The organism is Flavobacterium sp. PL02, assembly GCF_035013205.1.
Lineage (GTDB): Bacteria > Bacteroidota > Bacteroidia > Flavobacteriales > Flavobacteriaceae > Flavobacterium.
The window spans coordinates 1,153,427-1,211,097 of record NZ_JAYGJP010000001.1; the positions used below are offsets into that span (position 1 = coordinate 1,153,427).

The 57,671-nt window shown below is 33.7% G+C and carries 47 protein-coding genes (2 of these 47 running past the window's edge); 20 read left to right on the plus strand and 27 right to left on the minus strand.

Features of this window, described 5'->3' with window-relative positions; all coding sequences use genetic code 11:
* On the plus strand, positions 1–463 hold the final stretch of the coding sequence (locus SHI72_RS04840) for a nucleoside permease (RefSeq protein ID WP_039114583.1). The gene continues 914 nt to the left of window position 1, outside the view; the window shows 463 of its 1,377 coding nt (coding positions 915–1,377); its start codon lies beyond the left edge, outside the window; its stop codon occupies positions 461–463.
* A gap of 86 nt (positions 464–549) precedes the next feature.
* Here SHI72_RS04840 and SHI72_RS04845 read toward each other — a convergent pair whose 3' ends face one another.
* Positions 550–1,065 (minus strand): hypothetical protein, encoded by a 516-nt coding sequence (locus SHI72_RS04845; protein WP_323489226.1) that lies wholly within the window; start codon positions 1,063–1,065, stop codon positions 550–552.
* A 25-nt stretch (positions 1,066–1,090) separates the two neighbouring features.
* The gene (locus tag SHI72_RS04850) at positions 1,091–1,606 is read right to left on the minus strand and encodes a hypothetical protein (protein ID WP_323489227.1); all 516 of its coding nucleotides are present in this window, start codon (positions 1,604–1,606) and stop codon (positions 1,091–1,093) included.
* A 489-nt stretch (positions 1,607–2,095) separates the two neighbouring features.
* On the opposite strand from SHI72_RS04850, the gene rpsA reads away from it, so the two are divergent.
* Entirely contained in the window at positions 2,096–3,874 is a 1,779-nt protein-coding gene (rpsA, locus tag SHI72_RS04855; protein WP_039114576.1) for a 30S ribosomal protein S1, read from the plus strand.
* 319 nt (positions 3,875–4,193) lie between these two features.
* Here rpsA and SHI72_RS04860 read toward each other — a convergent pair whose 3' ends face one another.
* The 9 genes from SHI72_RS04860 to SHI72_RS04900 all read right to left on the minus strand — a co-directional run bounded on the left by SHI72_RS04860 (position 4,194) and on the right by SHI72_RS04900 (position 13,711).
* On the minus strand, positions 4,194–4,736 hold the full coding sequence (locus tag SHI72_RS04860; RefSeq protein ID WP_323489228.1) for a biopolymer transporter ExbD: 543 nt from the start codon (positions 4,734–4,736) through the stop codon (positions 4,194–4,196).
* Positions 4,737–4,795: 59 nt separating this feature from the next.
* The gene (locus SHI72_RS04865; RefSeq protein WP_039114572.1) at positions 4,796–5,326 is read right to left on the minus strand and encodes an ExbD/TolR family protein; all 531 of its coding nucleotides are present in this window, start codon (positions 5,324–5,326) and stop codon (positions 4,796–4,798) included.
* A 433-nt stretch (positions 5,327–5,759) separates the two neighbouring features.
* Positions 5,760–6,176 carry an OsmC family protein gene (locus tag SHI72_RS04870; protein ID WP_039117633.1) on the minus strand — a complete coding sequence of 139 codons (417 nt, stop codon included), beginning with the start codon at positions 6,174–6,176 and terminating at the stop codon, positions 5,760–5,762.
* Between the two features lie 218 nt (positions 6,177–6,394).
* Positions 6,395–9,430, minus strand: coding sequence for a choice-of-anchor I family protein (locus tag SHI72_RS04875; protein WP_323489229.1), 3,036 nt, complete (start codon positions 9,428–9,430; stop codon positions 6,395–6,397).
* A 211-nt stretch (positions 9,431–9,641) separates the two neighbouring features.
* Positions 9,642–10,394 carry a triose-phosphate isomerase gene (gene tpiA / locus SHI72_RS04880; RefSeq protein ID WP_039117635.1) on the minus strand — a complete coding sequence of 251 codons (753 nt, stop codon included), beginning with the start codon at positions 10,392–10,394 and terminating at the stop codon, positions 9,642–9,644.
* A gap of 42 nt (positions 10,395–10,436) precedes the next feature.
* Positions 10,437–10,931, minus strand: a complete 495-nt coding sequence (locus tag SHI72_RS04885; RefSeq protein WP_039117636.1) for a TlpA family protein disulfide reductase — start codon at positions 10,929–10,931, stop codon at positions 10,437–10,439.
* Between the two features lie 305 nt (positions 10,932–11,236).
* Entirely contained in the window at positions 11,237–11,902 is a 666-nt protein-coding gene (locus SHI72_RS04890) for an alpha/beta hydrolase (protein ID WP_123912094.1), read from the minus strand.
* A 129-nt stretch (positions 11,903–12,031) separates the two neighbouring features.
* Entirely contained in the window at positions 12,032–13,132 is a 1,101-nt protein-coding gene (locus SHI72_RS04895) for a BT_3928 family protein (RefSeq protein ID WP_039114565.1), read from the minus strand.
* A 30-nt stretch (positions 13,133–13,162) separates the two neighbouring features.
* Entirely contained in the window at positions 13,163–13,711 is a 549-nt protein-coding gene (locus SHI72_RS04900; RefSeq protein ID WP_035627248.1) for a DUF1599 domain-containing protein, read from the minus strand.
* Between the two features lie 162 nt (positions 13,712–13,873).
* On the opposite strand from SHI72_RS04900, the gene folP reads away from it, so the two are divergent.
* The 8 genes from folP (at position 13,874) to SHI72_RS04940 (ending at position 19,117) form a co-directional block, all read left to right on the plus strand.
* Positions 13,874–14,698: a dihydropteroate synthase gene (gene folP, locus SHI72_RS04905; RefSeq protein WP_323489230.1), complete on the plus strand. Its 825-nt coding sequence runs from the start codon at positions 13,874–13,876 to the stop codon at positions 14,696–14,698.
* 192 nt (positions 14,699–14,890) lie between these two features.
* A complete protein-coding gene (locus tag SHI72_RS04910) occupies positions 14,891–15,517 on the plus strand; it encodes a hypothetical protein (RefSeq protein WP_323489231.1) in 627 nt (208 codons plus the stop codon).
* Between the two features lie 307 nt (positions 15,518–15,824).
* Entirely contained in the window at positions 15,825–16,361 is a 537-nt protein-coding gene (locus tag SHI72_RS04915; protein ID WP_323489232.1) for a hypothetical protein, read from the plus strand.
* A 73-nt stretch (positions 16,362–16,434) separates the two neighbouring features.
* Entirely contained in the window at positions 16,435–16,650 is a 216-nt protein-coding gene (locus tag SHI72_RS04920) for a hypothetical protein (RefSeq protein ID WP_323489233.1), read from the plus strand.
* A gap of 530 nt (positions 16,651–17,180) precedes the next feature.
* Positions 17,181–17,417, plus strand: coding sequence for a hypothetical protein (locus SHI72_RS04925; RefSeq protein ID WP_323489234.1), 237 nt, complete (start codon positions 17,181–17,183; stop codon positions 17,415–17,417).
* Between the two features lie 20 nt (positions 17,418–17,437).
* Complete coding sequence (locus SHI72_RS04930) at positions 17,438–17,731, plus strand: hypothetical protein (protein ID WP_323489235.1); 294 nt, start codon at positions 17,438–17,440, stop codon at positions 17,729–17,731.
* Between the two features lie 229 nt (positions 17,732–17,960).
* Complete coding sequence (locus tag SHI72_RS04935; RefSeq protein ID WP_323489236.1) at positions 17,961–18,524, plus strand: hypothetical protein; 564 nt, start codon at positions 17,961–17,963, stop codon at positions 18,522–18,524.
* A gap of 158 nt (positions 18,525–18,682) precedes the next feature.
* The gene (locus SHI72_RS04940) at positions 18,683–19,117 is read left to right on the plus strand and encodes a hypothetical protein (protein ID WP_323489237.1); all 435 of its coding nucleotides are present in this window, start codon (positions 18,683–18,685) and stop codon (positions 19,115–19,117) included.
* A gap of 104 nt (positions 19,118–19,221) precedes the next feature.
* Here the strand turns inward: SHI72_RS04940 and rlmH are convergent, their stop codons facing one another.
* The 14 genes from rlmH to SHI72_RS05010 all read right to left on the minus strand — a co-directional run bounded on the left by rlmH (position 19,222) and on the right by SHI72_RS05010 (position 36,635).
* Positions 19,222–19,695 (minus strand): 23S rRNA (pseudouridine(1915)-N(3))-methyltransferase RlmH, encoded by a 474-nt coding sequence (rlmH, locus tag SHI72_RS04945; protein ID WP_035628752.1) that lies wholly within the window; start codon positions 19,693–19,695, stop codon positions 19,222–19,224.
* 139 nt (positions 19,696–19,834) lie between these two features.
* Positions 19,835–20,137 carry an antibiotic biosynthesis monooxygenase gene (locus tag SHI72_RS04950; protein WP_323489238.1) on the minus strand — a complete coding sequence of 101 codons (303 nt, stop codon included), beginning with the start codon at positions 20,135–20,137 and terminating at the stop codon, positions 19,835–19,837.
* Between the two features lie 3 nt (positions 20,138–20,140).
* Positions 20,141–21,559, minus strand: a complete 1,419-nt coding sequence (locus SHI72_RS04955) for an adenosine deaminase (RefSeq protein ID WP_323489239.1) — start codon at positions 21,557–21,559, stop codon at positions 20,141–20,143.
* A gap of 243 nt (positions 21,560–21,802) precedes the next feature.
* The gene (locus SHI72_RS04960) at positions 21,803–22,087 is read right to left on the minus strand and encodes a GNAT family N-acetyltransferase (RefSeq protein WP_035628749.1); all 285 of its coding nucleotides are present in this window, start codon (positions 22,085–22,087) and stop codon (positions 21,803–21,805) included.
* 5 nt (positions 22,088–22,092) lie between these two features.
* Positions 22,093–22,488, minus strand: coding sequence for an OsmC family protein (locus SHI72_RS04965; RefSeq protein WP_323489240.1), 396 nt, complete (start codon positions 22,486–22,488; stop codon positions 22,093–22,095).
* 4 nt (positions 22,489–22,492) lie between these two features.
* Positions 22,493–23,374 carry a pirin family protein gene (locus tag SHI72_RS04970; protein WP_323489241.1) on the minus strand — a complete coding sequence of 294 codons (882 nt, stop codon included), beginning with the start codon at positions 23,372–23,374 and terminating at the stop codon, positions 22,493–22,495.
* Positions 23,375–23,389: 15 nt separating this feature from the next.
* Complete coding sequence (locus SHI72_RS04975; protein ID WP_039117646.1) at positions 23,390–24,268, minus strand: pirin family protein; 879 nt, start codon at positions 24,266–24,268, stop codon at positions 23,390–23,392.
* Positions 24,269–24,720: 452 nt separating this feature from the next.
* Complete coding sequence (locus SHI72_RS04980; protein ID WP_323489242.1) at positions 24,721–26,736, minus strand: heavy metal translocating P-type ATPase; 2,016 nt, start codon at positions 26,734–26,736, stop codon at positions 24,721–24,723.
* Between the two features lie 2 nt (positions 26,737–26,738).
* A complete protein-coding gene (locus tag SHI72_RS04985; protein ID WP_323489243.1) occupies positions 26,739–27,350 on the minus strand; it encodes a class I SAM-dependent methyltransferase in 612 nt (203 codons plus the stop codon).
* 7 nt (positions 27,351–27,357) lie between these two features.
* A complete protein-coding gene (locus SHI72_RS04990; protein WP_323489244.1) occupies positions 27,358–28,581 on the minus strand; it encodes an efflux RND transporter periplasmic adaptor subunit in 1,224 nt (407 codons plus the stop codon).
* Between the two features lie 11 nt (positions 28,582–28,592).
* Positions 28,593–32,909, minus strand: coding sequence for a CusA/CzcA family heavy metal efflux RND transporter (locus tag SHI72_RS04995; protein WP_323489245.1), 4,317 nt, complete (start codon positions 32,907–32,909; stop codon positions 28,593–28,595).
* Positions 32,910–33,013: 104 nt separating this feature from the next.
* Positions 33,014–33,343 (minus strand): DUF6660 family protein, encoded by a 330-nt coding sequence (locus SHI72_RS05000; protein WP_323489246.1) that lies wholly within the window; start codon positions 33,341–33,343, stop codon positions 33,014–33,016.
* A 248-nt stretch (positions 33,344–33,591) separates the two neighbouring features.
* On the minus strand, positions 33,592–34,689 hold the full coding sequence (locus SHI72_RS05005) for a DNA alkylation repair protein (RefSeq protein ID WP_323489247.1): 1,098 nt from the start codon (positions 34,687–34,689) through the stop codon (positions 33,592–33,594).
* Between the two features lie 611 nt (positions 34,690–35,300).
* Positions 35,301–36,635, minus strand: a complete 1,335-nt coding sequence (locus SHI72_RS05010) for an esterase/lipase family protein (protein WP_131474494.1) — start codon at positions 36,633–36,635, stop codon at positions 35,301–35,303.
* Positions 36,636–37,051: 416 nt separating this feature from the next.
* Here SHI72_RS05010 and nadC point away from each other — a divergent pair, with 416 nt between their 5' ends.
* From nadC to priA, 5 genes are all read left to right on the plus strand, one after another.
* Positions 37,052–37,909, plus strand: a complete 858-nt coding sequence (gene nadC, locus SHI72_RS05015) for a carboxylating nicotinate-nucleotide diphosphorylase (RefSeq protein WP_039114538.1) — start codon at positions 37,052–37,054, stop codon at positions 37,907–37,909.
* A gap of 76 nt (positions 37,910–37,985) precedes the next feature.
* Positions 37,986–38,915: a YihY/virulence factor BrkB family protein gene (locus tag SHI72_RS05020; protein ID WP_039114536.1), complete on the plus strand. Its 930-nt coding sequence runs from the start codon at positions 37,986–37,988 to the stop codon at positions 38,913–38,915.
* A gap of 88 nt (positions 38,916–39,003) precedes the next feature.
* Positions 39,004–39,432 (plus strand): DUF2147 domain-containing protein, encoded by a 429-nt coding sequence (locus SHI72_RS05025; RefSeq protein ID WP_039114535.1) that lies wholly within the window; start codon positions 39,004–39,006, stop codon positions 39,430–39,432.
* A 22-nt stretch (positions 39,433–39,454) separates the two neighbouring features.
* A complete protein-coding gene (bla-B1-FLAV, locus tag SHI72_RS05030; protein WP_323489248.1) occupies positions 39,455–40,210 on the plus strand; it encodes a subclass B1 metallo-beta-lactamase in 756 nt (251 codons plus the stop codon).
* Positions 40,211–40,282: 72 nt separating this feature from the next.
* Positions 40,283–42,733, plus strand: a complete 2,451-nt coding sequence (priA, locus tag SHI72_RS05035; protein WP_323489249.1) for a replication restart helicase PriA — start codon at positions 40,283–40,285, stop codon at positions 42,731–42,733.
* A gap of 5 nt (positions 42,734–42,738) precedes the next feature.
* On the opposite strand, the gene SHI72_RS05040 is transcribed toward priA, so the two are convergent.
* Positions 42,739–43,437: a LytR/AlgR family response regulator transcription factor gene (locus tag SHI72_RS05040; protein ID WP_035628734.1), complete on the minus strand. Its 699-nt coding sequence runs from the start codon at positions 43,435–43,437 to the stop codon at positions 42,739–42,741.
* A gap of 167 nt (positions 43,438–43,604) precedes the next feature.
* On the opposite strand from SHI72_RS05040, the gene rpsF reads away from it, so the two are divergent.
* From rpsF to SHI72_RS05060, 4 genes are all read left to right on the plus strand, one after another.
* Positions 43,605–43,946, plus strand: a complete 342-nt coding sequence (gene rpsF, locus SHI72_RS05045) for a 30S ribosomal protein S6 (RefSeq protein WP_035628733.1) — start codon at positions 43,605–43,607, stop codon at positions 43,944–43,946.
* Between the two features lie 5 nt (positions 43,947–43,951).
* Positions 43,952–44,248, plus strand: coding sequence for a 30S ribosomal protein S18 (gene rpsR / locus SHI72_RS05050; RefSeq protein ID WP_002987043.1), 297 nt, complete (start codon positions 43,952–43,954; stop codon positions 44,246–44,248).
* Between the two features lie 66 nt (positions 44,249–44,314).
* Positions 44,315–44,755 carry a 50S ribosomal protein L9 gene (gene rplI / locus SHI72_RS05055; RefSeq protein ID WP_039114527.1) on the plus strand — a complete coding sequence of 147 codons (441 nt, stop codon included), beginning with the start codon at positions 44,315–44,317 and terminating at the stop codon, positions 44,753–44,755.
* Positions 44,756–44,897: 142 nt separating this feature from the next.
* Complete coding sequence (locus SHI72_RS05060; RefSeq protein ID WP_039114526.1) at positions 44,898–45,371, plus strand: DUF6495 family protein; 474 nt, start codon at positions 44,898–44,900, stop codon at positions 45,369–45,371.
* Between the two features lie 39 nt (positions 45,372–45,410).
* On the opposite strand, the gene SHI72_RS05065 is transcribed toward SHI72_RS05060, so the two are convergent.
* On the minus strand, positions 45,411–46,049 hold the full coding sequence (locus SHI72_RS05065; protein WP_052259481.1) for a LexA family transcriptional regulator: 639 nt from the start codon (positions 46,047–46,049) through the stop codon (positions 45,411–45,413).
* A 1,416-nt stretch (positions 46,050–47,465) separates the two neighbouring features.
* On the opposite strand from SHI72_RS05065, the gene SHI72_RS05070 reads away from it, so the two are divergent.
* Positions 47,466–57,671 carry the 5' portion of a gliding motility-associated C-terminal domain-containing protein gene (locus tag SHI72_RS05070; RefSeq protein WP_323489252.1) on the plus strand. It continues 1,002 nt past the right edge of the window, so the window shows 10,206 of its 11,208 coding nt (coding positions 1–10,206); its start codon is at positions 47,466–47,468; its stop codon lies beyond the right edge, outside the window.

Sequence of the window (57,671 nt, forward strand, 5' to 3'; positions counted from 1 at the left end):
AAACGGTTTATGGATGATTATTATGTCATGTGTGGTTTACGGAATGGCATTTGACTTCTTTAATATCTCAGGTTCATTATTTGTAGAAAGTAATACGGATTCTAAGATACGTTCTTCGGCACAGGGATTATTTATGATGATGACCAATGGTGTTGGGGCAATTCTAGGAAGTTTAACTTCGGGATGGGCAATAGATAGATTCTTTACAAAATCATTTAAAAACTCATCTGAATTAGCTGGATTTTTACAAACAGATGCTGCAAATCCTAAGATGTTAGAATTTGTAAAAAGCCATGGAAATACAGTTTCTCCTGATGGTATTTTTGGTAGCGAAATTTTAATGAAAGACTGGCATAACATCTGGTTGTCATTTGCAGCTTATGCCTTGGTTATTGCGATTGCTTTTGCTATTTTATTTAAGCATAAACATGATCCAAAAGAATTTGAAAATATGAGTCATTAAGAACTTATTGATATATTTTAAAATCCCGTTTTCTAGTTATAGAAAACGGGATTTTTGTTTATTTTTGTTATTCAAAATTATATATTTCACCCCAACGACGCAATCAGGTTATCAACCTGCTTTTTTTGTTCAGCATATTTTTGTTGCAATTCTGAGCCTTCGCCCATTCGGTTGTAGTATTCCAGACCTTTGGTGGCGAAGAATTTTTTATGAAAGTTGGATATTTCGGGAAGGTTCGGAAACAGAATATGAAAATTCATCTCGTAATAAGCCTGCCATTCTCGTTCGTTTTTGTCTAAAACATACGGTTTTATTGTCTTTTGGTTTACATGAACCATTTCGTGAGCAATAAGAATAAGCATTAATTCTAATGGAAACTCGAAAGTGTTTTCTGGAATTCGGATGATTTGTGGTTTTCCAAAATCACCTTCGGTAGTCATTAGGATAAAACTAGGTTCGGCTTTTTCTCTAAATTCAAATCCTTTTAAATTAGAATTCTTGAGGTTATACTTTTTTAAAAGCCAATAAACAGCATTGATAACTTGTCCGTTTTTATGGAAAGTATCAATTTTTAGTTTTATTTCTTCGAGTGTCATTGCCATAAGGTAAAAGTAAGGAAATTATGTTTTAAACTTTTTTGAAGATTCTGTTTTTGAACTTGATAGTGAAAAAGACGAATACAATGTAGATAAGGAAATAAAAAGCAATTTTCTGATTAGTTTCTATTTCTTCTGAAACGTCAATTATTGTTTGATCTTCAGGAGCATATTTTACAGTGACTTTGTTTAGATACCATACGTTAAGGGAGTCCATGTGGTTGGTCATGTATTCATTTATATACTCATTGGATGAATTATAGTCAAAAAGAATCCCTTTTGTGTCTTGTACGCTCAGATAGGATCCTTTATTAAAGTAATAAAATGTACTTGATGAAGTAGAAGAACTTCTTCCGCTTCTAGTATTAGATATTACTGAAGAATCTATTTTTACTTTAAGCTTCTTGAATTCATTTTCGTGTTTGATAATCTTATAATTATTTGAAAAATCAAATATAAATAGGAACATCATTAATGTTGAAACGGAAAACAAAGCCATTATTGCAATTGCCAGAAAGCTAGGTTTGGAATTTTCTTCTGATTTCATTTAAAAGGTTTTATTGGCAAATATAAAATGTAATGAATAATGATATAGTTGTAAAACAGAATATTCAAAATTAAATTTTTATTGAAAATCTGTTAAGTTTGATTTTAACCTTTGTCAAAGTTTGAAACTTTGACAAAGGTAGCTGCGCATGATAATTCGGTTTTAAACTTTTTAAAGTTCTTAAAAATTACAAAACCTCTAATCTAGCCCCGATAGAAGTGAAAATACTTTTGTGCCGGGGTTCGGCACAAAAGATTGTAACGAATAGCGGGACTTTAGGTCTTGAAAACGGTTAAATCTTCTGCTTCTGAACAATTGGCTGATAATCATTTGGAATTGTTTTGCTATTACAAATAAATGTATTAATTTTGCAGACCTTTTGGCAGAGAAGAGTTTCCATTAGGTATCAACTATTTATGTAAAACAACTTCTGTTTTTTCTATCGCTTTATGAAACTCAAGAAAAGCAGAATACAAATTTTTTATCAGCATGTCTGAACAATTAAAATCACAAGAAGAGTTTTTAGCAAATTTTAACTGGCATAACTTCGAAGAAGGTATCGATGCAGTAGATGAGAAAAACTTACAAGAATTCGAAGACTTAGTATCAAAAACTTTCATCGCTACAGATCAAGAAGAAGTAGTAGAAGGTGTAGTTGTTAGAATTACAGATAGAGACGTTATCGTTGATATCAACGCAAAATCGGAAGGTGTTATTTCTTTAAACGAATTCCGTTACAACCCAAACTTAAAAGTTGGTGATAAAGTAGAAGTATTAATCGACATCCGTGAGGATAAAACAGGTCAATTAGTATTATCTCACAGAAAAGCTCGTACTATTAAATCATGGGATAGAGTTATTGCTGCAAACGAAACAGGTGAAATCGTTAATGGTTTTGTAAAATGCAGAACTAAAGGTGGTATGATCGTTGACGTTTTCGGTATTGAAGCTTTCTTACCTGGATCTCAAATTGACGTTAAGCCAATTAGAGACTACGATGTATATGTAAACAAAATGATGGAATTCAAAGTGGTAAAAATTAACCACGAATTCAAAAACGTTGTTGTATCTCATAAAGCGCTTATCGAAGCTGATATCGAAGTACAGAAAAAAGAAATCATCGGTCAATTACAAAAAGGACAAGTATTAGAAGGTGTTGTTAAAAACATTACTTCTTATGGTGTGTTCATTGACTTAGGTGGTGTTGACGGATTAATTCACATTACTGACCTTTCTTGGAGTAGAATCAACCACCCAAGTGAAGTTCTTGAATTAGACCAAAAATTAAACGTTGTAATCCTTGATTTCGATGATGAGAAAACAAGAATTCAATTAGGATTGAAACAATTAAACGCTCACCCATGGGATGCTTTAGATGCTAATTTAACTATTGGTGATAAAGTAAAAGGTAAAGTAGTTGTAATCGCTGATTACGGTGCATTTATCGAAGTTGCTGAAGGTGTTGAAGGTTTAATCCACGTTTCTGAAATGTCATGGTCTACTCATTTACGTTCTGCACAAGATTTCGTAAAAGTTGGAGATGTTGTTGAAGCTGTTATCTTAACTTTAGATAGAGATGACCGTAAAATGTCATTAGGTATCAAACAATTGACTCAAGATCCATGGACAGATATTACTTCTAAATACCCAGTAGGTTCTAAACATACAGGTATCGTTAGAAACTTTACAAACTTTGGTATTTTCGTAGAATTAGAAGAAGGAATTGATGGATTAATTTACATCTCTGACTTATCTTGGACTAAGAAAATCAAACACCCATCTGAATTTGTAAATGTTGGTGAGAAACTTGATGTAGTTGTATTAGAATTAGATGTTGAGGGACGTAAATTATCTTTAGGTCACAAACAAACTACTGCTAATCCTTGGGATCAATACGAAGATTCTTTCGCTGTAGGAACTATCCATAATGGTGAAATTTCTGAAATCGTTGACAAAGGAGCTACTGTAGAATTCGGAGATGATATCGTTGCTTTCATTCCTACTCGTCACCTTGAAAAAGAAGACGGAAAGAAATTGAAAAAAGGTGATACTGCTGATTTCAAAGTAATCGAATTTAACAAAGAATTCAAAAGAGTAGTTGCTTCTCACACTGCTATCTTCCGTGAAGAAGAAGAGAAAAACGTGAAAGCTGCAACTGAAAATACTTCATCTAACTCATCTACAAATGCACCAGCTGCAACTTTAGGAGATAACAATGATGTATTAGCTGCATTGAAAGCTAAAATGGAAAAAACTGAGAAAAAATAATTCTTTAGTTTATCTAAATATAGAAAGTCCCACAGCAATGTGGGACTTTTTTTTGTGTTCTTTAGTTTCTGTTTTTTTTTGTTTCATGTTTTACGTTTCGCACAATCTTGTCTTTTCGAGGAACGAGAAATCTCCGCAAGTAACTCGACAATCAGGAAAAGCTTTGAGTTAGTTTCTTGTAGAGACCCTTCCTACGTCAGGGTGACAAGATTGGGTAGAAACAAAAATTATCTATATACAAGTTTGTGCACAATGCAATCCCAATCTTGTCTTTTCGAGGAACGAGAAATCTCCGTTAGCTACATCAAATAGGTATGTTTTATCTAGCAGCTAATAATTTTGATTCCTCAGGCGTAAAATCATTTACAATTGTATACGTTTCAATTTTAGCAATTGCTATTTCATCCAAAATGTCAATTAAATTTTTATAATTTGATTTTTTGCTTGGTTTTATAATTACAGTAACTCCTCTTCCTGGTTTTCCTATATTAGAAGAATATTCAAGCACCGATTCATTTCTTTTTAGTAGTTCTTCTCTAATTCCATCTTTTCCTTTTCCGTATTTCATCTTTTTTGGGGCAACAATAGGAGTTGCTAGATATCCCATATAATATATTATTTTATTATCATCTCCGAGTAATAGGGTTAAAGAACGATTTTCGCCACAACCACCAACATACAAACGACATGTTGGAGGATCTTTCTCAGGTAAGCTTAAACTCATGATTTTCGGTTTGCCCAATTCAGTTGTAACCATAAAAAATACAATTAATAAAAAAGAAACACTTACCATGGCAGTTAAATCTACACGTGCTTTTAGTTTTTTGCTTCTTACTTTCTTATCTTTTTTGTAGATTTCCATAACTGATAGATTAAAATGAATGTATTATAAAATAAGTGAGATTGATTTATTTGTGTTCTTTATCTAGCTGCTAATAATTTTGATTCCTCAGGTGTAAATTCATTTTGAATAGCATAGGTTTCTATACCAGCAATTTTCATTTCATCAAGAATATTAACTAAGTTACCGTAGTTAGATTTATTACCAGGTTTTATAACTATAATAGCCCCATTTTTAGGTTTACCCATGCTGGCAGAATATTGGAGAATAGTTCTGTTTCTATTTGATATTTCTTTTCGGATGCCATTTTTACCATACTTAATTTCTTTAGGAGCTTCAATTGGATATGATAATAAACCTGAATAGGTGACTATTTTATCATTATCTCCTAATAATATTGTATAAAAGCGATTACTATCATAACATGCTATAGGTCCACAACCTTGCTCTTTATCAGGTAGACCAAAATCAAAATTTTTCGGTTTCCCCAATTCAGTTGTAACCATAAAAAACACAATCAATAAAAAAGAGACGCTTACCATGGCAGTTAAATCTACACGAGCTTTAAGTTTTTTGCTTCTTACTTTCTTGTCTTTTTTGTAGATTTCCATGATTATGAGGTTTTAAATGATTTAAAAGTAAATCTGAGTTAGTTTAGGTATTTATGTTATTTGGTTATCATAAATATAATAATTTTTGAATATGATTGGGAAATAAGTTGATTTGTTTTTTTATGTATTGCTATTTCAAAACAAGATATAAATATAAAAGTCCCACATTCCTGTGGGACTTTTATATTTAATTTTCATCACATTGAGCAGAGTGAAGAGTTGGAGAACTTATCTAAAATAGTAACGCGGATTAAACGGATTTGCTAAAGCAAAAACGCTGATAGAACGGATTTTTTTTAACAATGAAATAAAATCCGTTTTAATCTGTGTCTTCGCCTAAGCGAATCCGTTTAATCCGCGTACCTTTTTCAAGACAAACTAAGCCTTTGAACCTTTGTTACTTAGAATTTAAGAACCTTAGATTCTCTTTTTCTTAAAGTAAACTTACAGACAAAGTAATATTCGTTTTCAATAACTTTGATATCGGACAAATTTCTTTGGCTTTTAAAGCAGTTTTAGAAAACTCATCTTCGGTGATATTTGGAACTTTCCCTTTTAGATCCAAATTAATCTGAGTTATTGTGCCGTCTTCAAACGTAACAGTGGCTTCTGTATGCAAATCTTCGGGAACATAACCAGCTTCTGATAATAAGAAGCTTAATTGCATTGTAAAGCAGCCAGAATGAGCTGCAGCAATCAATTCTTCGGGATTGGTACCTACACCGTTTTCAAAACGAGTCTTGAATGATAGTTGTGCATTATCTAGAGTGGTACTTTGTGTACTAATAGTTCCTTTTCCTTCCATTCCAGTGCCTTTCCAGTTGGCATGTGCTTTTCTAGTAAATTTCATCTTTTTTGAATTTAATGGGTTTATTAATAATTATGACAACTCAATTAATTGGATTTTATATATTGTTTTGAATTTCAAATGATTGCATTCTCAAATATAATCAAATTTTGGTTGTAGAGACGCACGGCAGTGCGTCTTTTAGATGTTGTTAAGAAAAAAAACACGGTGAAGACGCATTACAGAGATACATTGCGAAGACACACTGCGGATCGTCTCTATTATTTCACAATCATTTTTTTGACAATTCCATCAGATGTTTTTACAAAATAAATCCCTGTAGAGAATTGTGATGTATTGATAGTTTGTGCATTTTTGGTAGTTAAAACATTTTTACCGTTTACATCAAATACCTGAACATCGGCAGTTCTGTTAAAATACACAATTCCTTTTTGCGATGGATTTGGGAATAATGCAAAAGTAGGAGTGCTTTCCGAAACAAAATCGGGAGCTGATAAGCTTTTGGCATTAACTTCAAAGATGGTGATTGTACCACTTATTTCATTAGCTACAAGAATATATCCTTTTCCGGTAGGGCTATTTTCAGGAGCGATATAAGTAATACCTTCTGGTCCGTGATCTCCTGCATATGCCGATGTGCTTCGGCTATTTTTGTATTCTACAAATTTTGCATTATTAGGGTCGGTCACATTATATACCATAACTCCACCAACACGTTCTAATGATATGAAAGCAAAAGTTTCGCTTCCGATTTTTGCAGTTGTTATACCTTCAGGTTCTGGACCTTTGGCACGGCTTCTTGTTTTGGCAGTATTACTTTCGTGATCAGCATTAAAGAGTAATGGTAAATTTGAAGCTGTGTACATTTCGAAGTCGTCTCCGCTATCAAAAACAATTTGTTTGGTAGTTGCATTAAAAATAGAAAAAGAACGTGTTCCTACACAATTGATTTCCTCAAATTCTGCATCACCATCTAAATTTCCATTTAGATTTGTTGTTCTAAAACGACCCAAATTATACGTTTGTTTTAAAACAGCTGCATTAGGAAAAATAGTTGCATCTAGATTGGTTGCTCCTATAGTTGTTCTTTCTACAAAACCAGTATATTCTTTTTCGTCACCTTCATTTGCTGTAACCAAATATGTATTTGCTCCAATAGTATAATTTGCAACTCCATCAGGAAGATAAAAGGCTTTCATAGGCCAATTGGCAATTAATACTTCGCCGTTGTTATCCGATACATCAAATCCGTTTCCAGGAATACTAAGATCTTTTGTTCCTAATGCCCAGATATCGGTTATGGTATTATTGGTTAAATCAATCTCGGCAATAGCATTGTTTTCCTGCAAGGTTACCCATGCTTTTTTAGAGTCAGAATTTATAGTAACGTATTCTGGTTCCAAATCCTGAGATAGAGTACTCGTTAATTTCAGTTTTCGAACTCCAGACGCAATTAAAGTAGCTTCCTGCGTATTATAAGCTGTAAAGAGTAATGTTGTAACATTTGATTGATTTAAAGCGGTAATTCCGCCAGAAACATCAATTATACTTACAGAACCTTCTGGATCTACAGTGTAATCAAGATTTGGTTGTCCTTCATTGGCAGTCATAACTTTTTTCCCATCTGGCGAAAATGTAATCATATCAGGTAAAGCACCTACGATTACTTGTTTTTGAAAAACACCATCGGTATCAAAAAATATTACAGAACCATTAAGGGCTTCATTTGTATTTGGAGAAGTAACAGCTACGATTCCGTTTTTTACCGCAACACTTGTTACGCCACCATAAACATTCATATCTATGGATTTGATCACTTTTGGAGCTGTAGGGTCGCTAAAGTTTATTACATCCAGGAATCCTGCAACTGCACTTGTAGTAAATAAGCGTTGAGAAGTTTTATCATGAACCACAATCTCGCAGGTACTCGTGTTACTTCCTGATGGATCAAAACTGCCGATATAATTTAGTTCGATTTCTTTATTAGGAACAGGAGCTAAACGATCATTGTCTTTAATGTAAATTGTTGCTGTTGATGTTCCTGTAATCGTAAAACCAACAGGATTTTCTAAACTCAGTACAAAATATTCAGCTTGTTGTTCTTCTAAATTATCATCGATAATAGGAATTGTAATAGTTTGCGTTAAAGCGCTTAAATTGGTAAAATGCAAGATTTGTGTACTTAAAGTAAAATCATTTGCATCAGCGGTACTAAAAGGTGCTCCTTTTACAACTAAATCGACAGAACCAGTTATCGGACTTCCTAAATTGATTATAAAATTCAAGTTTCCTGCATTTTCGTTTACAGTAACAAAGTTGGAAGTAAATGAAACAGTTGGACTAGCGGTTGTAAATAATGATGATTGTGTTGTGGCAATTGCATTGTTGCTTAAATCTTCGATAGTATTTGGTAGTAATGCCAGATAATAGGTTTGATTATTAGCCAATGCTTGTGCTGGTACAATTGTGATTACCTTATCATTTACTGTTGCGGTAAATGGAATTAGGGCTCCAGTTGCATTATTCAAACGTAATTCTAGCAAAGATGCTACATTAGCGTTATCTATAGTATTATCATTGATTAAACGGATACTTTCGTTAAAAGTAATCGTAGGATTAATTGTAGTGCTAATAGCTGTGCTTGCGTTTGCAGGCAAAATAGTTGCGACAGGAGCGTTTGTATCTCCGCCACCATTAGGAGTTCCTTCGGTTGTGAAATTATCAAAACGATTATTTCCACCAGTTCCGCCAGGACCTTGAATAAATTCGACCTTTAATTTAAAATTCGAATTGTTGTTTGCACCTGTAATTGCTGTAAAATCTAAAGTAGCTAAACCTGGATCACCGTTATTTGGGGTAACTGGAATAAAGGAGATATATGTATTTCCGTCAAGTGAGTAGAACCAATTTTGTGTTCCTGCTCCTTGTGCAGAGCGGCGTGTAGCAAATTTTACAATTATATCTTTATAGCCTGTGGTTGGTAAGGTAAACACTAGTGCGCCACCTATAGGGTTACTAAAGCGGAGGTGAGTTCCTGAAACTTCACTATTACGTGAGTTTAGATTTAAGAGATCAAAATTTTGTCCAGTTCCTCCATTAAATTCTATAAAACTAGTTCCTCCTGCAATAGCAGTTATAGTAGTTCCAGAAACCAGAGCAACATTTGGAGTTGTTATAGTTGCTACAGATGCAGGATTATTAAATGACCAGTAATTAATTAATGTTTGACTCCAGGAGTAAGAAGCGGTTAGGAGTAAGAAAAAATAAAGTAACCTTTTTGTGTAATGTTTTTTCATAGTTTGTAGTTTAGTAATAGACTACAAACATCACTTAAAACTGTTATAATAAGATTAATATAAAAACAAGGAATGATTAAATCAAAGAACTGAACGTTTACTAAAGGTTATTATTTGTAATTGTTATTCAGGTAATTATAAATTGATTGAATAAAAAAATGGTTTGAAAGTTTTGCACTCTCAAACCATTTTATATGATATAACAGAAGTATTAAAGTGCAGTTACAATTGCAACAAAATCATCTGCTTTTAATGCAGCTCCACCGATAAGACCACCGTCTACATCTGGTTTAGAGAAAATTTCTTTTGCATTGTCAGGTTTTACACTTCCTCCGTATAAAATAGAAACTTCTTCAGCAATCTCTTTTCCAAAAGCTTTACGAACAGTTTCTCTAATAAATTCATGCATTTCTTGTGCTTGTTCTGGCGAAGCAGTTTCTCCAGTTCCGATAGCCCAAACTGGTTCGTAAGCTAGGATAACATTAGCCCAAGATTCTTTTTCTATTTGAAACAAACCATCAGTTAATTGGTTTTCAACCACATTAAAATGATTTCCTGTTTGGCGGTCTTTTAATTCTTCACCAAAACAGAAGATAACTGTTAACTCATGTTTTAATGCAGTATCTACTTTATTAGCAATTAGAGCATCAGTTTCTTTAAAAATAGCTCTACGCTCAGAGTGTCCAAGAATAACGTAGTTTACACCAACGCTTTTTAGCATATCTGCTGAAACCTCACCTGTAAAGGCACCGCTTTCAGCTTGGTGTACATTTTGTGCAGCAACCTCAATAGTTGTAAACTCTAAATGTGCAACTGCAGAAGCTAAGTTTACAAAAGTAGGAGCTACAATTACTTGAGCCTCACTTACAGTTGGTAATTTAGCAATTAATTCGTTTAATAAATCTTCAGTTTGCTCTGCGTTTTTATGCATTTTCCAGTTTCCTGCAACAATTTTCTTTCTCATCTCGGTTCGTTTTATTTTTTTATTTTTTGAAATTCTATACTTTTATTTTAAGCTTTGTAAAGTTTGATTGATTTTTTCAAAATCCTTTTCGATTGCGCGATACAAAACAATTTTACCTTTTTTGTCCACAATGATATATCTCGGAATCCAATCTAAATCAATTGCTTTTCCAAAAACACCTTTCATACCGTCGTTCATCATAAAATGATCGCCTTTTATTTCGTGTTTTTCAATTCCAGCTTTCCATTTATCAGCAGTTTTATCAGCCGAAAGGAATAAGTAAGATACATCTGGATTGTTTGCTTGTAATTCTTTTACTTGTGGCATTGCTTTTACACAATCTCCACACCATGAAGCCCAAACTTCGATAACCAAAGTTTTTCCTTTATACTTTTTTAAGATGTCTTTAAAAGCAACCTGACTATTATCAGTCGCTAATAATTTTTCTGATAGCGCTTCTTTAGAAAAAGCAGTTTTTTGCGCATTTGTACAAGAAAACGTAACAAAAGCAATAAGCGATAGAACTATTTGTTTCATGGTTAATTATTTTTTACCAAAGTTAAACAAACAAATCGAAACAGAAATAGAGATTAACAAAATTTGAAGGCGTCCTTATTTTGTCACAAATTGAGAAGTTTTGGTTACAAAAAGGAAAATGAAATCGTAATAGTTACACCTCAAAACGAGTTTTTGGAGTGTTTTTTATTCAAGAGATTTCATGAAGAGGGAAAAAAAGCTGTTTTTTTATTTAGTTAGATGATTTTTAAAAGTCAAAAAACGTCTAGGTAAGCTATAAAAAATGTCCAATAAATTCTCAGTCAGAATTATATTGAACATTATATTTATTTTAATTCGTAATTGCCATTTGCCCATTTTTTGCAAGGCACAATCCAATCATTTAAAGCTTTATATAAAAAACCATGTTTCAGACCTGTATTCAATTCAATTTCCTTGAAATGATTAATCTTTAATTTTGAAGTTTCTTTTCGCTTTATGGCTGAAACTCCGTAGATATCTGATTTCTCATAGATTGTCAAGATATTTCCACAATAATTTATAACTGGAATATTTTGAATATCAGATTCTGTAAAACAGCCGATAAATACAAAATTAACATTGGGATTTGCTAAATAAGTAGAAACGTATTGTGCAAGATAGCCTCCTTTAGAAGTTCCTATTACCGTTATTTTATTTGGTTTAACTCCTTTTTTAATTAAGCTTTTAATTTGCTTAACAACTTTTTTAGCATATCCATCAAAATCGGTATTCTTATTTCTTAGCTCACTAAAAACGATGAAGTTGTCATCTTTAAATGATTTAATGATTTCATTGTATTCTGCTCTTCCATATTCAGGATGCACAGCATTTAAATCATTTTCTTCAAGAAATTTATTATGTAAAAAAAAGATATAGGCCTGGGTTGTATCTTGTGCTTTGGCTTGACCAAAACTTAAAGAACTCAAAAGCATAAAAAATAAAATAAACACCAAATTATGTATTTTGCTCATTATGTTTTCGTTTTTTAAGTAAGAATGTTATTGACTTTGGTATTAAAAAAAACATAATAAGTGATGTAAATATAAGCATGACTAATCAGCATAAAACTTACACCACTTATTATGGTTAATCTCTTTATTTTATAATTTCAAATCTTTAATGTCGTTATAATGTACTTTTTGAGTAATAGTTCCATCATTTAAGATTACGATACTAGGATTTGCTCTTTCGATTGTTTTCAGCGTTATAGCATCACAAAAGTAAAAATCGACATTTAGTTTATATTGTTTTTTTGCAGCAGCAATTTCATCTTGTCCCGAAGCTGTCATGGCAATTACTTTATATCCTTTTGCTTTAGCTTCCTGATTTAGTTTTTCTAATTTTTCCATTCCAGATGGCTCAGAACGAGTTAAATCATAAGTAACAAAAATCATAAGTTTAGGCTCTTTTAGTAATTGATCTTTATGATCTTCACCATCTTTTTCCATGCTAAAATCATGAATTGGTGGTACATAACCTTCAGTGATTACTTTGTCTTTTCTGTCAACAAAAGTAGCTCCTTCTGGAATAGCCATTAAATCTTTCTCAGTAAATTCTTTGTTTACACCATTTACATTGTAAATAAAAATCATTTCTACAACAGATTGTGGTGCTCCTTCTGGAATTTCCATTCCTTTCTCGATGTTTGAACCTACTTTGTAAGGACGGAAATCTTTTATCGGTAAATGGTTCAATACCCAAACTCCCATAAAAATGCACAAAAAGATAGTTACGTAAGCAACAATGTTTTGAACGCTATTACTAAATAATGGTTTAATCAATTCTTTATTAATGAACAAAATCAAGATGAAGAATAATAAAACAATATCTTTTGTAAATGATTGCCAAGGTGTTAAATGTAAAGCATCACCAAAACAACCACAGTCTTTTACAACATCAAAATATGCCGAATAAAAAGTAAGGAATGTAAAAAGTATAATCAGGATTAATAAACTCCAGATTGTAGCTTTAGATTTGTATCCAATAAGTAACATTACACCTAAAACTACTTCTAAGATTACTAAGAATAAAGCCAAAGCCAAAGTTATTGGCTCTAAAAAAGGCATATTAAATACAGGTTCGCTAAAATATTCTGCCAGTTTATATGAGAATCCTACAGGGTCGTTTAGTTTTATTAATCCAGAAATAATAAATAATACTCCAACAAATAGTCTAGAGAATTGGGTAATTATATTTTTCATAAAAAGTTTTTTTTATTTACAAATTGTAATTTATTTTTTTGTATCCAAAGGGTTTAATATCAGTGCAAAAACAGCATAATTAATCATATCCTGATAATTAGCATCGATACCTTCGGATACTAAAGTTTTTCCTTTGTTATCTTCGATTTGCTTAACGCGAAGTAGTTTTTGAAGAATGATATCGGTTAAAGAACTCACACGCATATCACGCCAAGCTTCACCGTAATCATGATTTTTGGCAAGCATTAATTCTTTGGTAAGTTTTACTTTGGCATCGTATAATTCGGTAGCTTTTTCTACGTCTAAATCAGGCTGATCGACAACACCTAATTCTAATTGAATCAATGCCATTATGGAATAGTTGATGATTCCGATGAATTCTCCTTTTTCATCCTCGTCAACTTTACGAATTTCATTTTCTTGTAAACTTCTAATTCGTTGTGCTTTTATAAAAATTTGGTCGGTTAATGAAGGCAATCTTAATATGCGCCATGCACTACCATAGTCTTTCATTTTATTGATAAAAAGCGAACGACAAATCGCAATTACATTATCGTATTCTTGAGAAGTATTCTTCATTATTGATGTATATTTGTCTAAATTTCTTCAAAAATAGGGATAAATTTTTGAAAGAGTTTAAAGTTTCAGGTTTAAAGTTTTAAGTTGTTGAAATAGTTAATCTTGATTTCTAGGCCTCAAACTTTAAACCTGAAATAAAGAAAACATTAAACAAAATACAAAATGACAATTAACTGCAAAGGGCAACTTATTGATTTGTCAGTTCCTAAAGTAATGGGAATTTTAAATGTAACGCCAAACTCTTTTTTTGATGGTGGAAAATATGATAGCGACGAAGCTATAATAACTCAAGTAGGAAAAATGATTGCCGATGGAGCAACGTTTATAGATCTTGGAGCTTATTCGAGTAAACCAAGTGCCGAATTTGTTTCGGGAGAAGAAGAACTAAACCGAATTGTTCCAGTTGTAAAGCTGATTTTGCAGCATTTTCCAGATGCATTACTTTCCATAGATACTTTTAGAAGTGAAGTTGCACAAGCTTGTATAGAAAATGGAGCGGCAATTATAAATGATATTTCGGGTGGCAATCTAGACGAAAAAATGTTTGAGGTTATAGCCAAATATAATGTTCCGTATATCCTGATGCACATGCGAGGTACGCCACAAACGATGCAAACCTTAACTGATTATGATGATATTGTAAAAGAGATGCTTTTTTATTTCTCCAAAAAAGTAGCACAAGCCAGAAGTTTAGGTATAAACGATATCATATTAGATCCTGGTTTTGGCTTTGCTAAAACACTAGATCAAAATTATGAAGTTCTACAAAAAATGGAGTTATTCAATATCTTAGAGTTACCTGTTTTAGCTGGATTTTCGAGAAAATCTATGATATACAAATATTTAAATACAAACCAGCAAGAAGCGTTGAACGGAACAACAGTTTTGAACACGATTTCTTTAACAAAAGGAGCTAAAATTTTACGTGTTCATGATGTGAAGGAAGCAATGGAATGTGTGAGTTTGTTTAATAAAATGGCAGTTTAGCGAATAAATTTAATTCAACACTAGCGAAAGGAACGCGGATTAAACGGATTCGCTAATGCGAAAACACTGATTAAACGGATTTTTTCTTGTCCCGACATTACGGGATCTGCATTCCCTTATAGACAATACTGAAAGTCATACAGACAAAATAAATCTGTGACAAAAAATAAATAAAAACATAGAATTTAAAATATGAAATACCTTAGTCTTATTCTCGTTTTACTTCTTTTTTCTTGTGGAAAAAAAGAGGATGTTCTGTTACCAAAAGCAAATGTGTCTATAGTGAAAGATGTACAAGACCATTCGCCTATTTATATCTTTTTTAGAGTAAACGGAAAAGATACTTTGGCGGAAGTAAACAGAAAAAATAGTATTATTTCGACCAATTGGTTGTTTAATATAGACAAGCGTTTGCCTTTACGATTAGTTATTCCAGAAGTAGCAAAATTGCAGGAAAAGAAACGTGCTGACAAAGCACATGAAAACAAAAAAGCCGAAAATTATTATTCGTACGCAGATAGCATCGGAAAGAATTTGGCTTTTGTACCTTTTACGGAAGTGTATTATAAACTCGAAAAACCAAAACAAGAAGGATTAATCATCTTTTTCGAAAAGGATAATAAAACGGTTAGGGTCAATAACGAAATAATTAAAAGAGAAGAATTACTCAACTATATTGCGAGCCTTGATTTTGCGGTTAAACCAAAAATGCAATTTTGCTTTGATAAGAATATGAGTTTTGAAAGTTATATTCAGGATAAAGTTTTAATCAATAAACTGCAATCATTTGCAATGGTTATAGATGAATTTATCTATTAAAAACGAATAAATCTAGCTGTACGAAGTCTTCAGGTTTTGTACTGGCAAAGAGAATTAAAAAGGAAAACCTTGCAGGTATGCAAGGTTTTTTTTTATGTCTTATTTTATTATAAATAAAATTGTAAGTAGTTTATTTAGTGTTTGTTAATTGATAATTTTGCAAGAATTTAGATAGATTCTATATTCACAATGGTAGCATGGTTTTTTTTGTGCTAGAAATAGAATTTACAAAGAAAAAGAGAAAATCAGGAGTGTGAAGTCTGGTTTAATGGTTGGTTTACTATTGATAAAATTCAGTATTATGGTAATGAAAAAAATAATGATTGCAGTTAGCATTCTTTATATATTTAGTTTTAGTATAGATGGAAATGCACAGTCTTCTGTTGCAGATTCATTAGAAAGTGTGACTATAAAATATTTGGATAAATACAGTAATAATATTAATAGGCAAACATATGTGGTAGTTAGATTTTGCTCTTTGTTTGGTAAGTATATAATATACATTGAACCCAGGCATGATAAATTGTGTAGAGACAGTGATGGTATTTACAAAATACAAAACATAGATGGATTTAAGAATGTCTATTTTTTTAATGATTTTATGAACTCTATTAAAATAGATGAAGAAAATAATCATTTTTTTCTAAATGATGAAGAATGTGAAGAAGCTAAAGGAACAATGTATCTCACAAATTTAATAATGTTATTAGTTGATAATAAATTTTCTATAGAAAAGGAAGCTAAAGGAATTAATTTTAATGCATTAAAAGAAGATTTATTGTGTCCAACAGCACCTGGGTCTATACAAAGAGCTCGTATAATAAAAAAATATGGACATCTGTAAGTGTCAATCTTATGGCTTGGATGTGCACGCTATTAGCGTATAAAATCTCCTTGCTGATAAAAAACGATAAAGAATGAAAAAGAATGCAAAAAGAATGCAAAAAGAGGTTAATGCTTTTATAGATAAACATCCTGAGTTTATCTATATAATAATTGGAGTAATTGGATTTGTAATAATCGGAATTATCAATGAGAGTTTAGATACCATGTTTATATTATTTTTAGGTATTCTGGTGTTTGGTAGTTTAATAGGATTAATATCTTTTTTGATAAAAAAAATTATAAAATAAGATAATTTATATCGTTGTACAATGTCTCCCGACTTTATAGCGACTAAGAAAATAGAAAGTAAAACTGCATATTATTTATAAGAATAAAATATGATATTCATTAAACTGTTGCATTCAATATTATTTATTGTATTTACCTATATTTTATATTTAAAATACAATTATAAGATTGAGATTAAATACAAGTATATAGTTGTATTATTAATTTTTAGTATTGTACTATTTCTGATTAATAGTATATACGATGGATTATCTATTAAGTTATTGCTTTTATTGTTCTTGTTTTCTTTTGCTCAAGTAATAATACATTCTATGAAGAGTATGATAAATATTCAAAACTCAAGTAATATTTTAAATGAAAATTTGGAGCTTAATAAAAACTATCTAGATTTTAATGATTTTATTTTTGATAAGATTTTTATAATACTGATTTTGGTTTATCAATTATTACTGATTTGGTTTCCTGCTATTTTTAATATTATGATTAGTGAATAAGTTGATATGAAATTATCATTAATATATAAAATGCAATGAGTAAAAAACTAGAAATGATGAAAGAAAAAATCTATATTTTGGAGCATGTTTATACTGAAGATGAAATAGACGAGATAAAATTTATAGGAGTATTTTCTTCTAAAGCAAATGTTCAACTAGTAATATTAGAATTGAAGGACAAACCTGGATTTAAATTGCATCCTGTGGAATGTTTTATTATAAGTGAAGATGTTTTAGATAATTATGGATGGAAAGAAGGGTTTGGATGGTAATAAATAAAATATAGTAATAAATGGAAAAAAGGAAGCACTTATACAGTTTTATAATGGAATATGATGGGGGAACTTATATTACTCAAGTTTATGCAACTAATGAACATGAAGCAATGCGTGTATGGTTAAATACATTAGATGTTAAGCCTATAGACAGTTTCACGGAAAAAGATAAAAAAAGATTAATTATGGAGGATTTTGTTGATGAAAATCCTATTCTGATTTCAGGTTGTAAAAACATTTGGAATATCGGATTAAGAATAAGAAAAAATAAAATGTTAGCCATGATTAATATAGTAAAAACTATAGAATGAACGAGATTAAAGGATAGGGGTAATTCGTTTATAATGACGAGAAATTAGATAACCCAATGTCTCGGATATACCGCCCGATTGCGCGGAAATTTTTTCCGTGTCCACAAAGAGAATCTATAAAGAATAAAAAAAGAAAAACCTCACTGTGTGCAGTCAGTTTCAGGAAACAAACTGTACATAGTTCCTCGGCCTTGTACTAATATAAAATAGTGTAGGAATTTGAGAAACAATGATAACGGTATATAATATAATAGCAGCTTTTAATTTAATTGAAAAAGCAAAAAGCAAAATAAATAAAATGAAGAAAGTGATAATTATGAGTGTGATATTGGTGTTAGCTAGTTGTAATAATAAAATAGCTGGTACTTTAGGTAGAGGATCCGTATATGAATTTAAATGTAATGAAGAAAAATTAAATAAATGCTTAGATAATTTTCAGGAAAGTTCTAAACATTCAGCAATACCGGAAAAATGGAAGAAGTATGATAGTTGGGAACAAATAGGTTATGGATTTCTTAATGGTAAGATTTTTTATTTCGAAGGTAATTCTGGATTATCAGAAGAAATGTACTACGTTACTGTATTAGGATCTGATCCTAAATTAAAAAACATCGCTAGTACTTCTATAAGATCAGTTTTTAGAATGGTCGGAGAAACACCGCGTTGGTTATATTTTGAAGATTTAAGCAAATCAGAGGCAAATGAAGTTGAAAATAGGTTTCAAAAAATAATTTTAAATGAAATGATAAAAAACGATTGTGATTGTAGTGATTATGTTATAAGCAATAGGTAATAGCCTAACTCTTCGAAGATTTCCTCATCGTTTGAGCATATGCAATGATAGCGCGATAATTCCAGCTGCCGAAGTTTCACGACTTCGTACCCACAAAAAAATCTATAAGAAAAATTACGTGAGATGATATTTCTTTATCTATAGTATTTTATGAATTTATGAAAACAATTTTTAAAACAGTATTAATCGTTATTGGAATTCTGCTTTTAGCTACAATTTCTTATTTGATTTTTGTATATTTTTTTACGAAAGAATCTAAATCAATTGAAGTGTATACTTTTCCTATATCATATAATGAATTAGAAAGAAGAATACAGAAAGGAATGATAAAAAATTCCAATCTTAATATTAGCATTTCGGATAGCACTTATACAACTAGATATATAACTTTAGGGGAGGATTGTGATAGCTATTTTTTTATAACTAATTTAGATGAAAATAAATCTAATGAATATAAAGAAGCTTGGATTGAACTTCAAGCTGTAGTAGATTCTAATTTTAAAATGATTGATATTTTTTATAAAAATAAAAATGAATATCCAGATAAGATTAAAGTATTTGAAGAAGATTTTATTAATAAATTAAAAAAGTAGATAATACTGCTGTATAAAGTTCCTGATGTTTTGGATATGTAGTAAAGAATAGAAAAAAGAAAACCCCACAATGCGAGGTTTTTTTATGTTTTTAGCAAAGAAATCTATTGATGATGATAAGGTTCATTTCTTAAAATTGTAAACCCGCGATACAATTGTTCGATAAAAAACAAACGTACCATTTGGTGTGAGAATGTCATTAGCGAAAGCGAAATTTTGCCTTGTGCTTTGCTGTAAACCGTATCTGAGAATCCATAAGGTCCACCAATTACAAAAACCAAGGTCTTAATACCCGAGTTCATTTTTTTCTGTAATTCTTCTGAGAAACCAACGCTTGAGAAGTTTTTACCATTTTCGTCTAATAAAATTAACTGATCGGTTGGCGTTAGTTTTGCCAGAATCAATTCGCCTTCTTTTTCTTTTTGCTGACTCTCCGATAAGTTTTTTACATTCTTAATATCTGGAATAATCTCCAAGTCAAATTTGATATAAAAAGACAAACGCTTAGTATAATCGTCAATTAAAGTTTGAAGCGATTTATTGTCGGTTTTGCCAATGGCGATAAGTTTGATGTTCATTCTCAGGAATTATATTTTGTTTTGAGTTTTTGCCACTCCCGATAGCTATCGGGATAAAAAGATTAGACCGATTTTATCCCGACGCTTCGGGATTGCGAGCTTTGCGTAAATCTTTGTGAACTTTGCGGTTAAAAGCTAATTATATTTTATTCTCAAAAACCACTTCAAAATGCTCTACAATAGGAAACGGCTCGTAATAATGATGTAATAATTTCTTCCATTCCAGATATGCTACCGATTCTCTAAAACGAATTGTGTGGTCTTCGAGATTGCGCCAATCAACCAATAAAAGATACTTATTAGGTTGTTCCATGCATTTTTTAAGACTGTGCCCTAAATAACCTTCTATAGAACTTATATACTGACTTGCTTTAGCAAAATCATTTTCGAAATCCTTTTCTTGGTCTTTTTTTACAAATAAAACAGCCGCTTCTTGAATCATATTTTATTTCTCTGAAAATTTAGCTTCAAAAGTTTTAAATCTTGCATCAAGGTCTTTTAGCAATTGTTTTTTTACGGCATTATCCTGAATGAAACTGTAGTTGATACTATTGTAAACGTATTGTTTAATTGTCGCATAAGAAACATCCTGATATCTGCTGGCCAATAAAACATATTGCTCTGTCATATTTGTTCTTAAAATCCCTGCATCATCAGTACTAATTACAATTGGCACATTAAATTCTTTGTATAATGTAAAAGGATGACGTGCATTTTTAACTTTCAGGATAAACTCATTACTTACCAAGTTAATCTCAATCGGAATATTATTCTTTGCCATATAACGCAATAAGTCATACGAGTTTTCTTCGTAAGCGATATCTACACCATGACCGATTCTATTAGCTCCGGCAGTATGAATAGCCGAAGTAATATGCCATGTTAATTCTTCTGGTTGTACAAGTCCTAATGTAAGTTCACCAGCATGAAGTGTATATTTTACATCTGGAAAACGAGAATGGCAGTATTTAAACATTACCATGTGTAACCAATAATCTTTCATAGACGTTTCGCCATGTTCTGGAGAAACGATATTTACACCCGCTACAAGCTTGCTTTTGTCAGCAGAGATAAAGGCAATCATAAGATTTTTGAATAAATCTACAGGCTCCATAAAGCGCAACACAAAGTTTTGATAGCGCATTGTGAAGTTTGCATCATCAATTTTAAGGTCTTTATGTAATTTGGCTATGAAATTAGTATTGAAATCCTCAGCGTATTTTACAGCATTTTTATCTTGTAATGATTTATAAAGTGCATCTAAAGATTTAAAAATTGCTTTTTCGTCTTTTTGAGCAGCAGCTAGTCTTAGTTTTGTATTAAAGTCGGCTAAATCATCCACATTCATATCACAAGGAATTGTGTTTAATTGTGTTTCAATATAGCTTACATTTTCTTTAATTGCTCTGTTTTTAAGCTCAAGCATACCTTCGGCAAAATGTCCGTCGATAGTAGGAGAAAATTTTTCGAAAGAGTCAAAAAATAAATCATCAGAAGGAACAGCAACTCCGTTATAGTCTTTTGCAGACCAGGTTTGCATGATTTGTTGTTTGTAATATTCTAGTTTTCCGCTGTTTCTAAGAGAAGAAAAAGTCTCCCAGTTTCCTTTTGCAGGTTTTGCTTTTAGAACTTGCATGGTCTCTAAATTCAAATAGAAATCTTCTGCGATAGCTCTTTCTAATAAAGGTTCGGCATAGATTGAGCCTGAAAAATGATGATGTAAATCACCGCCTTTTGGCATTTGAGAAAAGAAAGCAGTTAGTGCTGCTTCGTTATTTCTGATTTTATCTAAATAAGTTGCTGTTGATTGTGAAAAGCAGAGTTGTGCTATGAAAAAACTAAAAACTGTAATTATCCTCGTCATATAGTAAGTTTAAATTACATGCAAATGTAATTGATTAGGAGGACATTTGAAAATTAAGATGAAAATTGGTAAAATGACAGGGTATTTCCTTAGTATTGATGTAAAAAAAAGACGCACAACAGTGCGTCTTTAGAGAACCTTTAGTTCTTATGTTTTGTGACTTCGACTCCGCTCAGTCTGACAAGGTTGTGACTTAGAACCTCAGCATCTTTGCAGCTCAAAACCTTTGTCCCTTTGCATCTCTTAATGAAACAATACATCTTTTATATCGTCCGTTTTATCAAATACGCTTTTCGCAAAAGGACAAAGCGGAATGATTTTTAGATTGTTTTCGCGAGCATATGTTACTGCTGCCATAACTAGTTTTTTCCCAACACCTTTACCGTTAAAATCGGGATTTACTTCGGTATGGTCAATTATAAATTTAGTATCTCCAGCCCAAGTATAGGTCATTCTTCCACCTTCTTTTCCGTCTTCTACTGCTTTATAATATCCTTTTCTTCCTTCGTTTATTTGTTCTATTTCCATAATATTTAGTCTAAAGTTGTTTGTATTTGTATCGTGTTTGTTAGCGTTTTGTGAATTGGACAACTATTGGCAATTTTTAAAAGCCTTTCCTTTTGAGTTTCCTCTACATTTCCTGTTATCTCTATCTTGCGGTTTAATAAGGAAACGTTTTGTTCTGAGTTTCGCTCAAAATCTACCGAAATATTAATTTCTGTAACATCCCATTGTTTACGGTCAATATACATACGTAATGTGATCAATGTGCAAGATGCCAATGCAGAAGCCAATAACTCGGAAGGGGAGAAGCCTAGATTTTTTCCCCCCATTTCTTGTGGCTCATCAGCAATAACAATATTACCGCTTGCCGATTTTATTTCCGTTCGATATTTTCTTGTGTCAATACTTGCTGTTATCGTATTCATAAATTTATCGTATTTGAGGTTTTGGTAAAGGGACAAAATCGGTTTCACCAGGGACTTTTGGAAAAGTTTGTGCTTCCCAGTCTTGTTTTGCTTTTTCCAATATTTCTTTGTCTGATGAAACAAAATTCCAAAAAATGAAATGTTCTTCTGGAAATGGAGTTCCTCCAAATATATAAACGGTTGTATTGGCAGCGATTTCAAATTCGCATAAGGTACTGTCGTTTGCAATCAGGATTTGTTTTGGGTCGTATGTATGTCCATCAGCTTTTATACTTCCGTCAAGAATATATAATCCGCTTTCTCCAAATAAATCTTTTCCGATGTTTATTTTTTGAGCCGACGTGCTTTTGATCTCAATAAAATATAACGGACTATACACGGGAACTGGTGATTTTTTTCCGAAAGCTTCTCCTGCAATTAGCTTATAAGAAACTCCATCTTTTTCCCAACTCGGAATATCACTGGCTTCTACATGCACAAAATTAGGTTCCATTTGTTCCAATTCTTTTGGTAACGCTACCCAAATTTGTAATCCATGAAGCGTTTTTTTAGATTCACGCAAGTATTGTGGTGTTCTTTCAGAATGCACAATTCCTTTTCCTGCTGTCATCCAGTTTACTGCTCCGGGTTTGATTTCTATTTCGGATCCTAAACTGTCTTTGTGCATGATACTTCCCTCAAATAAAAAGGTAAGGGTAGATAATCCGATGTGAGGATGTGGCGGAACATCTAAATTTTCTTGTTCGCTTAAATGAACCGGTCCCATATGGTCAATAAACACAAATGGTCCAACGGCTCTTTTTTGCCGAAAGGGCAATAATCTTCCTACCATAAAATTACCAATACTGGCAGCGCGTTCTTCAATAATTAGATTTACGTTTGACATATTATATTTTTTAAATTAATCTTCCAGAGTTCCAAATTTACCATTATTGTAATCATTTACAGCCTGAACTAATTCTTCCTGCGTGTTCATTACAAAAGGTCCGTGAGTAGCAATTGGTTCTTTAATTGGTTCTCCGCTTAAAATCAATACGATACTATTTTCTTGTGCTTCGATATGAAAATCTTCGCCTTCATTTTCGAATAAAACCAAATGATTTGTCGGTACGTTTGTAATATCGTTTACTGTTATACTACCTTCTATAACCAATAATGCAGTATTGTAAGTTGCGGGGAAATTAAAAGCTGCTTTTCCGCCTTTAAGTAATCTTGCATTAAGCAAGTGCAAAGGAGTAAAGGTAGATGCAGTTCCTTTTACATCTTTATATTCTCCAGCAATCACTTCGATATGACCACCATTTTCAGGAAGTTCATATTTATTAATTTGGTCATTAGTGATTCCTTGGTATTTAGGTTTCGACATTTTGTCTTTAGCAGGTAAGTTTACCCAAAGTTGTACCATTTGGAAATCACCTCCAGTTTTACTGAAATTTTCTTCATGATATTCTTTGTGCAAAACTCCCGATGCTGCAGTCATCCATTGTACATCGCCTTCGCCAATTACTCCGCCACCTCCGCTACTATCATGATGTGCTACTTTGCCTTTATAAGCAATAGTTACGGTCTCAAAACCACGATGTGGATGTACACCAACACCTTTTGGAGTATTTGTAGGCGGAAAATAAAATTTTGAATTATAATCTAGCATGATAAAAGGGCTCATGCGTTTCATACTTAATTGTGGTACACTTGGAATAAAATTGTGCACTCTAAATCCATCACCAACATAATGTGGTTGTCTTGGAGCTACTACTATTTCTATATTTTTAGTTTTCATAATGTATTTGTTTTATTGTTATACAAAGTTACTCTCATTATGAAAAATGTAACTTAATGTAGATTAAGAAGTGAGTTAGTATAAAAGTAAGGAATATTATTTAATTTTTTTTAGTTGAAGGTTTTTGGTTGTCAGTTGTTTGTTTTTAAAATGATGAATTTTAGTAAATTATGATTAATTGTATTCTCGACAAAGATTGTCTAGAAGGGAACGCGGATGAGACTGATTCGCTAAAGTGAAAACACGATCCCGAAGCGTCGGGACGGATTTTCTCTTGTCTAGATTCTAAATGTCATTAAGTTTAAAAAAACAGCTGCAATACTGTACCGAATAAATCTCACGCAAAGTTGCCTAGTTTGTCAGAAATGACAGTATTGTGTTTTCTCAAAACAAAAAAAGGACGTTCATACAAAATCGTACAAACGCCCTTTTTAAACTATTAATAGAATATCTTAGAATTTCATTTTCTGAATCCTTACGGCATTTAGAATCGCTAATAAAGCAACACCAACATCTGCAAATACAGCTTCCCACATGGTTGCTAAACCTCCTGCACCAAGTATTAGCACAACAGCTTTTACAACAAATGCTAAAGTGATATTTTGCCAAACAATCTGCTTTGTTTTTTTACCAATGTTTATAGCTGTATAAATTTTTGTTGGTTGGTCGTTTTGGATAACGATATCTGCAGTTTCAATTGTAGCATCACTTCCTAAACCGCCCATTGCAATACCTGCATGAGCAAGTGCTACAACTGGTGCATCATTTACACCATCGCCAACAAATGCAATTTTCAGGTTTTTGTCTTTTAAGGCTGTTACTTTCTCGACTTTGTTTTCAGGCAATAAATCTCCGTAGGCTTCGTCAATATTTAGTTCTTTTGCTACAGCATTAACAACAGCAGTTTTGTCGCCCGAAAGCATAACTGTTTTTACGTTTATCGAATGTAAACTCTGAATCGCTTGTTTGGCATCTTCTTTAATTTCATCGGCGATTAAAAAGTAACCTGTATATTTCTGGTTAATGGCAATTACGATTATAGTAAACGGTGTATTGTCTATTTCGGAATCATAACTTATGTTGAATTTCTTTAATAGTTTAGCATTACCTGCCAAGATTTCGTTTCCATCAACTTTTCCTTTTAAACCATGACCTGCAATTTCTTCTACATCAGTAACCGAAACACCTTTTTCAGTACCTTTTGCATATTCGATTATGGCAGTTCCTACTGGATGCGTTGATTTGGTTTCGAGCGCTGCGGTATATTTTACTAAATCTGCTTCTGGAATATCTATTGCAACTACTTTCTGAACTTTAAAAACACCTTTGGTCAATGTTCCTGTTTTGTCCATTACAACAACTTGAATGGCTGCCATGATATCAAGGAAACTAGAACCTTTAAATAATATTCCGTTTTTACTTGCTGCTCCAATTCCGCCAAAATAACCTAGTGGAATAGAAATAACCAAGGCACAAGGACAGGAAATAACCAAGAATACCAATGCTCGGTACAACCAATCGCGGAAGATATATTCATCTACAAAGAAGTAAGGCAATAAACAGATTGCAATTGCGGAATACACTACAAATGGTGTATATACTTTGGCAAATTTCCTAATGAACAATTCAGTTGGCGCTTTCTTAGCGGTTGCATCCTGAACCATTTCCAGAATCTTAGATAATTTACTATCGGTATATAATGCTGTAACGCGTACTTCGGCTACTGAGTTTAGATTTATCATTCCTGCCAAAACACTTTCGCCTTTGCTCTTGGTGTCAGGTTTACTTTCGCCTGTTAAAGCCGCTGTATTAAACGAAGCATTATCAGAGAGTAATTCTCCATCTAAACCTAGTTTTTCTCCAGGTTTAAGCTGAATAATAGCCCCAATTTGAACGCTTTCGGCTTTAATTATTTTTGGCTGATTATTTTCCAGAATAGTAACCTCATCAGGACGTTGGTCGAGTAATGATTTAATGTTTGCTTTTGCTCTGGTAACTGCCAGTGTCTGGAAAGTTTCGCCAATAGCATAAAACAACATTACTGCAACTCCTTCGGGATATTCGCCAATGGCAAAAGCTCCGATTGTAGCAATACTCATGAGTAAAAATTCTGAAAAGAAAGAACCCTTTCGGGCGCTTTCTAATGCTTCTTTAACGACTGGAAAACCTACGGGTAAATAGGCAATTACATACCAAACGATTCGTATCCATCCCGTAAACCAGTTTTGTGGCAAATAATTATCAAAAACAATAGCAATAATTAATAAAATAAAGCTAATTATTGCTGGAGCAAACATCTGGAAAACGGTTTGGTCTCCTCCCGAATGGTCGTGCCCGTCGTGATCATCATGAGTTTCTTGCTCATCATGGGAACAACATCCTGAATTCGTATTTTTTGAAGATTTTTTATCGGGGACTTTACAATCTACTTGCTTATTATTCTCGTCGGGTTTATGTTGATGGTTCATATTTATTTCTTTTTAAATCCACAAAATTGAAAATTCTGTGTTGTGTTAAATGGTGTAATATGATCTTCTGTAAAACATTTTATTGTTTCAAAACTTTTTTGGAAAGTATCTTTCATATTCTTTTCAGAATATTGCTTTATTTCTAATCCGCTACATTTTAATGGTCCATTTTCTGAAAATGTGCCTAATAAAAAATGACCATTAGGATTGACTGCATCACTGATAATGGAGACATATTTATTGATACTTTCGTCATTAGTTAGAAAATGGAAAACGGCTCTGTCATGCCAAAAATCGAATTTTACATCAGGGATAAATTCTGTAATATCCGAGACAATCCAATGTACTGAATTAGCTTTTTCGCCTAAGCGTGTTTTTGTTTTTTCTAGTGCTGCTGCCGAAATATCCAATATCCAAATGTTTAGAAAACCTTTGTCTAATAAAGCATCGACCAGATTACTATCGCCACCGCCAACATCAATGATATTGGCAGTTTTTGATAGTTTTATGTTTTCTATATAATCTATTGCAGTTTTAGGATATTCTTGTGTCCAGCTTACTTCATTTGGAGTTTTGGTCGTGAATACATTTTCCCAATGTTGCTTATTATTCATATAAAAATTAATGTGTGTGCTCTCCACCGCCTTTTTGGGCTGCTAATAAGTAGAAAGCACCCTGTGTAACAATTTGACTATTCTCAGGGATTGAAGTTACAAATTTTATTTCGGTATATCCCATATCGGTTGTACCAGGAATAACTTCTATTGCTTTAAAGTGTATTTCTTCATGCTCCTCTTTGTGTTCTGCTTCAGATTCTTGTTTTGCTCCTTTTTCAGGATGAGGATGTGAATCTTCTTTTATGTAGATAAAAAATTTGTCCCCATTTTTTGCAACAGCTGCTTTAGGTAAAGATGGAACTGTGGCACTGTTTAAATTGATATTAGCAGAAACATACATTCCTGATATTAATCCTTTGGCATCATCTGGGTTTATTTTGGCGTGAACCGCAACAGTTTTACTTTCGTTAGAAAACGATTTATTAATACCAAATATTTTTCCTTTTATCGATTTATTAGATTGATTGGTAAGAATAAAATCGACTTCCTGACCGATTGAAATTGAACCTAAATCTTTTTCATATACGTTCAAATCTAAGTGCATCTGGCTATTATCAACTACTTCAAACAACGGGATTCCTGTATCTGCAAATGCACCTTTGGCAATGCTTATTTTCCCCACATAACCACTTATTGGCGATGTAATAGGTATTAATGCGCTGTTACTGCTTGTGCTTACATTTAATGCTTGCAATCTATTTTTTGCAGCTTGTGCTCTTGCTTTTTCTACAGCTAGTTTTGCTTTTACTTCCTGAAATATTTTTCGGGGATTTACATTTTCATCAGCCAATGTTTTCTGACGATTGTATTCCAATTGTAAATACTCGATATTGGCTGTAGCCGATTTATAATCTTCTAACATTCCAACAACTTCAAGATTTTGGATGGTTGCCAAAACTTTTCCTTTATTTACAAAAGTACCTTCCAGAACAAAGATATCTTTAACTGTTCCGCCAAGTAATGTAGCTATTTGAGCCGAATTTTGAGGAGGAACTGTTGTGTATCCATTGGCTTTAATAATGGTGTTGAGGTTGCGATTTTCGACTTTACCAAATTGAATTCCAACTGTCTTAAATTGCGCTTCGGTTAATGATACTTCTGTTTGTTCCTTTTCTTCTTCATGTGCTTCTTCTGTTTTCTTTTCGTTGCATGATGTTAAAGCCAGCATTAAAAAAGCAATTGGAAGTAGAGTAGAAGTTCGGAGTATTGTGTTCTTTATATTTTTCATTGTATGGAATATTAGTTATTGGAAATTGTTGGAAATTGTAATCGAATGGCACTTTGATTGTATGTATTCAAAGTCTCAGCATATTGTTTTTTGATATCAATTGCTTGATTTAAAAAACTGATATACGTCCAATAACTCATATCTCCGTTAGCATAACTTTTTTGTGCTGTCGTAATAATTTGTTCTGCATACTGCAAACCTTCTGTTTGATAATAATGTAACCCTTTTTCCTGTTTTTCAAATTCATTTTGTAGTTCCTGCATTTGTAATTCCAGTGAAAATTGATTTTTCTCTAATTCCAGTTGTGATTGTGCAATACTTATCGAAGCTGCTTTGGCTTTAGCCGTATTTACACCTCCAAACAACGGAATTTGTAAACCAGCTGTAAATCCTTGAAACATAGATTTAGTATCGATAGTCTGAGCAAAATAACCTAAACCTAATTTTGGTGTACGTTGTGCTTTAAACGTATTGGCTTCTTTTTGGAAAACCGAAATTTGTTGCTGATAATAATCATTCATCAAACCTTCTACTTTCGATTTATTAGATTCGGTGAGAGAAGCAAATTGAAGCGGTGTAGTACTATCAGGCACAATATTTTCTTTTGTTCGAACAAAAAACTGTAATTGCTTCTGATAAATAGCCAAATCGTATTCTAATTGTGCCTTTTGGGTCTCAATTTCTTTAGATTTAGCCTTTGCGCTAATAACTTCTATATTGCCACTTTCGCCTGTTTTAAAACGAAGTTCTGCATTTTTTAGGAACAAAGCATACACATTGAATAATTCGGTATTTAGTTTTTGAACAGAAACACCGTATAGATATTGATAATAGGCTAGCGTTACGGCTTTTTCGATTTCATATTCGGATAAAGCTTTTTGTTTTTCGGCTAGTTTTACCAGTTCTTCCTGCAATTGTCGGTTGGCTTTGGTGATTTTTCCGATAGGAAAATATTGCTGTACCGAAACATTATTATCATATGAAGCACTATTAAATTGCCCTCCCTGATATTCTACTTGCAAAGGGTCGGGTTGAAACGCTGTCTTTTTAAGCACCGTTTGTTTTTCTATCTCTTTATCAGCAATTTTCAAGTTAATACTATTAGTTTTTGCCATTTCGATTGCTTTATCCAAACCAATAGGTTGGTTGTTTTGTGCAAAAGAAAAGCTGCTAATAAGTAATAAAAGCACTGTTACTATAGGTTTTATCATTGTCGTTTTTCTTTTAATTTTCGTTTCGAATAATAAGTATAGTATCGGCAAAACAATAAGTGTAAGTAATGTAGCCGAGAATAAACCGCCTATTACAACTGTTGCAAGAGGTTTTTGTACTTCGGCACCGCCACTAGTAGATAATGCCATTGGTAAGAAACCTAAAGAGGCTACGGCAGCGGTCATTAAAACAGGACGTAATCTTGTCTTGGTTCCAATTAATACACGTTGTAAAGGATCTGTAATACCTTCGGCTTTAAGCTGGTTAAAGTAGGATATTAGTACAATTCCGTTTAACACTGCAATTCCAAATAAAGCAATAAAACCAATTCCTGCCGAAATACTAAACGGCATTCCACGCATCCACAATGCAAATACACCACCAATTGCCGAAAGCGGAATTGCGGTAAATATCAAAGCGGCTTGTTTAGTGCTTTTAAAAGTGAAATAAAGTAAAACCAAAATTAAACACAAAGCAATTGGTAAAGCAATAGAAAGACGTTTATTGGCTTCTATTAAGTTTTCAAATTGTCCTCCGTAAGTAACATAATATCCTGCAGGAAGTTTGAAATTGTTGTCCAGTTTTTGCTGAATTTCTTCTACAACACTTTTTACATCACGTCCGCGAACATTTAGTCCGATAGTAATTCTACGTTTACCATCTTCACGAATTACCTGTACTGGACCTTGCTCGTAATCTACAGTTGCAACTTGCGAAAGTGGCACTTGCTGACCATTTGGCAACGGAATAAATAAATTACTCACATCGTTAATGTCGTTACGATTGTCTTTGTTCATTCGAACTACGATATCAAATCGTCTGTTTTCTTCATAGATTTTACCTGCAGCTTCTCCTGCAAACGAAGAACGAAGAATTTTATTTAAATCCTCGATATTCAGACCATACAAGGCGATTTTATCATAATCATATTTTATGGTAATCTGAGGCAATCCACTTACTTTATCGGCTTTAAGGTCACCAATACCTTCAATTTTATTGATTTTTGAAATTAATTCATTGGCTTTTCTTTCCAAAACATCCAGATTGTCTCCAAAAATTTTAATAGCAATATCACTTCGGCTACCTGTCATTAATTCGTTAAAACGCATTTGAATAGGCTGAGAAACTTCGATATTGGCTCCAGGAATTTTTTCCATTTCCTCTTTCATCATATGTGCAAGGTCTTGCCAATTATCTGCGCTCGTCCATTCTTTTTTGTCTTTTAGCACAATAATCAAATCTCCACTTTCTATAGGCATCGGGTCGGTTGGGATTTCGCCACTTCCTATCTTGGTTACAATGGTTTTAATCTCTGGAAATTTTGCTTTAAGCATTTTCTCATATTGGGTTGTTGTTTTTATCATTTGCGATAAAGAACTTCCTGTCATGATCGTAGCATTAATGGCCAAATCTCCTTCTTCGATAGTAGGAATAAATTCTCCTCCCATGTTTTGAAACGTTACAAGAGCAAGAACAAATAATGTAACAGCAATACCTAAAACAGCTTTCTTAAAACGCAATGCTTTATCTAAGAATGGAGCATATATTTTTTCGAACCAAGCCATCATTCTGTCACTAAAGTTTGGTTTATGCTCAGTGGTTTTAGATAAAAACATGGCACTCATCATCGGGACATAAGTAAGCGATAATATAAATGCACCAATAACGGCAAAACCAACTGTCATTGCCATTGGTTTAAACATTTTTCCTTCGGTTCCAACCAAAGCTAATATTGGGAGATAAACAATCAGGATGATGATTTCTCCAAAAGCAGCACTATTTCTGATTTTTGAAGCTGAAGCATATACTTCTTCGTCCATTTCAGATTGAGTTAATTCTTTTTTCTTCTTGAGTTTTTGCAAATGATGCATCGTGGCTTCGACAATAATTACGGCACCATCGACAATAATTCCAAAGTCAATTGCTCCAAGACTCATTAAGTTTCCGCTTACGCCAAAGGCATTCATTAAGATTACAGCAAACAGCATCGCTAGCGGAATCACAGAAGCTACAATTAGTCCTGCACGAAGGTTTCCTAAGAATAATATCAGTACAAAAATTACAATTAAAGCTCCTTCCAGTAAGTTTTTAGTAACAGTTCCTATTGCATTATCTACCAGTTTGCTTCGGTCAATAAATGCTTCGGCAACAACACCTTCGGGTAACATCTTGTTTACCTCAATCATTTTTTCTTTTACACGCTCTACAACTGCTTTAGAGTTTTCTCCTTTTAGCATTAGCGTTAAACCACCTACAATTTCGCCTTTACCATCTTTGGTTGTAGCACCAAAACGAATGGCATTTCCTAATTGTACCGTTGCTACATCACGAACCAAAATAGGAGTAGCATTTCTATTTTTAATAACAATGTTTCCTATATCTTTTATTCCAGATGCCATACCAACACCACGAATAAAATAAGCGAATTCATCTTTTTCGATATAAGCACCACCAGTATTTTGGTTGTTTTTTTCGAGAGCGTCAAAAATTTCTGTAATCGTAACTCCGGCACTATTTAAGCGGTTTGGGTCAACAGCAATTTCGTATTGTTTTACGCTTCCTCCCCAAGTGCTTACTTCGGCAACCCCTTTTACACCTTGTAATTGTGGTACGATAATCCAATCCTGAATCGTTCTTAAACTGGTAGCATTGTATTTATCTTCGTAGCCTTTTTTGGCATAAACATCGTATTGATAAATTTCGCCAAGACCTGTTGTAATTGGAGCCAATTCTGGCGTTCCGGCATATTTAGGGATGTTTTCTTCGGCTTGTTTTAATCTCTGGAATACTTGTTCACGTGCCCAATAGGTATCGGCATTTTCTTCAAAAACAACAGTAACAACCGATAATCCGAAACGAGAAATACTTCTAAGTTCAATTACTTTCGGAATTGTTTTTAGAGATTGTTCTATCGGATAGGTTATTAATTGTTCTACTTCCTGACTCGCAAGAGTAGGAGCGGTAGTAATAATTTGCACCTGATTATTTGTAATATCAGGAAGCGCATCGAGCGGTAAATTTTTAAGTGAAAAACTTCCCCAGGCTATAAGAACCAAGGTTAGTAATAGTATAATGAATTTATTCTTTATACTAAATTGTATAATCTTATCTAACATTTTCAGGATATAATGAATGAGAAATCAGGACGAGAAATCGCCTGTTTTTTTGTGGTACACCACAACACATTTACCCGTATCCCGAAGCGTCGGGGCGGGCTACATTATACTATTTGGGGTGGTTGCCAAATACTTCCGTAGAAATTGGAAGCAAGAATTGAATGGTAAGATGATAAAGGCTTTTTAATAAGAGCTGTCTCTTCGTTAAAAATCCATGTAATGGCAGGAGCTGCAGTTAAAACTTGAGCTGCGCAACAATTACAACTACAGAAAGGAGCGCAAAGGTCCAATCCTTTTGTGTGAGATTGATGACCATTATCTTTACTTACTATTTCGCTTGTATGCGATTTAGTTTCGCTTTCCAGCGTATCTGCACAAGGCAAGCACGATAGCACGATTAAATAAACTGATAATATGATGTTAATCCATTTCACGGCAGTAAAATTACAGATAAAAGTCTGATATTTTAAAAAATATTTATGTTTTTTAGCAGAATAATAACATAGTTTTAGTGTAAAACCTTGAGGTATAAGTAAGGTCTTGTTCAGGAAATACCTATTTTTTTATCTAAATTTTAAAAAAAAACGAACCATATAAGTTATGTAAGTTCATTTAAGGAAAACTTATATTTCCTTATATCACTTATATGGTTTTTAAAGAAACAACTGTTTTATTCTTAGTATTAAATCAATTCGAAATCCAGTAATTCGCTTTCAGTACCATTAATTATTATCGATAATTGATGTTTTCCTAAATGGAATACACGTGTTGTGATTATCTTAAAAGATTGGTTTCTTTTAATCTTAACCAATTGATTTGGCTGATAAATACGCTCACTAATTTTGAATACTTTTTTAGCCAGATGCCCTTTTGATTTCTGATAATAAACGGCATATTCTAATCGAATAGTTTTACTCTCAGAGTTAGCATTATTCAATGAAAATTGAAATTCTAGGTATTCGCCAATTTTTACTTTTGGAGTACCAATTTCAAATTCAGATAATAGGATATTAGTGCTCTCTAAGCCATAATGTTTCAGGATATCTACATTACCTTGTTTTAGTAAAGTGCGAGAACCATGTTTGATAATAGCATCGGTTTCGGGGCTTATATTTTGCCATTTGGCAGCAATATCAAGTACAATTTCGGGATTGTCTTTTACAATGTCGTTGAGGTTGTTGGCAACGCTTCGACGAACATATTCGGACGAGTCAGTTTTTAAATTTTCTAATATTGGTAAAATTGGCGTAGGGTCTTTCTTTAAGGCAGGAATAGCCATTGCCCAAGGTAATCGAGAACGAGAACCTTCACTAGCCAAGCGTCTTACATGGTGATTTTCATGCAAAGACCATTTTATCATTTCATCAATCATATCCTGATGGTATTTAATAATAAATGGACGAACGGCAAACTCACAACTTATAAATTGCGTAATCATTACAAAAGCTTTTGCGCTTGTTTTAAAATCATCAATACCGTATTTCTCTATATAATCAGCAAAAAAGATAAAAGCCAGATTACCATCAGTAAATTTGTTTTTCTTTAAATTCTCGATAATATTCTCAATTGTTAAAACTGCTTTTCCAAAGTCTTTAGGCATAAATTCATGTAAGACAATTGTAGTATGCTGCATGCGATCTTTCCATTCTTTATTGACAAAATCAGCATCAAAAATCAAATTCATAAAGTGTTGTTTGTCAAAGTCAGGAATGACTTTAGCTACACAATCAGTAAAATTTTCGTAAAAAGCAATCGAGTAAATATCTTTAATTAATCCCATTTGATAGTAAATTGAAGTTCAAAGATATCTAATGTTTACAATAGATAATGTACCAAAAGGAAAAATATTTAAACCATTAAGGCATTAAGTTTCATAAAGCGTAAAGCCTAATTTTCTTAATGTCTTAATGGTAAATAAGACAAAAAATAACCATTAAGACATTAAGTTTTTATAAAGCGTAAAGCTTAACTTTCTTAATCTCTTAATGGTAAAAGAATACAAAAATAAACCATTAAGACATTAAGTTTTTATAAGCATAAAGCTTAATTTGCTTAATATCTTAATGGTAAAAAAGACAAAAATTAACCATTAAGATATTAAGTTTCATAAAGTGTAAAGCTTAATCTTTCTTAATCTCTTAATGGTAAAAGAAGATAAAAATTAACCATTAAGGCATTAAATTTCATAAAGCGTAAAGTTTAAATTTTCTTAATCTCTTAATGGTAAAAGAATACAAAAATAAACCATTAAGGCATTAAGTTTTATTGAGCGTAAAGCTTAATTTTCTTAATCTCTTAATGGTGAAAAAGGTAAAAATAAACCATTAAGGCATTAAGTTTTATTGAGCGTAAAGCTTAATTTTCCTTAATACCTTAATGGTGAAAAAAATATTATTTAGGTAAATAAGATAAATCTTTAGCAATGTCTAAATAAAATTTATTTAGCCAAGTACTAGTTGATTGTAAATAATCAGGAGCCACAACACTTAAGTGATCTTGCCCTTTAATAGTAGGATGCACATCCCAAACACCTTTTGGCGCCAACTTTCTGTTAAGAGGATCCATTAATACATAATCATGCCCAATAGGATATTGACTTGAAACTACACTTACTAGTCCATCATTTGGTCTCCAATTTAAAAAACCAAGAGGTAAGCTTGCTGTGGTTCGGCCTATATTAGCCGCTTCAAGCTTAAATAAAAGACTCATAGTAGAGGCTGGCGACCAAGTTCCATTAGTTTGCTCAACCATGTCATTAAATGTATATGATGCATAATAAACATTTGGCGAACTCTTAACCCATTCGTTTTGTACCTGCATTGCTTTTACACTCAAGTCATACATACAATTATCTTGCGAATTCCAAAAACGAGCCGATGATGGAGCGCCAGAAGATGTTTTGTCAAATATCCTGTCAAAATATGCCTTTACAGTTTCATTTTTTTGGCGTTGTAATCCCCATTGACCAAGGTCAAAATTGTAAAATGTATTTTGCTCTAGTCCAATTCCTCCTATAGCACCCATTCCAAGTACCATTTTCATAAGATCCTCTCTAAAATAACCAGAATCTACAGTTAAAGCACCATTTTGCACACCCGCAATTGACGTAAGACTTGCTACCCAATTTTTTTTATTTCCTTTAAATAAGTCCGAAGTCGGAGCTTCTTGACCACTAGGGACATAAGCTTTTTCTGCTGCATCTCCATTTTCTAGTAGCTGAATTAAAAATCTTGGAGACGCACCTCCTAAACTATGACCAACAATGTGTACTTTATTAGTAGCACTCCATTGTTTGTAAAATCCAGGATAAGTATCGCCATAACGGTTATGTCCATGTTTTAGAGCATGCGCAGCACCATAATCTACTCTTCCGCCTACGATATTATAGTAAAGCTCAACAGCACGATCCCAATTACTAGATATTGGCCCTACCGATGCCGTAAAAGTTTTATATCCGTAAAGGTTTAAATAGGTTTGAGTATCTCCAAGTCCGCCCCAATAACGATAACCAAGCATTTCATCGCGTCCCCAGCCGCACATTCCGTGAACCAGTACGATAGGATAATTATTTTGTCGTTTGTTAGGATAAGCATCGAGACTGTTTGTCGTTACTTGTTTTGAAGTAAGAGATTTTGTGGTTGCGGTTGTGGCAGCCGAAGTCAAATCTTCTTTTTCACACGAAGTAATAATTGTTATGCAGAAGAGTAAGAGAATAATTTTTTTCATAAATAAGAATTTAATTTTTTTTTTAAAATTGAGTGTCATAAATTAGGATGAGTACTTTAAAAATGCACTAGTAAAACTTTTTTGTACTAATAAATCAGCTTTATTTAATCTTTTAATAGTAAGATTATATTTACATTGCGAATTTGTTTAAAAATGCAAAGACTATCTACTACTAAAAGTTTTTAAAAAAGTATTTTAAGACATTTTTTATTTCTGAGGTTCAGAGAATCAGAGGATTCAGTGTTGTGAAACTCAAGGAGATTATTCCGAAATTTCGGGACTGAGATTGTATATTTTCGCTAAAGACTTTTTCTGGCAGATATTAATAAAATATGTGTTTTAAATTTTCAAATCGTCTAAATTTTCAAATCCACAAAATATATCCTACTTTAGCATTCTATTAAAATTCATACAAAATGATTAACGAAGTACAATTTCAGAACGAGTTACAATTGCTTATTTTTAATGCAATTCGCGAAGATGTAGGCACAGGAGATTATAGTTCTTTGGCTTGTATTCCTGCAGATGCACAAGGAAAAGCCAAATTATTGGTAAAAGAAGATGGAATAATTGCAGGAGTTGCTTTTGCTAAAATGATTTTTAATTATGTTGACCCAAGTTTAAAAGTCGAGACATTCATCGAAGACGGAACTCCGGTTAAATACGGAGATATCGTACTGCATGTTACAGGTAGTTCACAATCGATTTTAAAATCGGAGCGTGTTGTGCTTAACTCGATGCAACGTATGTCGGCAATAGCTACTAAAACAAACCAATACGTACAACTTTTAAAAGGTACAAATGCCAAGATATTAGACACCCGTAAAACGACACCAAATTTTCGTGTTGCCGAGAAATGGGCAGTAAAAATAGGAGGTGGCGAAAATCATCGATTTGCACTTTATGATATGGTAATGCTTAAGGATAATCATATCGATTTTGCTGGCGGTATAACTTTGGCTATAGCCAAAACCCAAGCCTATCTTAAAGAAAACAATCTTGATTTAAAGATAATTGTCGAAGCCAGAAGTCTTGATGAAATTAGAGAAATTCTACAAAGTGATGGTGTTTTTCGTATTTTAATAGATAATTTTAATTATGAAGATACTAAAAAAGCGGTTGAATTAATCGGTGATAAATGCCAAACAGAATCTTCAGGTAACATTAACGAAAAAACAATTCGTGAATATGCTTTATGTGGAGTCGATTATATTTCTTCGGGCGCATTAACGCATTCGGTTTATAATATGGATTTGAGTTTAAAAGCATTTTAGTTTAAGTTTTAATTATGACTTACGACTTGTGAGTTAGAATTGTAATCTAAACTCAAAAATCTAAAATTTAAAAAGTATGTCTGTAGAAATAGAAGAGCGACTTGATAAAGTTCCTGTAGTACGCTATCTGGTTCGTCTCTTAAAGAATATAAAACTGCCATGGCTCGAAGGATTTTCATTGTATGATTTACTCGAATTATATACTATTGGAATCATCGAAGGAGCATTTTCATACCATGCAAGTGCTGTTTCTTTTAGTTTTTTTATGGCATTATTCCCCTTTGCGCTGTTTATACTTAACTTAATTCCGTTTATTCCGATTGATGGATTTCAACAAGATTTTTTGCAGTTTGTACAGCAAGGAGTTCCGCCAAATACGTATGATGCAATTAGCAAAATTATTAGCGATATTTTAAATAATAGTCATTCAGGTTTATTATCATCGGGTTTTTTACTTTCCATTTTTTTAATGGGAAATGGGATTAACGGGATTCTTAGTGGTTTCGAATCATCAAAACATGTCTTTGATAAACGAGGTTTTTTTCGTCAATATTTAGTAGCCTTAGCAATATCGCTTGTCATGACAATTATATTGTTTGTAACCGTTGCTACAATTGTTGTTTTTGAGGTATTTATCCAAAAAACAACAATTCAGGATGTTCTAAGCGACAGGATTCCTCTTATTATCATGGGGCGTTACTTATTTGTAATCTTAATGATTTTGATAACATCTTCTATATTATTGCGTTATGGTACCAAGCAGTATAATAAAGTGCCGTTTATAAGTATTGGTTCCGTATTTACAACAATCCTAATTGTTATATCTTCATACTTTTTTGGGATTTGGGTTATAAAATTCTCAAAATACAATGAACTTTATGGCTCAATTGGTACATTATTAATTCTAATGTTTTACATTTGGATAAACTGTATGATTTTGCTTTTGGGTTTCGAACTAAATGCCACAATCAGAAAATTAAGACAAAAAAATAATAATAACATTTAGAAGCTATTCCTGCTTTCCGCTATATCTTTATCCCTAAAAGAATCGGGATAAAGGATGTCGCTGTAATCAGGGCTAAAAAACAAACATCATGAAAAACTGGATCTTAACAATGGGCTTATTATTTGTAGTAATAGGCAACGTACAAAGTCAAACTGTAATCGGAAAATGGAAAACTATTGATGATCAAACAGGAGAAGCAAAATCGATTGTAGAAGTGTATGAACAATCAGGTAAAATTTATGGTAAAGTAGTTGAAATTCTTCGTGAAGATCACAAAAAAGATGTGTGTACTTCGTGCTCGGGAGCGCTTAAAAACAAGCCTATCTTAGGAATGGTAATCATAAATGGTTTAAAGAAAGATGGTGATGAGTACAATGGAGGAACAATTTTAGATCCAACAAACGGTAAAGTGTACAAATGTTATATTACATTAGACTCTGCAAATAAATTGAAATTACGCGGATTTATTGGATTTTCTCTTTTAGGAAAAACACAATATTGGGTAAGAGTTAAATAAACTTAATTGAGTTATAAAAAAAATGCGAAATAAATTAATGATATTATTTTTGCTCATAGGATTCACAAAATCTTTTGGACAAACAGAAAATAATAAATTACAAATAAGTCATCTTACAGGTGACTTTTATGTTTATAAAACTTTTCACGATTACAAAGGAACCCTGATTTCTGCCAACTCCATGTATCTGCTTACAGATAAAGGCGTTGTGTTATTTGATGCCCCTTGGGACGAAGCACAATTTCAGCCATTGCTAGATAGCATAAAAGCCAGGCATCATAAAGATGTTGTTATGCATATTGCAACACATTCGCACGAGGATAGAGCAGGAGGCTTGGGATTTTATAAACAAAAAGGTATAAAAACATATACTATAAAACTAACCGATCAGATTCTTGAAAAAGAAGGTAAAAAAAGGGCTGAGTTTATAATACCAAACGATACTACATTTACAGTTGGTCAGCACCGTTTCGAGGTTTTTTATCCAGGTAAAGGACATGCGCCAGACAATGTTGTAGTTTGGTTTAATAAAGAAAAAATACTGTACGGAGGATGTTTTGTAAAAAGTACCGATGCAACAGATTTAGGTTACTTAGGAGATTCTGATGTAAAAGAATGGGAGCAATCTATTAAAAAAGTTCAGGCAAAATTCAAAAAACCAGTATATATCATCACAGGACATGATGATTGGAAAGATCTCCAATCTCTTAACCATACCTTAAAAATGGTAAAAGAATATAATGCAGCAAAAGCTTCTGGGAATTCAGATAAAAAGTAAATTTGCTTTAAAATTAAAAACTAAATAATAGTATTTCAAATACTATTATTTTAAAACATACATATCTTTAAAATGCATTTTGTAGAAGTCATTTTACCACTTTCATTAGCCAAAACGTTTACGTACCGTATTTCCGAAGCAGAGTTTAATTTTATTCAGAAAGGGATGCGTGTTGCTGTGCCTTTTGGTAAAAGCAAAATGTACACTGCATTAGTTCTGGATATACATCAGGATGAACCAACGCTGTATGAAGCCAAAGAAATTCATCAAATTCTGGATGAAAAACCAATCGCTACCGAAATTCAAATAGCGCATTGGCTCTGGATTGCTTCCTATTATATGTGTGCTATTGGCGATGTATATCGTGGTGCATTCCCAAGCGGATTATTGCTAGAGAGTGAAACAGTAATTTCGCATAAAGCAGATGTTTTTATAGATCAAACTGTTTTAACAGACGAAGAGTATTTGGTTTACGAAGCATTGCAACAACAGAGTTCGCTTAAGGTTCAGGATATTGTTGCGATTTTAAATAAAAAGAATATTTTTCCTATTCTTCAAAAATTAATAGATAAAGATATTGTTGTACTTCAGCAGGAGATACAAGAAAGTTACAAGCCAAAATTGGTTCGTTATGTTAAGTTACATAGCAAATACGATTCCAATCAAGGGTTAAGTGAGTTGCTAGACGTGCTTAAAAATGCTGCCAAACAAAAAGAAATTGTTATGGCATATTTTCAGTTAAGTGCAGCCGAAAAGAAACCAATAACAGTTAAGAGATTGGTTGAGGCTTCGCAATCATCATCGGCAATTGTAAAAGCCTTAATTGAAAAAGAAATCTTTGAAGAGTATTTTTTACAACAAGACCGAATTAATTTTACAGGAAAAAGTACCGAGAAAGAACTACAACTAAGTTCAGTTCAGCAAACTGCTTTTGAGGAAATTAAAACTAGTTTTATCGAAAAAGAAGTTTGTTTGCTTCATGGAGTAACCTCCAGTGGTAAGACCGAAATTTATATAAAACTTATAGAAGAGTATTTAGCAACAGGAAGACAGGTTTTGTACTTGTTGCCCGAAATTGCACTTACTACACAATTAGTAAGTAGATTACGAATTCATTTTGGGAATAAAGTAGCTGTTTTTCATTCTAAATATAGCAATAATGAACGTGTTGAGGTTTGGAATCAGACTTTAGCGAATGCTGAAAATGCGCAAATAGTAATAGGAGCAAGGTCGGCTTTGTTCTTGCCATTTGCAGATTTAGGATTACTAATTGTTGATGAAGAGCATGAACAAACTTTTAAACAAGTAGATCCTGCACCACGTTATCATGCGCGTGATGCGGCAATTGTTCTGGCAAACTTTCATAAAGCAAAAGTTCTTTTGGGCTCGGCTACGCCAAGTTTAGAAACTTATTTTAATGCACAATCACAAAAATTCGGGTTAGTAACAGTTACAGAACGTTATAACAATGTTCGGATGCCAGATATAGCCTTGGTCGATTTAAAAGACAAGTATTTTAGAAAACGCATGACTGGACATTTTAGCGATGTTTTAACCGAAGCAATTTCTGAAGCGATAAGTTTAGGCGAACAGGTTATATTGTTTCAAAACAGACGTGGATATTCACCTATTATAGAATGTATTACTTGTGGACATGTTCCGCAATGCCAGCAATGCGATGTAAGTCTTACTTATCATAAACATAAAAACCAATTGCGATGCCATTATTGTGGTTATAGCATGGCAAAACCAACAAATTGCCATAGTTGTTCTAGTATTGATTTAACTACCAAAGGTTTTGGTACAGAGCAAATAGAGCAGGAGTTACTTGCGCTTTTTCCAAATGCCAAAACAGGCAGAATGGATCAGGATACAACTCGAGGTAAGTTTGGGTTTGAGAAAATTATCGATAGTTTTAAAAATCGGGAAATAGATATTTTGGTAGGAACACAAATGCTTGCCAAAGGATTAGATTTTGATAATGTAAGTTTGGTAGGGATAATGAATGCCGATAATATGTTGTTTCATCCCGATTTTCGTGCTTTCGAAAGAAGTTTTCAAATGATGATGCAAGTTTCAGGACGTGCAGGACGCTCAGAGAAACAAGGTAAGGTTGTAATCCAGACCTATAACCCAAATCATAATACAATTCAGCAAGTAACCAATAATGATTATGCCGGGATGTACAAAGAGCAATTGTATGACAGGCAAATTTATAAATACCCTCCTTATTTCCGACTGGTTAAATTAACGCTTAAACACCGTGATTTTGATAAGCTAAAAGAAGGTTCTATATGGTTGTATCAGGTTTTGAGTCAGAATTTGAATATGCCAGTTTTAGGTCCGGAAGAACCTGTTATTAGCAGAATAAGAAATGAGTATATACGAACGATTTTAATTAAGATTCCGCAGAATGTGCCGTTGGGAGGTACAAAAAAAACTATTCAGAAAATACTGAATAGTTTTGAGGCTGTTGCGCAATATAGAGCGATAAGAGTGGTAACAAATGTCGACTTTTATTAAACGTTTTAGTGTGTTATAGATAAAGCACGAACGAGGTCTTCTTTTTTGTTTCGACTTAACGGAATTTTTGTGATTCCGATTTCGGCAAACTTGCTATTAAAACGTTCTACTTTGTCGATATTGATGATATACGATTTATGTACTCGAATAAATTTTTCTTTTGATAAATCATTTTCAAAAGACTTCATTGTCGAAAGTACAAGATTACTATCATCTTCTGTAACAACTCTTACATAATCACCGAAAGCTTCAATCCACTTAATTTTTGCAGTGAAAATTTTAAGTTTTTTTAGATTACTTTTGATAAAAATATGTTCTCCTTCATCTTCTTTTACATCTGTACGTAAGGCATATAGGTCTAGTGCTCTTTTTACAGAAGCATTAAAACGATCTATTGCTATTGGTTTTTGTAGATAATCGGTGGCGTCATAATCAAACGCCTTTAATGCATATTCTGCTTTAGACGTAATGAAGATAATTTGAGGTTTTGTTTTTAGACCATCTAAAAAATCAAAACCATTTATAACGGGCATTTCGATATCTAAAAATATCAAATCAATATTATTTAAAGAGATACAACTTCTAGCTTCAATCGCATTAGAAAAATCTCCTATTAAGTGTAAATTCGGATGATTATTGACTAATTTTGAGATAATAGTTCTTTGGATAGAACTATCGTCTACTACAACACAATTTAGTTTCATAACATTTAAATTTAGGGAATGTAATAGTAAATATAGATTTATTTTTAATAAAAAACTAGATTTAGAGCTTATTTTTTGTCATACGTCGAATAAAAGCAAAAAAGTGTTGGATATATAAAATAAATGGTTACTTTTGCACCCAATTTTAACAAATAAATATTGTATTTATGAATCATTATGAAACTGTTTTCATTTTAAATCCCGTTTTATCTGAGGTTCAGGTGAAGGAAACAGTAACGAAATTTGAAGAATTTCTTACTAGTAGAGGAGCTGAAATGGTATCAAAAGAGGATTGGGGTCTGAAAAAAATGGCTTACGAAATCCAAAACAAAAAAAGTGGTTTTTATCACTTATTTGAGTTCAAAGTAGCAGGAGAAGTTCTTATTGCTTTTGAAACTGAATTTAGACGTGACGAGAGAGTTATGCGTTTCTTAACTGTAAGTTTAGATAAACACGCTATTTCTTGGGCTGAGAGAAGAAGAACAAAATTAAAATCTACAAAAGCTTAATTATTATGTCTACAATAGAGCAATCAGCAAAAGGAAAAAAAGACGGAGATATCAGATATTTAACGCCTTTAAACATAGAAACTAACAAAACTAAAAAGTATTGTCGTTTCAAAAAATCTGGAATCAAATATATCGATTATAAAGATGCAGATTTCTTATTGAAATTCGTTAATGAGCAAGGAAAAATTCTTCCTCGTCGTTTAACAGGAACTTCATTAAAATACCAAAGAAAAGTGTCTGTAGCTGTTAAGAGAGCACGTCACTTAGCTTTAATGCCATACGTGGCCGATTTATTAAAATAATATTAAACAACAGTTGTTGGTTTCCGGTAAGATGGAACCTAACTTCTCAAATATAAGGACAACAACATGGAACTTATTTTAAAACAAGACGTACAGAATCTAGGATTTAAAGATGATGTAGTATCTGTAAAAGCTGGTTACGGTCGTAACTTTTTAATTCCTCAAGGTTTTGCTTCTTTAGCAACTCCTTCTGCAAAAAAAGTATTGGCTGAAAACCTAAAACAAAGAGCACACAAAGAGGCTAAAATTGTTGATGACGCTAAGAAAATAGCTGAAGCATTGAAAGCACTTGAAATTAAAATTTTCGCAAAAGCTGGTGGAGAGAAACTTTTTGGTTCTATCACTAACATAGATATTGCTGAAGCTTTAGAAAAAGCTGGTAACTCTATCGAAAGAAAATTTATTACTAGCGGTATCGTAAAACGTACTGGTAAATATGCTGCAAGCATTAGATTACACAGAGATGTTGTAGTTGAATTACCTTACGAAATTGTTGCTGAAAAGTAATAGTTTTAATTTATAATATGAAATCCCGATGTAAATCGGGATTTTTTTGTTTAAAAAAGATAATAATTAATTAGACTTAAAGTTATTTGCACAAAGCATCTTGCTTAAAGCTTATAGCGTAAGGCATAAAGCCTAAAAAAAAATGAAATACGCAAGATTAACAAAAGAACAATTTGATGAATTACATGCTGAATTTGCTAACTTTTTAGGAACGCAAGCAATTGATAAGGCAGAGTGGGATTCGATCAAAATAAACAAGCCTGAGGTAGCTGAGCAAGAGCTAGATGTATTCTCTGATTTAATTTGGGAAGGCGTTCTCTCAAGAGCTGAATTTTTAGAACATTTTTCTAAGAATCATATTTTCTTATTTCAATGTTTTGATACACATGTGCAATCAATAGTTTTGAAATCCTTAGTTCCAGAAACTGATTTCCTGACTAAAGAAGGTTTACAATGGCTTAGTGATAATATGTTTACTGAAACTATCGAAATGAAAGTTGGTAAAAAAGTTTTTACCGATGATCGTAATACTTCAATTTTTGAATTAATTCAACAAGGAGCATTCTTGAGCGATGGTCAATTGTTTAAGCAAATAAATACGATTATCGAATCGTAATCGCTTTGATTGATTACTATTAAATAAATCTGGATTGAATTAAATTCTAATCAGTATATTCTTTACTGCCCAGATTTCCTTAATATCTTCAGAGTCGATAGTAGTGTTTTTAAAGAAAGCATTATCATTGCTTAAAGTAAAGTTTTTTTCTAAAGGGCTATCATTGCTTATTCGATTAATGATTAGTCCTTTAGTTTTACTTATTATTACTACAATCGCATTTTCTTCTATTGTATTTATATCTGCAATTTCACAAACTACAAATGAATTTGCGTTTATAATAGGTTTCATATTATTACCAACTACTTCAAAAGCTCTTGAAATTTTGCTTTGGATAAACGGAAAATGATATTTGGGTAAAGTGTTTAATAAATCTTCATTTCCAAGACAATATTCAAACTGAATCTCTCTTTTAATTAAAGGGGTATTGTTTAATATTATATTGTTAGTTTTTTCGTTGTGGCTTTTTTCTGAAAGTATTTTATTTAAGTCAATTTCATGAACATTGCAAATTGAGATTATTGCACTAAAATCCAAAGTATCCCTTTTCTTCCATGTAGAGATAGTGTTTGGTTTGATATTCAATAATTTAGATAACTCGATGTCGGTGTTTATATGTAAAGCTTTTTTTAATCGTTTTAAGATTAAATTCGCATTTAGTGATTTTTTTACTTGCATATTCGAAAAAAGATTTTTACATTTATGAAATATTAATCATTAAACGATTGTTAATTAATCTTAAGACTGTTAAAGAAATAGTCAAAAAACGTTAATTACTCGCATGTTTTAAGTTAATATCTTAAAATTTGAATTATTGCCCAAAATCGCACAACACCGAAAGTCAGATATAAATCTGATTAAGTATAGATAGGTTATATATTTATATAGAATCGGGGAATTCTAATGAAATGGAGAGCAATATATAAAAAAAATGATTATTTATTATTATTCTAATTTGTTTTCTGTAATAAAATAATATAATACCACATAATAGCATGAAGGCTTTTTAAAAAAAGCTCTTTAAATAAATAAATTTTTTGTACGATTTTTTGTCAATTATTATTTAACCTGGATGCTTATGGAATTTATAATTACTTTTTTCAGAAGAAATGAATTCTTCTTTTCTTTATTTTTTACTTCATTAGCATTCAATTCAAAATTAAATGTCATATCTAATTTTGTTGTTATAGCTAGAAAGCAATTTTCCCTTTTAAATATTTTTATAAAACAACTGATTTTTTGTATCCCAAAATTAAACAATCAGTATGTTCAATATAGGCGTGATTATCGATGTTGTCTATTCGATAATAATACGTAGGTAGTATTATTAATTTGAGTCTTCAGTCCCCAGAAGCGTAAATCGACTACTCAAGTATTAGTAATTAAATCTATTTATAAAAATCAATAGATTTTAGTTTTTCGCATTTCTTGTAGAACTCTGTTTCTTTAAGATTATCGTGTGAATTCTTTCTTGTACTTAAAATCGTCGAGTTAAAATTTCTGTTTTTTATTTTTATGGATGACCATATGGAGCATCGCATACAGGCTTTTAGTGCCTTATGGTAGCCAAAAAATGACAAAAGTAGAATCCCTAATAAATACATTAATCTCTTAAAAACATTTTTATGAAATTAAAATCTACTTTAAATGACTCTTGTAAACATCTTTCTTTTTTTAGCATTCATTTGACTTTTAAATTTTGTCGAATTAAGGAATCATACGCTTCTTCGCGAATTGAGTTTGCAACAAATTCTGAGTAATTTTTTATAGACCTTAAAATTTAGATGTTTTTAACAGCATTAGAATGTGTTTCTGATGATTTGTTATTATGGCTTTTGTTTTAATAATCTCTGCGTAAATGCATAAGAGAGATTGTTGATAGAGTTGCCTATTTATCATATTGGAATTTATTTATCACTTTATTAATCTCTCAGGAATATGAAAACATTTTTCTTAACAATAAAAAAGGGGGCATTTCTACAAAATTATTTGTGGTTGTTTTTGATATTAATTCCCTTTTCGAGCTCATTTTCACAGACTTTTTGTAAGCCGACCTCACAGACCAATAGTACAGGTGGATTATTGTGCGTTGGTATGAGTGTAACGACTCCCAATGATGCATTTGATGGAAGTATGGCTACTTATGCTTCGTTAACAAATGCTGTTGGTTTACTCTGTTTTGCACAAGAAACATTAAGTTTTAGTCAGACAGCAAAAGCGGGAGACCAAATTGTTTTTTATTTAGGTACAGGAAACGGATTGTTGGATGTTGGTTTATTATCTAATGTCTCTGTTCAGGCTAAAAATGGAGCGGCTGATGTTGGCTCACAGGTAGCCTTAAATAGTCCATTATTAAACCTTCAGCTGTTACCTGGTAATGCAATAGCAACTGTAACATATACATTGCCCGGTGATGCAAATGGTGTAAGAATTGAAACTGGAGGCCTATTAAGTTTATTAGTAAATTTAAGAGTATATGAGGTGCGTTTGCAGTTTGCAGCGCCAACTATTACAGGAGGCCAATCACAATCAGTATGTTACGGGCAATCAGCAGCTCTTTCTGCTACGCCTGGTGCTGGAACAACATTGGCTTGGTATAGTTCAGCAACTTCTACTACTGCACTTTCTAATACTAATACATATACAACACCAGCTTTAACAGCTACAACTACTTATTATGTAAGCGTTTCAAGAGGTGTAGGTTGCGAAAGCGATCAACGAATACCTGTAACAGTAAATGTTCTAAATCCTGTATTACCTGCTATAGATAGTAGCGGTACTGCAATTTGTTCTTCTACAGCTACACAGGCGACTACATTATCGGTGATAAGTCCCGTACCGGGAACAACTTATTCCTGGTTTAGTACTCCAACTGGAGGTGTTGCTATAACTACAGGTACTACATATACACCTACTGTCTCGGCGGGTGTGACTAATTTTTATGTTGAGGCTTCGATAGGAGCTTGTAAGACAGCAACAAGAACTCCGGTTAGTGTTACTTTAACTCCAATTCCTGCTGTGGCAACGGTATTAACGCCAAGTGTCTCAATATTAACGGGACAAAATGCAACCTTAAGCGCTTCGACATCAGAGTCTGGCGTTGTTTTGGATTGGTACGATGTACCTACAGGAGGAACTTTATTATTGGCTAGTTCTAATACTTTTACTACTCCAATACTAACTGCTACCAAAACATATTATGTTGAGTCGCGTAATGTTGCTGGAGGATGTGTAAGTGCTACCAGAGTACCGATTGTTGTAAATGTTTCAACTAGTTCGTTGGGAGGATGTCTGGATGCAAATAGCCAACAGACAGCTCAAAACGGACTTTGTTTATTATGTTCTTCAAGTAATCCTAACAATTCGGTTGATGGTAGCAGCAGTACAGCAGCTACATTATCAGTGCCTGTTGGTTTAGTTACTGGTTGGATTCAACAAACACTTCAGTTTAATAACTCAGGTCAGGCCGGAGATGTTATTACAGTTGATTTAGAAATTCCAACTGGACTTTTAGATATAAGCGCCTTAAGTTATATTTCATTAGCTACCTATAATGGTGCTACCTATAATAATGATAGGGTAGCTGTAAACAGTTCTCTTTTAAATATTCAATTATTAACGGGTAATCGTTTTAAAGCAAGTCTTACAGCAGGTTCAGCCTTTGATCGTGTTGAGATTAGGTTAGGAGGTTTAGCAACATTACTAACAAATCTTAATATTTATGGGGCTTCATATAAATTTAAAGCAAGAACTATAACTGGAAATACGACAATTTGTAGCGGACAAACAACAACGTTAATGTCTAGTGCAGCTTTAGGTGAAACGATTAAGTGGTATGATGCTTTAACAGGAGGAACTTTATTGAGTAGCACAGCTGCTTATACAACATTACCTTTAACCGTGAATACTACCTATTATGTTGAAGTTACTCGTAATGGTTGTGTGAATAGCGAAAGGAATCCTGTTCTTGTAACAGTTAATAATCCTGTTGCTCCAACAACGGTTGTGGCTACACCTTTAAATGTATGTAGTGGAGAATCCACAATAATAACAGTTAATTCACCAGTTGCAGGTACAACTTATAATTGGTATGATGAATCTGCAGGTGGAAATTTGGTATTTACAGGTACGACTTATACGACACCAGGTTTAACTGCTTCTGTAACTTATCATGTTGAAGCAGTTATTGGAAGTTGTTCAAGTCCTACCCGTACTCCGGTACATGTAAATGTTAATCCAGTACCATCAGTACCAACTGTAGGATCATCAACAGTATTTATTCAATCTGGACAGAATGTTACTTTGCAGGTTACGAATCCTGTTACAGATGTAGCTTACGATTGGTATGATGCTCCAATTAATGGAAACTTACTATCATCTGGCACAACCTCATATACACCATCTCCTGCTTTAATAGTAAATAAGAGCTTTTATATTGCAGCGAGAAGTACAACTACAGCTTGTACAAATAGTACAAGGGCTGTTATTAATGTTGTCATAAGTAATTCAATCAATTCTTGTTTATTAGCTAATTCACAAGTAACTTCAAAAGGAGGAACAACAGGATGCTTATTATGTGATTCAACAAATAACGGAGCTTCTGTGGATGGAAATAATGCAACTGCTGCCAACCTTTCAATTCCTGTTGGTTTACTAGGGGATTATATTCAGCAAATGTTGAGTTTCCCTACAACAGGGCAAACAGGTGATATTATAGATGTTGAATTAGGAATTCCTGTGGGACTTCTTGATATCAGTGCTCTTTCGAATATTACTTTGCAAAGTTTTAACTCAGGTGTTCCTAATAGTGATCAAGTTGCTATTAGTTCGCTTTTAAATGTTCAGCTATTAGGAGGAAACCGCTTTAGAGCGAGTTTTACAGCAGCAGGTCCATTTACAAGCGTTCAGATTCAATTAAGCGGATTAGCTACTCTATTAACGAGCTTAGATATTTATGAGGCTTCTTACAGATATCCAAATGCTTCGATAACAGGAGCGTCATCTCCAATTTGTGCAGGACAAACTACTACATTAACAGCTACGGCTACGGGTACACAAACATTTACTTGGTATGATGTAGCAACTGGTGGGACTGCTTTAGCAACTAATACAAACACTTATACAACGGGATCATTACCAGGAACTAAAACATTTTATTTAGAAGCTAGTCGTGGAGTTACACCGTGTTTGAATACTAATCGTCAGGCTATTACAGTAACAGTGTTGCCTATTCCTACAGAAAGTGATATTACGATAACAACTCCTTTAACCGCTACTTGTGCGGGAGGTGCTGTTTTATCTCCGACATCTACATTTGCGGGAGCAACATTTAAATATTATACAGATCAAAGTAAAACTCAGGAAATTATAACAGGGACTACTATTGTTGCCCAACCTGGAGTTACCTTCTCCAAAGATGCTTCAACAGGTGCTCTTACAATTAGTGGACTTAATGCTACTGATGCACCTTATAAATATTATGTTTCGGTACTTAATGGAGGTATTTGCGAAAATATTGACGGAGCTTTAAAAGAAGTTGTAGTAAATTTTCCAGCAGGCTCAGCTTTAACAGTTACAGCAACTTTGGCGGGTTGTGCTAAAGTAAATTTAAAAGATGCTATCACAAATTTTGATACATCAGGAAATACGACATATACTTTCTTTGATTCATCAAACAATCCAATCACAGAAGTTGCCGCAGGGAATATTACAGTAAGTGGTGATTATTGGATTCAGGCACAAACAACCGGTGTTGATTGTCCATCTGTAAAACAAAAAGTAACGGTTACAATTAATCAGTTACCTACTTTAACAGCAGTAACAAGTTCGGTGGTTGTGAATTTAGGTGATTCTGTACCTTTATCCGCAACTTCAAATGGAACTGTTACGTGGTATGATCCATCAGGGAATGCTATACCATCAAATAATACAGGCGCACTTAATACTGTTGGTGTTTTTACTTATACCGTAATTGCGAGTAATGGAACTTGTACTAATAGTCAGACTATTACAATTACTGTTATAGACCCAGCTAGTTGTGATCCATTATTAGAGAGAGAATATGCTACAACTCAACAGTGGGGAACTATTGTTACAGGAACTGTTACAAATGAAGCTAGTGCTGTAGATGGTAATCCACAAACCTATTCTACAATAACAACTGGTTTAGGACTTTTAGGTATCGGAACAACATGGCAAAATCTACAATGGCCAGGAACAATAACACAAGGTACTCCCGTAACAATTAAGTTAGGTTCAGATTATAGCGCTGTTGCACTGGGACAAAGTGTTACTGTGGTAGGAACTAAACGTGATGGACTTGGAAACCCAATTGATATTGGAACTTTACAATCTATATCGGGATCATTACTAAATTTATTATCAGGTCAAAATTCATTCGAATATACATTTGTTCCATCCGATGCTACAGGGCCTAAAGCTTATGACGGTATTCGAGTACAAATGGGGTCAATTTTAGGTGTAGCACAAAATATTAATGTGTATGATGCTTATTATGATAAGCCAGTTACTCAGATAACTTGTGGACAAGGTGATATTGAAGATGTTTTCTTTGGTGTAAAAGACTTAGGAGTAGGCGCATTAACAGCTACTGTAGGGGTGACAGACCCGTGGAATATTGCCGATGGTGATGTTGCTACTTATGCTACAATGTTTAGTGGAGCAGGAGTACTTGCTGCTGCTCAGCTTACAGCAACTTTTAGAACACCATCGATGGTTGGGGATAGCCTTAGAATAACAATTTCTAAACCTGGAACGATTTTAAATCTCAATTTGCTTACAGGATTTAATATTCAGCTTTATTTAGGAAATACTGCTGTTGGTGCACCGATTCAAAACAATAGTAGTTTATTGTCTTTAAGACTACTTTCGGGAGGTACAATAGCAATGACCGTTGTTGCACCTCAAACTCAACCATATGATAGAGTTACAATATCTTTAGGAGGTGTAGCAAGTGTGTTAGACCAACTTAGAGTACATAATATTGACCGTGTAACAAATACTAAAGTTCTTGGGGGAGACATTAATAATATGGTCACGGTCTGCCCTGGTAGCAATATAACATTAGAAGTGCCCCCTGCCAATTGTTCGACTTATAAATGGTATGACTCCCCAACTGGAGGAAATTTCCTTGCCGATGGTCAGACATATACGATTCCAGCTACGTTAGCAGCAGGTACTTATAAATATTATATCCAACCAATTCGTTATGGCTGTGCAGCTCTTGCGAGAGGAGAAGTGACTGTAGTTGTTAGAGCTACAACTCCTGCAGCAGCAGTAGCAAGTGTAACAATTAATGGGGGAAATAACACTATTATTTGTGCTGAAGATGGAAAAGTAACATTGAATGCAACTTTAGCTGCTACACCAGTACTTACAAATCCAATATACTACTGGTATAGTTTTGATGGTACAACAAGTCAGTTGGTTCCTGGGGAAACAACTTCTGAATTAAAGTTAACAGGATTAGTTCCTGGAACTTATACTTATTATGTTGGAGTAAGTTCAGATGAGTTTTGTGAAACAGTTTCAGGCGATAGAAAACAAGTTACGTTCACAATATTGCCAACATCTTTACCAACAGATATTGCAGTAAACAATGCTTCTATTTGTCATGATACTGATGCTGTATTAACACCAACAAGTACTTTGGGAAGCCCAGTCTTCTTTTGGTATTTTGATGCGAATAAAACACAGCCTATTACTGATGGATTAGTGGTTGATAATGTCACTTATGCAGTTAGTAATGTGGGAGTTTTAACAATCTCAGGATTAACAAAACTTATGAGCCCTTTTTCTTATTATGTTGCAGTAACAAGTGATTTTACATGTCAAAATAAAAATGGTGAGCTTCAAGTTACAACCGTAACTGTGATCGACCCAGCTACACCAACTACTACTGATGATACCCAAGATTTCTGTCTGGTAAATACGCCAACAGTAGCAAATCTTCAGACAAATGAGACTAGCGTAATTTGGTACAACGTTGCAACTGGAGGAGCGGCTTTAGCTCCGACAACAGCTTTAGCAAACGGTGCTTATTACGGAGCAATCTTAGACCCAATAACAGGATGTGAAAGTTCAGTTCGTTTACTAGTAACCGTAACAGTTACAGATCCTGCAACACCAACTACTACCGACGATACTCAAGACTTCTGTTTGGTAAATGCACCAACAGTAGCAAGTCTTCAGGTAAATGAAACTGGCGTAGTTTGGTACAGCACCGCTACAGGCGGAGTGGCTTTAGCACCAACAACAGCTTTAGCTAGCGGAACTTATTATGGAGCAATCTTAGACCCAATAACTAATTGTGAGAGTTCAGTTCGTTTACTGGTAACAGTAACCGTAACTGATCCAGCTACACCAACTACTACCGACGATACTCAAGACTTCTGTTTGGTAAATGCACCAACAGTTGCAAGTCTTCAGGTAAATGAAACTGGCGTAGTTTGGTACAGCACCGCTACAGGTGGAGTGGCTTTAGCTCCAACGACAGCATTAGCAAGCGGAACATATTATGGAGCAATTCTAGACCCAGTAACTAATTGTGAGAGTTCAGTTCGTTTACTGGTAACAGTAACAGTAACTGATCCAGCTACACCAACTACTACTGATGCTACTCAAGACTTCTGTTTGGTAAATGCGCCAACAGTAGCAAGTCTTCAGGTAAATGAAACTGGCGTAGTTTGGTACAGCACCGCTACAGGCGGAGTGGCTTTAGCGCCAACAACAGCCTTAGCAAATGGAACATATTATGGAGCGATCCTTGATCCAGTAACTAATTGTGAGAGTTCAGTTCGATTACTGGTAACAGTAACGGTTACTGATCCAGCTACACCAACTACTACTGATGCTACTCAAGACTTCTGTTTGGTAAATGCGCCGACAGTAGCAAGTCTTCAGGTAAATGAAACTGGCGTAGTTTGGTACAGCACCGCTACAGGTGGAGTGGCTTTAGCACCAACAACAGCATTAGCGAGCGGAAGTTATTACGGAGCGACTCTAGACCCAGTAACTAATTGTGAGAGTTCAGTTCGTTTACTGGTAACAGTAACAGTAACTGATCCTGCAACACCAACTACTACTGATACTACTCAAGACTTCTGTTTGGTAAATGCACCAACAGTTGCAAGTCTTCAGGTAAATGAAACTGGCGTAGTTTGGTATAATGTTGCCACTGGAGGAACAGTTTTAGCACCAACAACAGCTTTAGCGAGCGGAAATTATTATGGAGCAATCCTTGATCTGGTAACTAATTGTGAGAGTTCAGTTCGTTTACTGGTAACAGTAACGGTTACTGATCCAGCTACACCAACTACTACCGACGCTACTCAAGACTTCTGTTTGGTAAATGCACCGACAGTAGCAAGTCTTCAGGTAAATGAAACTGGCGTAGTTTGGTACAGCACCGCTACAGGCGGAATGGCTTTAGCGCCAACAACAGCTTTAGCTAATGGAACATATTATGGAGCAATCCTTGATCCGGTAACTAATTGTGAGAGTTCAGTTCGTTTACTGGTAACGGTAACCATAACAGATCCTGCAACACCAACTACTACCGACGCTACTCAAGATTTCTGTTTGGTAAATGCACCGACAGTAGCAAGTCTTCAGGTAAATGAAACTGGCGTAGTTTGGTACAGCACCGCTACAGGCGGAATTGCTTTAGCGCCAACAACAGCCTTAGCAAATGGAACATATTACGGAGCAATCTTAGACCCAATAACTAATTGTGAGAGTTCGGTTCGTTTACTAGTAACAGTAACAGTTACTGATCCTGCTACACCAACTACTACTGACGACACTCAAGACTTCTGTTTGGTAAATGCACCTACAGTAGCAAGTCTTCAGGTAAATGAAACAGGCGTAGTTTGGTACAGCACCGCTACAGGCGGAGTGGCTTTAGCGCCAACAACAGCTTTAGCTAGCGGAACTTATTATGGAGCAATTTTAGACCCAGTAACTAATTGTGAGAGTTCAGTTCGTTTACTGGTAACGGTAACCATAACAGATCCTGCAACACCAACTACTACCGATACAACCCAAGACTTCTGTTTGGTAAATGCACCGACAGTAGCAAGTCTTCAGGTAAATGAAACTGGCGTAGTTTGGTACAGCACCGCTACAGGCGGAATTGCTTTAGCGCCAACAACAGCCTTAGCAAATGGAACATATTACGGAGTAATCTTAGACCCAATAACTAATTGTGAGAGTTCGGTTCGTTTACTAGTAACAGTAACAGTTACTGATCCTGCTACACCAACTACTACTGACGACACTCAAGACTTCTGTTTGGTAAATGCACCTACAGTAGCAAGTCTTCAGGTAAATGAAACAGGCGTAGTTTGGTACAGCACCGCTACAGGCGGAGTGGCTTTAGCACCAACAACAGCTTTAGCAAATGGAACATATTATGGAGCGATCCTTGATCCAGTAACTAATTGTGAGAGTTCAGTTCGTTTACTGGTAACGGTAACGGTAACAGATCCTGCAACGCCAACTACTACCGATACTACTCAAGACTTCTGTTTGGTAAATGCTCCAACAGTTGCAAGTCTTCAGGTAAATGAAACTGGCGTAGTTTGGTACAGCACCGCTACAGGTGGAGTGGCTTTAGCGCCAACAACAGCTTTAGCGAGCGGAACTTATTATGGAGCAATCCTTGATCCGGTAACTAATTGTGAGAGTTCAGTTCGTTTATTAGTAACAGTAACAGTTACCGATCCAGCTACACCAACTACTACTGATGATACTCAAGATTTCTGTCTGGTAAATACGCCAACAGTAGCAAATCTTCAGGTAAATGAAACTGGCGTAGTTTGGTATAATGTTGCCACTGGAGGAACAGCTTTAGCACCAACAACAGCTTTAGTGAGCGGAACTTATTATGGAGCAATCCTTGATCCGGTAACAGGATGTGAAAGTTCAGTTCGTTTACTGGTAACAGTTACAGTAACTGATCCAGCTACACCAACTACTACTGATGATACTCAAGATTTCTGTTTGGTAAATGCACCAACAGTTGCAAGTCTTCAGGTAAATGAAACTGGCGTAGTTTGGTATAATGTTGCCACTGGAGGAACAGCTTTAGCGCCAACAACAGCCTTAGCAAATGGAACATATTATGGAGCGATCTTGGATCCGATAACTAATTGTGAGAGTTCAGTTCGTTTACTGGTAACAGTAACAATAACTGATCCAGCTACACCAACTACTACAGATACAACCCAAGACTTCTGTTTGGTAAATGCGCCAACAGTAGCAAGTCTTCAGGTAAATGAAACAGGAGTAGTTTGGTATAACACCGCTACAGGTGGAGTGGCTTTAGCACCAACAACAGCTTTGGCTAGCGGAACTTATTATGGAGCAATCCTTGATCCAGTAACTAATTGTGAGAGTTCAGTTCGTTTACTGGTAACAGTAACGGTTACTGATCCAGCTACACCAACTACTACCGATACTACCCAAGACTTCTGTTTGGTAAATGCGCCAACAGTAGCTAGCCTTCAGGTAAATGAAACAGGAGTAGTTTGGTACAACGTTGCCACAGGAGGAACAGCTTTAGCGCCAACAACAGCTTTGGCTAGTGGAACTTATTATGGAGCCATCCTTGATCCGATAACTAATTGTGAGAGTTCAGTTCGTTTACTGGTAACAGTTACAGTAACTGCTCCAGCTACACCAACTACTACCGATACAACTCAAGACTTCTGTTTGATAAATGCGCCAACAGTAGCAAGTCTTCAGGTAAATGAAACTGGCGTAGTTTGGTACAGCACCGCTACAGGTGGAGTTGCTTTAGCGCCAACAACAGTTTTAGCAAATGGAACATATTATGGAGCGATCCTTGATCCAGTAGCTAATTGTGAAAGTTCAGTTCGTTTACTGGTAACAGTAACGGTTACTGATCCTGCTACACCAACTACTACTGACGCAACTCAAGACTTCTGTTTTGCAAATGCACCAACAGTAGCAAGTCTTCAGGTAAATGAGGCCAATGTAGTTTGGTATACCACAGCTACAAGCGGAATCGCTTTAACACGAACAACAGTCTTAGCTAATGGAACCTATTATGGAGTTATCCATGATCCGACAACTAATTGTGAGAGTTCAGTTCGTTTATTAGTAACAGTAACAGTTACCGATCCTGCAACGCCAACTACAAATAACGCAACTCAAAGTTTCTGTTTGACAAATGCGCCAACAGTGGCAAGTCTTCAGGTAAATGAAACTGGCGTAGTCTGGTACAATGTTGCAACAGGAGGAACTCCATTAGCACCA

Bases quoted from the DNA above. Each gene is read 5' to 3' on its own strand.
- SHI72_RS05020 (WP_039114536.1), top strand. From the start codon at position 37,986: ATGTCTGTAGAAATAGAAGAGCGACTTGATAAAGTTCCTGTAGTACGC.
- nadC (WP_039114538.1), top strand. From the start codon at position 37,052: ATGATTAACGAAGTACAATTTCAGAACGAGTTACAATTGCTTATTTTT.
- SHI72_RS05025 (WP_039114535.1), top strand. From the start codon at position 39,004: ATGAAAAACTGGATCTTAACAATGGGCTTATTATTTGTAGTAATAGGC.
- SHI72_RS04940 (WP_323489237.1), top strand. From the start codon at position 18,683: ATGAAAACAATTTTTAAAACAGTATTAATCGTTATTGGAATTCTGCTT.
- SHI72_RS04985 (WP_323489243.1), bottom strand. From the start codon at position 27,350: ATGAATAATAAGCAACATTGGGAAAATGTATTCACGACCAAAACTCCA.
- SHI72_RS04930 (WP_323489235.1), top strand. From the start codon at position 17,438: ATGGAAAAAAGGAAGCACTTATACAGTTTTATAATGGAATATGATGGG.
- SHI72_RS04950 (WP_323489238.1), bottom strand. From the start codon at position 20,137: ATGATTCAAGAAGCGGCTGTTTTATTTGTAAAAAAAGACCAAGAAAAG.
- SHI72_RS04900 (WP_035627248.1), bottom strand. From the start codon at position 13,711: ATGAAGAATACTTCTCAAGAATACGATAATGTAATTGCGATTTGTCGT.
- SHI72_RS04980 (WP_323489242.1), bottom strand. From the start codon at position 26,736: ATGAACCATCAACATAAACCCGACGAGAATAATAAGCAAGTAGATTGT.
- SHI72_RS04860 (WP_323489228.1), bottom strand. From the start codon at position 4,736: ATGGAAATCTACAAAAAAGATAAGAAAGTAAGAAGCAAAAAACTAAAA.
- rplI (WP_039114527.1), top strand. From the start codon at position 44,315: ATGGAACTTATTTTAAAACAAGACGTACAGAATCTAGGATTTAAAGAT.
- SHI72_RS05040 (WP_035628734.1), bottom strand. From the start codon at position 43,437: ATGAAACTAAATTGTGTTGTAGTAGACGATAGTTCTATCCAAAGAACT.
- SHI72_RS05010 (WP_131474494.1), bottom strand. From the start codon at position 36,635: ATGAAAAAAATTATTCTCTTACTCTTCTGCATAACAATTATTACTTCG.
- SHI72_RS04875 (WP_323489229.1), bottom strand. From the start codon at position 9,430: ATGAAAAAACATTACACAAAAAGGTTACTTTATTTTTTCTTACTCCTA.
- SHI72_RS04955 (WP_323489239.1), bottom strand. From the start codon at position 21,559: ATGACGAGGATAATTACAGTTTTTAGTTTTTTCATAGCACAACTCTGC.
- SHI72_RS04975 (WP_039117646.1), bottom strand. From the start codon at position 24,268: ATGAAAACTAAAAATATAGAAATAGTAGTAGCTCCAAGACAACCACAT.
- SHI72_RS04870 (WP_039117633.1), bottom strand. From the start codon at position 6,176: ATGAAATTTACTAGAAAAGCACATGCCAACTGGAAAGGCACTGGAATG.
- SHI72_RS04920 (WP_323489233.1), top strand. From the start codon at position 16,435: ATGAAAAAGAATGCAAAAAGAATGCAAAAAGAGGTTAATGCTTTTATA.
- rpsR (WP_002987043.1), top strand. From the start codon at position 43,952: ATGTCTACAATAGAGCAATCAGCAAAAGGAAAAAAAGACGGAGATATC.
- bla-B1-FLAV (WP_323489248.1), top strand. From the start codon at position 39,455: ATGCGAAATAAATTAATGATATTATTTTTGCTCATAGGATTCACAAAA.
- SHI72_RS05060 (WP_039114526.1), top strand. From the start codon at position 44,898: ATGAAATACGCAAGATTAACAAAAGAACAATTTGATGAATTACATGCT.
- SHI72_RS04850 (WP_323489227.1), bottom strand. From the start codon at position 1,606: ATGAAATCAGAAGAAAATTCCAAACCTAGCTTTCTGGCAATTGCAATA.
- SHI72_RS05065 (WP_052259481.1), bottom strand. From the start codon at position 46,049: ATGCAAGTAAAAAAATCACTAAATGCGAATTTAATCTTAAAACGATTA.
- SHI72_RS04995 (WP_323489245.1), bottom strand. From the start codon at position 32,909: ATGTTAGATAAGATTATACAATTTAGTATAAAGAATAAATTCATTATA.
- SHI72_RS04885 (WP_039117636.1), bottom strand. From the start codon at position 10,931: ATGAAACAAATAGTTCTATCGCTTATTGCTTTTGTTACGTTTTCTTGT.
- SHI72_RS05005 (WP_323489247.1), bottom strand. From the start codon at position 34,689: ATGGGATTAATTAAAGATATTTACTCGATTGCTTTTTACGAAAATTTT.
- SHI72_RS04915 (WP_323489232.1), top strand. From the start codon at position 15,825: ATGAAAAAAATAATGATTGCAGTTAGCATTCTTTATATATTTAGTTTT.
- SHI72_RS04960 (WP_035628749.1), bottom strand. From the start codon at position 22,087: ATGGAAATAGAACAAATAAACGAAGGAAGAAAAGGATATTATAAAGCA.
- SHI72_RS04970 (WP_323489241.1), bottom strand. From the start codon at position 23,374: ATGTCAAACGTAAATCTAATTATTGAAGAACGCGCTGCCAGTATTGGT.
- rpsA (WP_039114576.1), top strand. From the start codon at position 2,096: ATGTCTGAACAATTAAAATCACAAGAAGAGTTTTTAGCAAATTTTAAC.
- rpsF (WP_035628733.1), top strand. From the start codon at position 43,605: ATGAATCATTATGAAACTGTTTTCATTTTAAATCCCGTTTTATCTGAG.
- tpiA (WP_039117635.1), bottom strand. From the start codon at position 10,394: ATGAGAAAGAAAATTGTTGCAGGAAACTGGAAAATGCATAAAAACGCA.
- SHI72_RS04990 (WP_323489244.1), bottom strand. From the start codon at position 28,581: ATGAAAAATATAAAGAACACAATACTCCGAACTTCTACTCTACTTCCA.
- SHI72_RS04910 (WP_323489231.1), top strand. From the start codon at position 14,891: ATGAAATACCTTAGTCTTATTCTCGTTTTACTTCTTTTTTCTTGTGGA.
- rlmH (WP_035628752.1), bottom strand. From the start codon at position 19,695: ATGAACATCAAACTTATCGCCATTGGCAAAACCGACAATAAATCGCTT.
- SHI72_RS04895 (WP_039114565.1), bottom strand. From the start codon at position 13,132: ATGAAAAATATAATTACCCAATTCTCTAGACTATTTGTTGGAGTATTA.
- SHI72_RS04865 (WP_039114572.1), bottom strand. From the start codon at position 5,326: ATGGAAATCTACAAAAAAGACAAGAAAGTAAGAAGCAAAAAACTTAAA.
- SHI72_RS04965 (WP_323489240.1), bottom strand. From the start codon at position 22,488: ATGAATACGATAACAGCAAGTATTGACACAAGAAAATATCGAACGGAA.
- folP (WP_323489230.1), top strand. From the start codon at position 13,874: ATGACAATTAACTGCAAAGGGCAACTTATTGATTTGTCAGTTCCTAAA.
- SHI72_RS04890 (WP_123912094.1), bottom strand. From the start codon at position 11,902: ATGAGCAAAATACATAATTTGGTGTTTATTTTATTTTTTATGCTTTTG.
- SHI72_RS04925 (WP_323489234.1), top strand. From the start codon at position 17,181: ATGAGTAAAAAACTAGAAATGATGAAAGAAAAAATCTATATTTTGGAG.
- SHI72_RS04935 (WP_323489236.1), top strand. From the start codon at position 17,961: ATGATAACGGTATATAATATAATAGCAGCTTTTAATTTAATTGAAAAA.
- SHI72_RS04845 (WP_323489226.1), bottom strand. From the start codon at position 1,065: ATGGCAATGACACTCGAAGAAATAAAACTAAAAATTGATACTTTCCAT.
- priA (WP_323489249.1), top strand. From the start codon at position 40,283: ATGCATTTTGTAGAAGTCATTTTACCACTTTCATTAGCCAAAACGTTT.